The sequence below is a fragment of the Actinacidiphila sp. DG2A-62 genome (genome assembly GCF_035825295.1).
Lineage (GTDB): Bacteria > Actinomycetota > Actinomycetes > Streptomycetales > Streptomycetaceae > Actinacidiphila.
In genome coordinates, this window is record NZ_JAYMGI010000002.1 from 5,422,358 (window position 1) to 5,479,770 (window position 57,413).

General features: G+C 74.2%; 43 protein-coding genes, 6 pseudogenes and 1 riboswitch (2 of these 50 running past the window's edge). Of the genes and pseudogenes, 30 read left to right on the plus strand and 19 right to left on the minus strand.

What is annotated here, in order from left to right; translation table 11 throughout:
• Window positions 1–894, minus strand: the 5' portion of a protein-coding gene (locus tag VSR01_RS24420) for an SDR family oxidoreductase (RefSeq protein ID WP_326451277.1). Its footprint begins 18 nt before the window's first position; the window shows 894 of its 912 coding nt (coding positions 1–894); its start codon is at window positions 892–894; the stop codon falls past the left edge of the window.
• A 213-nt stretch (window positions 895–1,107) separates the two neighbouring features.
• On the opposite strand from VSR01_RS24420, the pseudogene VSR01_RS24425 reads away from it, so the two are divergent.
• From VSR01_RS24425 to groL, 3 genes and pseudogenes are all read left to right on the plus strand, one after another.
• Window positions 1,108–2,038 (plus strand): annotated as a pseudogene (locus tag VSR01_RS24425) (LysR family transcriptional regulator).
• 241 nt (window positions 2,039–2,279) lie between these two features.
• Window positions 2,280–2,588, plus strand: a complete 309-nt coding sequence (gene groES, locus VSR01_RS24430; protein WP_033177833.1) for a co-chaperone GroES — start codon at window positions 2,280–2,282, stop codon at window positions 2,586–2,588.
• Window positions 2,589–2,762: 174 nt separating this feature from the next.
• Entirely contained in the window at window positions 2,763–4,388 is a 1,626-nt protein-coding gene (gene groL, locus VSR01_RS24435; RefSeq protein ID WP_326451278.1) for a chaperonin GroEL, read from the plus strand.
• Between the two features lie 242 nt (window positions 4,389–4,630).
• Here the strand turns inward: groL and VSR01_RS24440 are convergent, their stop codons facing one another.
• The 3 genes from VSR01_RS24440 to VSR01_RS24450 form a co-directional block, all read right to left on the minus strand.
• Complete coding sequence (locus tag VSR01_RS24440; protein ID WP_326451279.1) at window positions 4,631–5,407, minus strand: SDR family NAD(P)-dependent oxidoreductase; 777 nt, start codon at window positions 5,405–5,407, stop codon at window positions 4,631–4,633.
• Between the two features lie 110 nt (window positions 5,408–5,517).
• Window positions 5,518–6,225 carry an MOSC domain-containing protein gene (locus VSR01_RS24445; protein WP_326451280.1) on the minus strand — a complete coding sequence of 236 codons (708 nt, stop codon included), beginning with the start codon at window positions 6,223–6,225 and terminating at the stop codon, window positions 5,518–5,520.
• A gap of 40 nt (window positions 6,226–6,265) precedes the next feature.
• Window positions 6,266–6,934, minus strand: coding sequence for an MOSC domain-containing protein (locus VSR01_RS24450; protein WP_326451281.1), 669 nt, complete (start codon window positions 6,932–6,934; stop codon window positions 6,266–6,268).
• Between the two features lie 179 nt (window positions 6,935–7,113).
• Here VSR01_RS24450 and VSR01_RS24455 point away from each other — a divergent pair, with 179 nt between their 5' ends.
• On the plus strand, window positions 7,114–8,019 hold the full coding sequence (locus tag VSR01_RS24455; RefSeq protein WP_326451282.1) for a LysR family transcriptional regulator: 906 nt from the start codon (window positions 7,114–7,116) through the stop codon (window positions 8,017–8,019).
• 342 nt (window positions 8,020–8,361) lie between these two features.
• Here the strand turns inward: VSR01_RS24455 and VSR01_RS24460 are convergent, their stop codons facing one another.
• Window positions 8,362–8,733, minus strand: a complete 372-nt coding sequence (locus VSR01_RS24460) for a WhiB family transcriptional regulator (RefSeq protein WP_326451283.1) — start codon at window positions 8,731–8,733, stop codon at window positions 8,362–8,364.
• A gap of 478 nt (window positions 8,734–9,211) precedes the next feature.
• On the opposite strand from VSR01_RS24460, the gene VSR01_RS24465 reads away from it, so the two are divergent.
• The 4 genes from VSR01_RS24465 to VSR01_RS24480 all read left to right on the plus strand — a co-directional run bounded on the left by VSR01_RS24465 (window position 9,212) and on the right by VSR01_RS24480 (window position 13,662).
• Window positions 9,212–9,823 carry a response regulator transcription factor gene (locus tag VSR01_RS24465; RefSeq protein ID WP_003948568.1) on the plus strand — a complete coding sequence of 204 codons (612 nt, stop codon included), beginning with the start codon at window positions 9,212–9,214 and terminating at the stop codon, window positions 9,821–9,823.
• Between the two features lie 279 nt (window positions 9,824–10,102).
• Window positions 10,103–10,714: an RNA polymerase sigma factor ShbA gene (shbA, locus tag VSR01_RS24470; RefSeq protein ID WP_326451284.1), complete on the plus strand. Its 612-nt coding sequence runs from the start codon at window positions 10,103–10,105 to the stop codon at window positions 10,712–10,714.
• 255 nt (window positions 10,715–10,969) lie between these two features.
• The gene (guaB, locus tag VSR01_RS24475) at window positions 10,970–12,469 is read left to right on the plus strand and encodes an IMP dehydrogenase (RefSeq protein WP_326451285.1); all 1,500 of its coding nucleotides are present in this window, start codon (window positions 10,970–10,972) and stop codon (window positions 12,467–12,469) included.
• A 71-nt stretch (window positions 12,470–12,540) separates the two neighbouring features.
• Window positions 12,541–13,662: a GuaB3 family IMP dehydrogenase-related protein gene (locus VSR01_RS24480; protein WP_326451286.1), complete on the plus strand. Its 1,122-nt coding sequence runs from the start codon at window positions 12,541–12,543 to the stop codon at window positions 13,660–13,662.
• A gap of 86 nt (window positions 13,663–13,748) precedes the next feature.
• On the opposite strand, the gene VSR01_RS24485 is transcribed toward VSR01_RS24480, so the two are convergent.
• The gene (locus VSR01_RS24485; RefSeq protein ID WP_326451287.1) at window positions 13,749–14,357 is read right to left on the minus strand and encodes a hypothetical protein; all 609 of its coding nucleotides are present in this window, start codon (window positions 14,355–14,357) and stop codon (window positions 13,749–13,751) included.
• Between the two features lie 167 nt (window positions 14,358–14,524).
• A complete protein-coding gene (locus VSR01_RS24490) occupies window positions 14,525–15,808 on the minus strand; it encodes a nucleotide sugar dehydrogenase (protein WP_326451288.1) in 1,284 nt (427 codons plus the stop codon).
• A 275-nt stretch (window positions 15,809–16,083) separates the two neighbouring features.
• Here VSR01_RS24490 and VSR01_RS24495 point away from each other — a divergent pair, with 275 nt between their 5' ends.
• The 6 genes and pseudogenes from VSR01_RS24495 to VSR01_RS24515 all read left to right on the plus strand — a co-directional run bounded on the left by VSR01_RS24495 (window position 16,084) and on the right by VSR01_RS24515 (window position 24,552).
• Window positions 16,084–17,790 (plus strand): glycerol-3-phosphate dehydrogenase/oxidase, encoded by a 1,707-nt coding sequence (locus VSR01_RS24495; protein WP_326451289.1) that lies wholly within the window; start codon window positions 16,084–16,086, stop codon window positions 17,788–17,790.
• A 60-nt stretch (window positions 17,791–17,850) separates the two neighbouring features.
• Window positions 17,851–19,791 carry a serine/threonine-protein kinase gene (locus VSR01_RS24500; RefSeq protein WP_326451290.1) on the plus strand — a complete coding sequence of 647 codons (1,941 nt, stop codon included), beginning with the start codon at window positions 17,851–17,853 and terminating at the stop codon, window positions 19,789–19,791.
• A gap of 112 nt (window positions 19,792–19,903) precedes the next feature.
• Entirely contained in the window at window positions 19,904–22,057 is a 2,154-nt protein-coding gene (locus VSR01_RS24505; protein WP_442785527.1) for a protein kinase domain-containing protein, read from the plus strand.
• Window positions 22,054–22,191, plus strand: a complete 138-nt coding sequence (locus tag VSR01_RS37910) for a hypothetical protein (RefSeq protein ID WP_442785528.1) — start codon at window positions 22,054–22,056, stop codon at window positions 22,189–22,191. The genes VSR01_RS24505 and VSR01_RS37910 overlap by 4 nt, the downstream gene beginning before the upstream one ends.
• A 292-nt stretch (window positions 22,192–22,483) precedes the next feature.
• Window positions 22,484–23,533 (plus strand): annotated as a pseudogene (locus VSR01_RS24510) (protein kinase domain-containing protein); the annotation flags it as partial.
• A 320-nt stretch (window positions 23,534–23,853) separates the two neighbouring features.
• Window positions 23,854–24,552 carry a hypothetical protein gene (locus tag VSR01_RS24515; RefSeq protein ID WP_326451291.1) on the plus strand — a complete coding sequence of 233 codons (699 nt, stop codon included), beginning with the start codon at window positions 23,854–23,856 and terminating at the stop codon, window positions 24,550–24,552.
• A gap of 126 nt (window positions 24,553–24,678) precedes the next feature.
• On the opposite strand, the gene VSR01_RS24520 is transcribed toward VSR01_RS24515, so the two are convergent.
• Complete coding sequence (locus VSR01_RS24520; protein ID WP_326451292.1) at window positions 24,679–25,800, minus strand: hypothetical protein; 1,122 nt, start codon at window positions 25,798–25,800, stop codon at window positions 24,679–24,681.
• A gap of 137 nt (window positions 25,801–25,937) precedes the next feature.
• On the opposite strand from VSR01_RS24520, the gene VSR01_RS24525 reads away from it, so the two are divergent.
• The 4 genes from VSR01_RS24525 to VSR01_RS24540 all read left to right on the plus strand — a co-directional run bounded on the left by VSR01_RS24525 (window position 25,938) and on the right by VSR01_RS24540 (window position 31,682).
• Entirely contained in the window at window positions 25,938–26,582 is a 645-nt protein-coding gene (locus tag VSR01_RS24525; protein ID WP_326451293.1) for a hypothetical protein, read from the plus strand.
• Window positions 26,583–26,622: 40 nt separating this feature from the next.
• Window positions 26,623–27,882, plus strand: coding sequence for a LuxR C-terminal-related transcriptional regulator (locus tag VSR01_RS24530; RefSeq protein WP_326451294.1), 1,260 nt, complete (start codon window positions 26,623–26,625; stop codon window positions 27,880–27,882).
• Between the two features lie 141 nt (window positions 27,883–28,023).
• Window positions 28,024–29,652: a succinic semialdehyde dehydrogenase gene (locus tag VSR01_RS24535; RefSeq protein WP_326451295.1), complete on the plus strand. Its 1,629-nt coding sequence runs from the start codon at window positions 28,024–28,026 to the stop codon at window positions 29,650–29,652.
• A 161-nt stretch (window positions 29,653–29,813) separates the two neighbouring features.
• Entirely contained in the window at window positions 29,814–31,682 is a 1,869-nt protein-coding gene (locus tag VSR01_RS24540; protein WP_326451296.1) for a GMC family oxidoreductase, read from the plus strand.
• 373 nt (window positions 31,683–32,055) lie between these two features.
• Here the strand turns inward: VSR01_RS24540 and VSR01_RS24545 are convergent.
• Window positions 32,056–32,417: pseudogene (locus VSR01_RS24545) on the minus strand (chorismate mutase).
• 264 nt (window positions 32,418–32,681) lie between these two features.
• On the opposite strand from VSR01_RS24545, the gene guaA reads away from it, so the two are divergent.
• The 7 genes and pseudogenes from guaA (at window position 32,682) to VSR01_RS24580 (ending at window position 37,978) form a co-directional block, all read left to right on the plus strand.
• Window positions 32,682–34,304: a glutamine-hydrolyzing GMP synthase gene (gene guaA, locus VSR01_RS24550; protein WP_442785529.1), complete on the plus strand. Its 1,623-nt coding sequence runs from the start codon at window positions 32,682–32,684 to the stop codon at window positions 34,302–34,304.
• 144 nt (window positions 34,305–34,448) lie between these two features.
• Entirely contained in the window at window positions 34,449–35,006 is a 558-nt protein-coding gene (locus VSR01_RS24555) for a DoxX family protein (RefSeq protein WP_326451297.1), read from the plus strand.
• Window positions 35,007–35,167: 161 nt separating this feature from the next.
• A pseudogene (locus tag VSR01_RS24560) lies at window positions 35,168–35,374 on the plus strand (hypothetical protein).
• Window positions 35,358–35,879 (plus strand): DUF6879 family protein, encoded by a 522-nt coding sequence (locus VSR01_RS24565; RefSeq protein WP_326451298.1) that lies wholly within the window; start codon window positions 35,358–35,360, stop codon window positions 35,877–35,879. Before VSR01_RS24560 ends, VSR01_RS24565 begins: the two are co-directional and overlap by 17 nt.
• Complete coding sequence (locus VSR01_RS24570; RefSeq protein ID WP_326451299.1) at window positions 35,869–36,711, plus strand: helix-turn-helix domain-containing protein; 843 nt, start codon at window positions 35,869–35,871, stop codon at window positions 36,709–36,711. The genes VSR01_RS24565 and VSR01_RS24570 overlap by 11 nt, the downstream gene beginning before the upstream one ends.
• A 127-nt stretch (window positions 36,712–36,838) precedes the next feature.
• Window positions 36,839–37,303 carry a glycine-rich domain-containing protein gene (locus VSR01_RS24575; RefSeq protein WP_326451300.1) on the plus strand — a complete coding sequence of 155 codons (465 nt, stop codon included), beginning with the start codon at window positions 36,839–36,841 and terminating at the stop codon, window positions 37,301–37,303.
• Between the two features lie 66 nt (window positions 37,304–37,369).
• The gene (locus VSR01_RS24580) at window positions 37,370–37,978 is read left to right on the plus strand and encodes a class I SAM-dependent methyltransferase (protein WP_326451301.1); all 609 of its coding nucleotides are present in this window, start codon (window positions 37,370–37,372) and stop codon (window positions 37,976–37,978) included.
• 126 nt (window positions 37,979–38,104) lie between these two features.
• Here VSR01_RS24580 and VSR01_RS24585 read toward each other — a convergent pair whose 3' ends face one another.
• Window positions 38,105–38,263 carry a hypothetical protein gene (locus tag VSR01_RS24585; protein WP_326451302.1) on the minus strand — a complete coding sequence of 53 codons (159 nt, stop codon included), beginning with the start codon at window positions 38,261–38,263 and terminating at the stop codon, window positions 38,105–38,107.
• 401 nt (window positions 38,264–38,664) lie between these two features.
• Window positions 38,665–39,897, minus strand: coding sequence for a PspC domain-containing protein (locus tag VSR01_RS24590; RefSeq protein ID WP_326451303.1), 1,233 nt, complete (start codon window positions 39,895–39,897; stop codon window positions 38,665–38,667).
• A 168-nt stretch (window positions 39,898–40,065) separates the two neighbouring features.
• Between VSR01_RS24590 and VSR01_RS24595 the strand changes: the two genes are divergently transcribed.
• Window positions 40,066–41,400: an ATP-binding protein gene (locus VSR01_RS24595; RefSeq protein WP_326451304.1), complete on the plus strand. Its 1,335-nt coding sequence runs from the start codon at window positions 40,066–40,068 to the stop codon at window positions 41,398–41,400.
• Window positions 41,397–42,248, plus strand: coding sequence for a response regulator transcription factor (locus VSR01_RS24600; RefSeq protein WP_326451305.1), 852 nt, complete (start codon window positions 41,397–41,399; stop codon window positions 42,246–42,248). Before VSR01_RS24595 ends, VSR01_RS24600 begins: the two co-directional genes overlap by 4 nt.
• Window positions 42,249–42,255: 7 nt before the next feature.
• Here the strand turns inward: VSR01_RS24600 and VSR01_RS24605 are convergent, their stop codons facing one another.
• The 3 genes from VSR01_RS24605 to VSR01_RS24615 all read right to left on the minus strand — a co-directional run bounded on the left by VSR01_RS24605 (window position 42,256) and on the right by VSR01_RS24615 (window position 45,979).
• The gene (locus tag VSR01_RS24605; protein WP_326451306.1) at window positions 42,256–42,573 is read right to left on the minus strand and encodes a hypothetical protein; all 318 of its coding nucleotides are present in this window, start codon (window positions 42,571–42,573) and stop codon (window positions 42,256–42,258) included.
• A gap of 148 nt (window positions 42,574–42,721) precedes the next feature.
• On the minus strand, window positions 42,722–44,500 hold the full coding sequence (locus VSR01_RS24610) for a TIGR03767 family metallophosphoesterase (RefSeq protein ID WP_326451307.1): 1,779 nt from the start codon (window positions 44,498–44,500) through the stop codon (window positions 42,722–42,724).
• A 363-nt stretch (window positions 44,501–44,863) separates the two neighbouring features.
• Window positions 44,864–45,979: a C40 family peptidase gene (locus tag VSR01_RS24615; protein ID WP_326451308.1), complete on the minus strand. Its 1,116-nt coding sequence runs from the start codon at window positions 45,977–45,979 to the stop codon at window positions 44,864–44,866.
• A 333-nt stretch (window positions 45,980–46,312) separates the two neighbouring features.
• On the opposite strand from VSR01_RS24615, the gene VSR01_RS24620 reads away from it, so the two are divergent.
• Window positions 46,313–46,672, plus strand: a complete 360-nt coding sequence (locus tag VSR01_RS24620) for a hypothetical protein (protein ID WP_326451309.1) — start codon at window positions 46,313–46,315, stop codon at window positions 46,670–46,672.
• Between the two features lie 105 nt (window positions 46,673–46,777).
• On the opposite strand, the gene VSR01_RS24625 is transcribed toward VSR01_RS24620, so the two are convergent.
• Together VSR01_RS24625 and VSR01_RS24630 are read right to left on the minus strand one after the other, a co-directional pair.
• Window positions 46,778–47,833, minus strand: coding sequence for a C40 family peptidase (locus VSR01_RS24625; protein WP_326451310.1), 1,056 nt, complete (start codon window positions 47,831–47,833; stop codon window positions 46,778–46,780).
• A gap of 7 nt (window positions 47,834–47,840) precedes the next feature.
• Window positions 47,841–47,994, minus strand: a riboswitch (cyclic di-AMP (ydaO/yuaA leader).
• 148 nt (window positions 47,995–48,142) lie between these two features.
• A complete protein-coding gene (locus VSR01_RS24630) occupies window positions 48,143–49,282 on the minus strand; it encodes a C40 family peptidase (protein ID WP_326451311.1) in 1,140 nt (379 codons plus the stop codon).
• Window positions 49,283–49,521: 239 nt separating this feature from the next.
• Here VSR01_RS24630 and pcrA point away from each other — a divergent pair.
• Window positions 49,522–52,061: pseudogene (pcrA, locus tag VSR01_RS24635) on the plus strand (DNA helicase PcrA).
• Window positions 52,062–52,191: 130 nt separating this feature from the next.
• Here the strand turns inward: pcrA and VSR01_RS24640 are convergent.
• Window positions 52,192–53,664 carry a M23 family metallopeptidase gene (locus VSR01_RS24640; RefSeq protein WP_326451312.1) on the minus strand — a complete coding sequence of 491 codons (1,473 nt, stop codon included), beginning with the start codon at window positions 53,662–53,664 and terminating at the stop codon, window positions 52,192–52,194.
• A 139-nt stretch (window positions 53,665–53,803) separates the two neighbouring features.
• Window positions 53,804–54,873 (minus strand): annotated as a pseudogene (locus VSR01_RS24645) (esterase/lipase family protein).
• Between the two features lie 401 nt (window positions 54,874–55,274).
• Between VSR01_RS24645 and VSR01_RS24650 the strand changes: the two are divergent.
• Window positions 55,275–55,688, plus strand: coding sequence for a cobalamin B12-binding domain-containing protein (locus tag VSR01_RS24650; protein ID WP_326451313.1), 414 nt, complete (start codon window positions 55,275–55,277; stop codon window positions 55,686–55,688).
• 194 nt (window positions 55,689–55,882) lie between these two features.
• Here the strand turns inward: VSR01_RS24650 and VSR01_RS24655 are convergent, their stop codons facing one another.
• Window positions 55,883–57,413: the 3' portion of a DUF5691 domain-containing protein gene (locus VSR01_RS24655; RefSeq protein ID WP_326451314.1), read on the minus strand. The gene runs 32 nt beyond the window's last position; the window shows 1,531 of its 1,563 coding nt (coding positions 33–1,563); the start codon falls outside the window, past its right edge; the stop codon is at window positions 55,883–55,885.

The following is a 57,413-nucleotide window of genomic DNA, read 5'->3' on the forward strand; positions in this document are numbered from 1 at the left end:
CGCGATGTCGGCGAAGAGGGTGGGGCGGGTGGGGCGCCAGCCGAGCAGCTCGCGGGTGGCCGCGCCGGACGTCGGGTTGTCGACGCCGACCAGCGCGCCGAGGAAGCCGAAGTGCGCCGCCGCGTCGGCCGCGGCGACGGGCCGGACCGGCACGCCGACGCCCCGCCCGATCGCCTCCGCGATCTCGCGGAACGCCACCCCCTCCTCCGCCACCACGTGCAGCCGCGTCCCCGCCGGCGCCGACTCCAGCGCGAGCCGCAGCAGCCGCGCCGCGTCGAGCCGGTGCACCGCGGGCCAGCGGTTGGCGCCGTCGCCCACGTACCCCGAGAACCCCTTCTCGCGGGCGATCGCGACCAGCCGCGGCATGAACCCGTGGTCGCCCGTGCCGTGCACGGTCGGCGCGAACCGCGCGATCGACGTGCGCACCCCGCGCCGCGCCAGAGCCAGCGCCGCGTTCTCGCTGGCGATCCGCGGCTCCGTCGACGCCGGGTCGGCCACGACGTCCTCGGTGGCCACCACCCCGGGCCCGGTGATCCGCGCGGCCATCAGCGTCCCCGACGCGATCACCAGCGGCCGGCCCGACCCTTCGAGCACCCCGCCCATCGCCTCGATCGCGGTGAGGTCCTTGCGCGCGTTGGCCGCGAAGGTGGCCTCGAAATCGCTCAGGTCGTGGTTGTAGGCGAGGTGCGCGACCGCCTCGGCGGACGCCGCGCCCGCGCGCAGGGCGTCGAGGTCGTCCAGGTCCCCGCGGTGCGGCCGCGCCCCGGCCTCGGTCAGCGCCTTCGCGCCGGCGTCGGAGCGCGCCAGCGCGAGAACCTCGTGCCCGGCGTCGAGCAGCTCGCGGACGAGGGCGGAACCGATGAAACCGGTGCCGCCGGTGACGAAAACACGCATGGTGCGGTCCTTCGCGGAAGATGCGGGCGGGATACGCGGCAGGCGGGCGCCGAGCCCGCGCCCGGGCCCCGCCGCCGTCTCCTCCATCGTCGGAACGCGCCCGGTCCCGCGTCCAATGCCTGGTGCGTACGGCGCAATACGGATCGGGCAACACCCCAGCTCGTACGGCATCGCCCGGCTCCGTACCCGCCGGGCCGTGATTACGCTGGAGGCATGACGGCACCCGTCCCGCCCGCCGCGGACCTCGACCTGCGGCTGGTCCGCTACTTCACCGTCGTCGCCGAGCACCTGCACTTCGGCCGCGCCGCGCAGGCGCTGCGGGTCGCGCAGCCGTCGCTGAGCCGGCAGGTCCGCCGGCTGGAGGAGCAACTGGGCGCGCGGCTGCTGGAGCGCACCCCGCAGGGCAGCCGGCTGCACCGAGGCCGGCGAGGTCTTCCTGCCGCGCGCCAGAGCGCTGCTGCGCGCGGCCGCGCAGGCGTCCGCGGCCACCCGGGCCGCCGCCGAGCCCGGCCGGTTCGTGATCGGCTACACCACCGGCCTGATCGTCACCCCCGCCGTCCGCGAACTGCGCCGCCGGCACCCCCAGGCGCAGGTCCAGAGCACGCACGTCAGCTGGCGGGAGGCCCGTACCGCGCTGCGGGACCGCCGGGTCGACGCGCTGGTGACCCGGCTGCCGTTCCCCACCGAGGGCCTGGACGTCACGGTGCTGTACTCCGAGCCGCGGGTGCTCGTGGTGCCGCTCGACCACCGGCTGGCCGGCCGGGAGTCGGTCACCCTCGACGACATCGCCGACGAACCGCTGCCGCGGATACGGGACTTCGACCCGGACTGGAGCGCCTTCTGGCGGATCGACCCGCGCCCGGACGGCCGGCCCGCGCCCGGCGGCCCGGTGATCGACGCGCTGGAGGACAAGTTCGAGGTCGTCGCGGCCGGCGAGGCGGTGGCGATCGCGGCCCGGGTGCGCGGGGTGGGCCTGCGGCCCGACCTGACCTCGGTGCCGCTGGAGGGCGTCGAGCCGAGTCATGTGGTGCTGGCCGTGCGGTCCGGCGAACGCGGCCGGCTGCTCGCCGACTTCCGCACCCTCGCCCGCCGCCTCGCCGACGACCACCGGGACCCGCCCGCGCCCGCCGCGCCCGGCGGCTGAGCCCCGGCGCGAGGCCCGCGCCGGCCCCGCGCGGGTGCGGTCCTGCGCGCGGCTCCGTGTCGCGACTCTGGCACTCCGCTTGACCGAGTGCTAAGCGCGTCCTAGTCTCGGTCCTGGCACTCGGCGCCGCTGAGTGCCAGACTGAAGCGACGGGCAGGTCCGGCACCCGCGACGACGGGCCTACCAGGTCGCCGACCCAGACAGACACTCCCGTGAGCCCTTTGAAGGGGGAGGTCGGATCGTGACGACCGCCAGCACCAAGGTTGCCATCAAGCCGCTCGAGGACCGCATCGTGGTCCAGCCGCTGGACGCCGAGCAGACCACGGCCTCGGGCCTGGTCATCCCGGACACCGCCAAGGAGAAGCCCCAGGAGGGCGTCGTCCTGGCCGTGGGCCCGGGCCGCTTCGAGGACGGCAACCGGCTGCCTCTCGACGTCGCCGTGGGCGACGTCGTGCTCTACAGCAAGTACGGCGGCACCGAGGTGAAGTACAACGGCGAGGAGTACCTCGTCCTCTCGGCTCGCGACGTCCTCGCGATCATCGAGAAGTAGTCCCCGGCTCTTCTTCACCCACAGCCGTGATCCCGCCCCGGGAGTCCGAGTCCTTGAGGCCGGGACCCGGGGCGGTGTCGTTGACCGTCCTTGACGACGCGCGCCGGCCGCCGTCCGCCCTCCGCGACACGACAGCCGACGACCACTGACGATTAGACGAGGTAGTTCGCAGGCATGGCCAAGATTCTGAAGTTCGACGAGGACGCCCGTCGCGCCCTGGAGCGCGGCGTCAACAAGCTCGCCGACACCGTGAAGGTGACGATCGGCCCCAAGGGCCGCAACGTCGTCATCGACAAGAAGTTCGGCGCCCCGACCATCACCAACGACGGTGTGACCATCGCCCGCGAGGTGGAGATCGAGGACCCCTACGAGAACCTGGGCGCGCAGCTCGTCAAGGAGGTGGCGACCAAGACCAACGACATCGCGGGCGACGGCACCACCACCGCGACCGTGCTGGCCCAGGCGCTGGTCCGCGAGGGCCTGCGCAACGTCGCCGCCGGCGCCTCTCCGGCCGCCCTGAAGAAGGGCATCGACGCCGCCGTCAAGGCGGTCTCCGACGAGCTGCTCTCCTCCGCCCGCGCGATCGAGGGCAAGGAGGACATCGCCGCGGTCGCCGCGCTGTCCGCCCAGGACAAGCAGGTCGGCGAGCTGATCGCCGAGGCGATGGACAAGGTCGGCAAGGACGGCGTGATCACCGTCGAGGAGTCCAACACCTTCGGGCTGGAGCTGGACTTCACCGAAGGCATGGCGTTCGACAAGGGCTACCTGTCGCCGTACTTCGTCACCGACCAGGAGCGGATGGAGGCCGTCCTCGACGACCCGTACATCCTCATCCACCAGGGCAAGATCTCCTCGATCCAGGACCTGCTGCCGCTGCTGGAGAAGGTCATCCAGGCCGGCGGCTCCAAGCCGCTGCTGATCATCGCCGAGGACGTCGAGGGCGAGGCCCTGTCCACGCTGGTGGTCAACAAGATCCGCGGCACCTTCAACGCCGTCGCGGTCAAGGCGCCGGGCTTCGGCGACCGCCGCAAGGCCATGCTGGGCGACATCGCCACGCTGACCGGCGCGACCGTCATCGCCGAGGAGGTCGGCCTCAAGCTCGACCAGGCCGGCCTGGACCTGCTGGGCACCGCCCGCCGGGTCACCGTCACCAAGGACGACACCACGATCGTCGACGGCGCCGGCGACAAGGCCGAGATCGAGGGCCGGGTCGGCCAGATCAAGGCGGAGATCTCCACCACCGACTCCGACTGGGACCGCGAGAAGCTGCAGGAGCGCCTGGCCAAGCTGGCCGGCGGCGTCTGCGTCATCAAGGTCGGCGCGGCCACCGAGGTCGAGCTGAAGGAGAAGAAGCACCGCCTGGAGGACGCGATCTCCGCGACCCGCGCGGCGGTCGAGGAGGGCATCGTCTCCGGCGGCGGCTCCGCGCTGGTGCACGCGGCCAAGGTGCTCGGCGAGGGCCTGGGCAAGGACGGCGACGAGGCCACCGGTGTCGCGGTCGTCCGCCGCGCCGCGGCCGAGCCGCTGCGCTGGATCGCCGAGAACGCCGGCCTCGAAGGCTACGTGATCACCTCCAAGGTGGCCGAGCTGGACAAGGGCCACGGCTTCAACGCGGCCACCGGCGAGTACGGCGACCTGGTCAAGGCCGGCGTCATCGACCCGGTCAAGGTCACCCGCTCCGCGCTGGAGAACGCGGCCTCGATCGCCTCGCTGCTGCTCACCACCGAGACGCTCGTGGTCGAGAAGAAGGAAGAGGAGCCCGAGGAGGCCGCGGGCCACAGCCACGGCCACTCCCACTGACGCGACCGCCCTCCTCCCGGAGGACGGCAGTCCGGCAGTACCGCGGCGCCGCGGCGCGCGGCGCACCGCTCCACGGCCGAGGCCCGGCCCCCACCCCGGGGGCCGGGCCTCGGCCGTGCGCGCTCCTCTGCCGCGGTGTCTGCCGTGGTGCCTGCCGCCGCACGGGGACGCCGCACCCGTACGCCGTGCGCGGTCGCCGTGCGCGGGCGCCGTTCGCGGTCGCCGTGCGCGGGCGCCGTACGTCAGCCCCGGGGGTCGTAGCCGCGGCCCGCGCGGGTGGAGGCCGCGCCGAAGACCGACGTCGGCAGGTGCCGGGCCAGCGCGACGGCGACCTTGTAACGGGCGGACGGGACCGAGACCGTACGGCCGCGGGCCAGGTCGCGCAGCGCCGCGGCGACCACCCGGTCCGCGTCCAGCCAGGCGAACGACGGCAGCCGCGAGGCGTCCATGCCGGCCCGCGCGTGGAACTCGGTGCGGACGAACCCCGGGCACAGCGCGAGCATCCGCACGCCGCTGCCGCGCAGCTCCCGCGCCGCGTTCTCGGTGAAGCGCACCACCCACGCCTTGCTCGCGCCGTAGGTGCCGCGCGGCATGAACGCCGCGACCGACGCGACGTTGATCACCGTGCCGCGGCCTCCGCCGCGCATCGTCTCCGCGGCGGCCGAGGTGAGCCGCAGCACCGCCTCGCAGTGCACCCGCAGCATCCGCACCTCGTCCTCGACCGGGACCTTCAGATAGGTGCCGCGGTTGCCGAAGCCGGCGTTGTTGACCAGCACGTCGACCGGCCGCGCGGTGTCCCGCAGCCGCGCCTCGACCGCGGCCACGCCGGCGTCCCGCGCGAGGTCCGCGGGCAGCGTCTCGACCTCGACGCGGTACCGCTCGCGCAGCCGCGCCGCGCTGTCCGCCAGCCGCTCGGCGTCCCGCGCCACCAGCACCAGGCCGTGCCCGTCGGCCGCCAGCCGCCGGGCGAAGGCCGCGCCGATCCCCGCCGTCGCACCCGTCACGAGTGAAGTCGTCATGCGCGCCAGCCTAGGGTGCCGCGGACGCGCGTCCAGGGCGTCCCGCGCGGCGTCCCGTGCGGGCGTCCCGTGCCCGGCGCCGCGGCGGGGGCCCGCGGGCGCGGACGGGCTCAGGCGCCCGCGGGGTCGGGTGCGGCCAGGCGGTGCCTGATGACCTCCGCGTAGGTCGCGTTCATCGCGTCGCCGGCCGCCTCCAGCGCGCGCGGCAGCAGCTCCGGCGCGGTGGTCATCGCGCGGAAGAGGTAGGCGACGCTGACCTCGTGGCCGGGGCGGGACAGCACGGTCAGCGGGTCGCCCGCCGCGACCGGCCCCGGTGTGACCACCCGCAGGAACGGGCCGGGCCGCGCCGCGTGCGTGAACCGCTTCACCCAGCCGGTGGCGTCCGCGCCGTTCTCGTCCAGCCAGCCGACGAAGGTGCGGCACGGGATGCGCCCCGAGGTCACTTCGAGGACCAGTCGGGCGCCGATCCGCCAGCGTTCGCCGATCAGCGCGGAGTTGAGGTCGTAGCCGGTGGTGGTGAGGTTCTCGCCGAAGGCGCCGTCGGGCAGCGGGCGGCCCAGTTGCCGCTGCCAGTGGTCGAGATCCTCGCGGGCGTAGGCGTAGACCGCCTGGTCGTCCCCGCCGTGGAAGCGCAGGTCGCACACCGCGTCGCCGGCCAGCCCGCTGCCGCCGGCGCCGCGCGGTCCGGGCGCCGCGACCTCGACGGGCCCGGCCACCGGACGCTTGCCGATGCCGGTGAGGCCGCCCGCGGCGTCGGTGTACGGAACGACGCGCGGGCGCGAGGTGTTGACGGAGATCACGCGGGCCGGGGCATCCATGCGCGCAGCCTAGGCCGTCCCCGACGTCCCGCGCCGCCGGTCACGCGCCGCGGGTCAGCCGGCGGCGGATCGCCTCGCGGTCGGCGGCGGGGAACGCGGCGACCTCCAGCAGGGCCGGCAGCAGCTCCGGCTCGGTGGTCAGCGCGCGGAAGCTCGACGCGACGGTCACCGCGTGCTCGGCGGGCCGCGACACCACCTCGATCCGGTCGCCCGCGGCGACCTCGCCGGGCTCCACCACCCGCAGATAGGGCCCGGGCAGCGCGGCCCGGGTGAAGGCCCGCGTCCAGCCCTTCTCGCCGAGCCAGCCGGCGAACGTCGCGCACGGGATGCGCGGGCAGGAGACTTCGAGGACCAGCCGGGCGCCGATCCGCCAGCGTTCGCCGATCAGTGCGGAGTTGAGGTCGTAGCCGGTGGTGGTGAGGTTCTCGCCGAAGGCGCCGTCGGGCAGCGGGCGGCCCAGTTGCCGCTCCCAGTGGTCGAGGTCCTCGCGGGCGTAGGCGTAGACCGCCTGGTCGGCGCCGCCGTGGTGCTTCACGTCGTACGCCCGGTCGCCGGCCAGTCCGACCGCGCCGTCGCCCTTCGGCCCGGGCGCGGTCACGGCCACCGGCCCGGCCACCGGGCGCTTGTCGATGCCGGTCGCCGGCAGCCGCTTCCACGGATTGGGCCGTGGACGGCCGATGTTCACGCTGCGCACGTGGCCCTGATGCATCCCGGCATCCCACCACGCGGCGGCCTCGGCGCCAACGCGTTTTTCCCGGCGGCGCCGCCGCCGGCGTGCCGTCGCCGGCCGCCGGCGTGCCGCCGCTCCCGAAGCGCCGGCGTGGCGCCGCTCCCAAAGCCCAGCGGCAGGTTCGCCGCCGTGCCCCAAGCCGCGCTTATGGTGGGGGGATGATCGAGGCCCGCCACCTGCGCGTCCTGCGCGCCGTCGCCCGTACCGGCTCCTTCTCCGCCGCGGCCCGTGAGCTGGGCTGCACGCAGCCCGCCGTGAGCCAGCAGATGAAGGCGCTGGAGAACAGCGCCGGCACGCCGCTGCTGGTCCGCGGGCCGCGCGAGATGCGGCTGACCGAGGCGGGCGACGCGCTGGTGCGGCACGCCGCGGGCATCCTCGCCGGGCTGACCGCCGCGGAGGAGGAGATCGCGGCGATCGCCGGGCTGCGGGCCGGACGGGTGCGGCTGTGCTCGTTCCCCTCCGGCAGCTCCACGCTGGTCCCGCGCGCCGTCGCCGACATGCGCGCGCACCACCCGGGCACCAAGGTCTCGCTGGTCGAGGCCGAGCCGCCGCACTCGGTCGACATGCTCAGGGCCGGCGACTGCGACATCACGCTCGCCTTCCGCTACGTCGACCTGCCGACGCCGGCCGAGGAGTCCTGGGACGACCTGGTGGTCCGCCCGCTGCTCACCGACCGGCTGGTCGGCGTGGTGCCCGAGGACCACCCGCTGGCCGGGCGGTCGGGGCCGACGGCGATCGAGGAGCTGGCGGACGAGCAGTGGATCGCGGGCTGCCCGCGGTGCCGGCGGCACCTGGTGGAGGTCTGCGAGCGGGCGGGCTTCACGCCGCGGATCGATTTCGCCACGGACGACTCGCCGGCCGTGGTCGGCCTGGTCGCGGCGGGGCTCGGCGTGGCGGTCCTCCCCGAGCTGGCGCTGGGCCCGGTGCGGGCGGCGGGCGTCGCGGTGCTCGACGTCCGCCCCGCGGTGGAACGTGAGGTGGTGGCCCTCACGCTCCCGGACCTCGCGCACGTCCCCGCGGTCAGCGCGATGCTCGGTCGCCTCGCGCTGAGCGTTGCCCCGTAGCGGTCGCGCCCCCTGCCCGTCAGCCCCGCGCTGGGCGTCAGCCCGTCTTTCAGGGGCGCGGCCCCTGCCGTCAGCTCGACACCGAGCTTCAACCTCAGGGGCGCGGGGAACTGCGCGAGCAACCCACCACCGGGCCGGTGGTCCGGAGCGATTTGAACAGCCCCTTCGGGACGGTGACGCACCGCGGACGCGCGGTGGCTAGTGGGGGTACCTCCCGGACGGAGTCTGGGGGAGCAGTTCCCCGCGCCCCTTGGGTCAAGGCTCGGCGTCGAGCTGACGGCAGGGGCCGCGCCCTGAAAGACGGGCTGACGCCCAGCGCGGAGCTGACCGGGGCGGAACGTTTCAGCGGCTGTGGGCGGCCGCCGAGTGCCGCGCATCCTCGTGCTCGGAGTCGACCTCCGGCGCGTCGTCGTACTCCGCCACGTCGTGATCCCGGGAGCGGGACCGCCCCATCATCGCCTCGCGCTCGTCCTCCGTGAGCCCGCCCCACACTCCGTACGGCTCGCGTACGGCCAGCGCGTGCGTCGCGCACTCCGCGCGGACCGGGCACCGCATGCACACCTCTTTCGCGGCGGTCTCGCGCGCGCTCCGCGCGGCCCCCCGCTCGCCCTCGGGGTGGAAGAACAACGAGCTGTCGACGCCGCGGCAGGCGGCCACGAGCTGCCAGTCCCAGAGATCGGCGTTCGGTCCGGGAAGGCGGGAGAAGTCTGCCATTGCTCATCCCCTCGAAGCGGGCGTGAAGGTCGACGGGCCGATCTTCCGATCGTCTCCGACGGTACATCTACTGTCGTAGTAGATGTAAATATGACTCATCGCCAATCTAGCGATGATTAGCCCACGGAACAGAAAAGAGCCGCCAAACAGTGCAAAGCGCGGCATAACACCCGATCGGCAGCACCCTCCGCACGCCGAGTGGCGTTCCGGGCCGTGCCGCACCTTCGAAATTGCTCTCCTCTCACCCGTCTGACCTGCGGCGTAGTCGACTCGTACGCGCATGATCACGTAGAGTGCCGAAAGTGGCGTCCCGGCTCCGTAACTCTTTCGGGTGAGGGTCGTTGAGTGTGGCGGAAGCGGTTGGCGGAGCAGGAGAAATCGGGCAGGCGCCCGAGGCCGTCCGCCGCAACGGTGAAGATCTCGTACTTCGTACAGCCTGGAGGCACAACGTGACGCGGTTCTGCTGCGGGGGGCGGTCATGACTTCCGTCCTCGTCTGTGACGACTCCCCGCTCGCCCGAGAGGCCCTGCGCCGCGCGGTGGCGACCGTGCCCGGTGTCGAGCGCGTAACCACCGCTGCCAACGGCGAGGAAGTGCTCCGCCGCTGGGGTGCCGACCGCTCGGACCTCATCCTGATGGACGTGCGGATGCCCGGCCTCGGCGGGGTGGAAACGGTGCGGCGGCTGCTGTCCGCCGACCCCGGCGCCCGCATCATCATGCTCACCGTCGCCGAGGACCTGGACGGCGTCGCTCTCGCGGTGGCCGCCGGCGCCCGCGGCTACCTGCACAAGGACGCCTCCCGCGCGGAGTTGCGGGCCACCGTCACCCAGGCGCTGGCCGACCCCACCTGGCGGCTGGCCCCGCGCCGGCTGCGCTCGGCCGAGATGGGTGCCGCGCCCACCCTGACCGCGCGCGAGATCCAGGTGCTGGAGGGGATGAGCCACGGCCGGTCCAACGCGGAGATCGGCCGCGAGCTGTTCCTGTCGGAGGACACCGTGAAGACGCACGCCAGGCGGCTGTTCAAGAAGCTCGGCGCCTCGGACCGGGCCCACGCGGTGGCCCTGGGCTTCCGCTGGGGCCTGGTGCGGTAAGCACTCCGGTGAACTCCCGCGGTGCGGCCGGCGTCGCCCGCGAGTCCTCGGTTTCCCGGGGGAGGACGCATGCTTGAAGGTATGGACTTCCTCGGGGATCGGCGGGGGCCGCACGTGGCGGAGACGGCGGAGGCTGTGGAGGCGGCAGAGACCGCAGGGGCCGCAGGGGTCGCGGAGGCGACGGCCGGACCACCGGCGCGCCGCGCCGCGGATAACGCTTCGATGCAGAAGTTCGGCCGCGATGCCGCGGATCGTCCCGCGGCGAGGCACCATGGGTGGATGCGTGACGACGAGACCTCGCCCATCGGTGCTCTCGTCCGCCGCGCGGCCGACGGCGATCAGCGGGCCGTGCACGACCTGCTGGCGCACGTCCACCCGCTGGCCGAGCGCTACTGCAGGACCCGGCTGTCCCGGCTGCCCGGCGAGGCCCGGCACTTCGTCGACGACCTCGCGCAGGAGGTGTGCCTGGCGGTGCTGTGCGCGCTGCCGCGCTACCGCGACCTGGGCCGGCCGTTCGAGGCCTTCGTGGTCTCCATCGCCGCGCACAAGGTCGCCGATCTGCAGCGCGCCGCCATGCGCGGCCCCGGCAGCACCGCGGTGCCCTCCGACGAGATGCCGGAGAAGCCCGACGACTCGCTCGGCCCCGAGGAGCGCGCGCTGCTCAACAGCGACGCCGCCTGGGCCAAGAAACTGCTCGAACGGCTCCCCGGCCACCTGCGCGAACTGGTGCTGCTGCGGGTCGCGGTCGGGCTGAGCGCGGAGGAGACCGGGCAGGTGCTGGGCATGTCGCCCGGGGCCGTACGGGTGGCGCAGCACCGCGCGCTGAGCAGGCTGCGGGCGATCGCCGAGGAGACCGCGGGCGCGCGGGCCGGCGAGGGCCTCACCGCGTAGCCCCCCGGCCTACGGCTGCGGCCCACGGTCGACGGCCGACGTGCGCCGGCCTCCCCCGGCTCGCACCGACGTGCGCCGGGCCCGCACGTGCGCCGGGCCCGCACCGGTCCGCGCCGGGCCCGCACCGGTCCGCGCCGCCCCCGCACCCGCGCCGACCTGCCCGCGCCCGCCCGGCCCCTTCGCCGTGGCGGGGGAATGCCGGCGCAGCCACTACCATTGAACAACTCGCCGGGCAAGACCATTCGGGAAGGTGCCATGTCGCTCAACGCCGACGGAGTAGCCGAGAAGTTCGCCACGCTCGGACTGACCTACGACGACGTCCTGCTCCTGCCGGGCGCCTCCGACGTGCTGCCGAACCAGGTGGACACCTCCTCGCTGGTCTCCCGCAACGTCCGGGTGAACATCCCGCTGCTGTCCGCGGCGATGGACAAGGTCACCGAGGCGCGGATGGCCATCGCGATGGCCCGCCAGGGCGGCGTCGGCGTGCTGCACCGCAACCTGTCGATCGAGGATCAGGTCAGCCAGGTGGACCTGGTCAAGCGGTCGGAGTCCGGCATGGTCACCGACCCGATCACGGTCCGCCCGGACGCCACCCTCGCCGAGGCCGACGCGCTGTGCGCGCGGTTCCGGATCAGCGGTGTGCCGGTCACCGACGAGTCCGGGCGACTGCTGGGCATCGTCACCAACCGCGACATGGCCTTCGAGTCCGACCGCGGCCGCCGGGTGCGCGAGGTGATGACGCCGATGCCGCTGGTCACCGGCAAGGTCGGCATCTCCGGCGTGGACGCGATGGCGCTGCTGCGCCGCCACAAGATCGAGAAGCTGCCGCTGGTCGACGACGAGGGCCGGCTCAAGGGCCTGATCACCGTCAAGGACTTCGTCAAGGCCGAGCAGTACCCGCACGCGGCCAAGGACGCCGAGGGCCGGCTGGTGGTCGGCGCGGCGGTCGGCGCCAGCCCCGAGGCGCTGGAGCGGGCCCAGGCGCTGGTCGGCGCGGGCGTGGACTTCCTGGTCGTGGACACCTCGCACGGCCACAACAGCAACGCACTGGACTGGATGGCCAAGATCAAGTCCAGCGTCGGCGTGGACGTCGTCGGCGGCAACGTGGCGACCCGCGACGGCGCCCGGGCGCTGATCGACGCGGGCGTGGACGGCGTCAAGGTCGGCGTCGGCCCCGGCTCGATCTGCACCACCCGGGTGGTCGCCGGCATCGGCGTCCCCCAGGTCACCGCGATCTACGAGGCCGCGCAGGCGTGCGCGGACGCGGGCGTGCCGGTGATCGGCGACGGCGGCCTGCAGTACAGCGGCGACATCGGCAAGGCGCTGGCGGCCGGCGCGAGCACGGTGATGCTCGGCAGCCTGCTGGCCGGCTGCGAGGAGTCCCCGGGCGAGCTGCTGTTCATCAACGGCAAGCAGTTCAAGTCCTACCGCGGCATGGGCTCGCTCGGCGCGATGCAGTCCCGCGGCCAGGGCCGCTCGTACTCCAAGGACCGCTACTTCCAGGCCGAGGTCGCCTCCGACGACAAGCTGGTGCCCGAGGGCATCGAGGGCCAGGTGCCCTACCGCGGCCCGCTGTCCGCCGTGCTGCACCAGCTGATCGGCGGCCTGCGCCAGACCATGGGCTACGTGGGCGCGGCGACCATCGCCGAGATGGAGACCAAGGGCCGCTTCGTCCGGATCACCGCGGCCGGCCTCAAGGAGTCCCACCCGCACGACATCCAGATGACCGTGGAGGCCCCGAACTACCACGGCTGACCTGCGCGCGGCCGCCGCGGCCGCGGTAGGGGATGATGGGGGCGCAAGCCGGACAGAGAGGCGCGGGTGCTGTGACTGAGATCGAGATCGGACGGGGCAAGCGGGGCCGCAGGGCGTACGCGTTTGACGACATCGCCGTGGTGCCCAGCCGGCGGACCCGGGACCCCGAGGAGGTCTCGATCGCCTGGCAGATCGACGCCTACCGGTTCGAGCTGCCGTTCCTGGCCGCGCCGATGGACTCGGTGGTCTCGCCGGAGACCGCCATCAGGATCGGCACCTTCGGCGGCCTGGGCGTGCTCAACCTGGAAGGGCTGTGGACCCGCTACGACGACCCCGAGCCGCTGCTCGCGGAGATCGCCGAGCTGGACGACGCGCGGGCCACCGCGCGGCTGCAAGAGATCTACGACGCGCCGATCCGCGAGGAGCTGATCGGCCAGCGCATCAAGGAGGTCCGCGAGGCCGGCGTGGTCACCGCGGCCGCGCTGTCGCCGCAGCGCACCGCGCAGTTCTCCAAGGCCGTGGTGGACGCGGGGGTGGACCTGTTCGTGATCCGCGGCACCACGGTCTCCGCCGAGCACGTCAGCGGGTCGCACGAGCCGCTGAACCTCAAGCAGTTCATCTACGAGCTGGACGTGCCGGTCATCGTCGGCGGCTGCGCCACCTACACCGCGGCGCTGCACCTGATGCGCACCGGCGCGGCCGGCGTGCTGGTCGGCTTCGGCGGCGGCGCGGCGCACACCACCCGCAGCGTGCTGGGCATCCAGGTCCCGATGGCGACCGCGGTGGCCGACGTCGCCGCGGCCCGCCGCGACTACATGGACGAGTCCGGCGGCCGGTACGTGCACGTGATCGCCGACGGCGGCTTCGGCGTCAGCGGCGACCTGCCCAAGGCGATCGCCTGCGGGGCCGACGCGGTGATGATGGGCTCCCCGCTGGCCCGCGCCACCGACGCGCCGGGCCGCGGCTTCCACTGGGGCATGGAGGCGGTCAACCCCGAGCTGCCGCGCGGCAAGCGGATGAACCTCGGCACCACCGGCACCACCGAGGAGATCCTGCTCGGCCCCTCGCACGCCCCCGACGGCTCGATGAACTTCTTCGGCGCGCTGCGCCGCTCGATGGCCACCACCGGCTACTCGGACCTGAAGGAGTTCCAGCGCGTCGAGGTCACGGTCTCCCCGACCCACCACCGCTAGGCCGCTCCGCGGGGACATGCGTCAGGGCCCGTACCCCGCCCGGGGTACGGGCCCTGACGCATGTCCCATCAGCGGACGGCTCCGCGTCAGTTCGCGACGCGCTTGGTGATGAGGAAGCCCTCCAGCCCGGCGATGCCGAAGAACAGGATGTCCTTCGCGTCCATCGCGTCCTTCCAGGAGTCCTGGAGGAAGGAGTAGTGGTCGGTGAGTGCCGTCGTCACGCTGACGTCGTTCACGGACGCCGCGATCAGCGCGAGGCCGAAGATCTGCCCGAAGTAGACCCCGAGCAGCGCCAGCGGCACGCCGACGAACGGCAGCGCCGGGTGGCGTCCGCCGATCTTGCCCAGCGCGAGGCCGACCAGCGCGCCGACGCCGAGCGCCGCGTACCCGATCTCGTGCTTGGTGCCCTTGATCAGCAGGCCGTAGAGCACCGCGGCCACGAGCATCGCCCCCACCCCGACCAGGATGCCGAGCGCGGGGTTGCCCGCGGCGCGGGCCATCGGGCCGCCGGGCGGCGGGTAGGCGGCCGGGTCGAAGCCCTGGGGCTGCGGGCCGCCCCAGCCGCCCTGGGGCTGCTGCTGGCCGCCCCACCCGGCCGGGGGCTGCTGTCCGTACGGCGCCTGCGGCTGCTGCGGGGCGTACGGGTTCTGGCCGGGCGCGGGCTGCTGTTGCGGCGGCGGGTAGTTGGCGCTCATGAAGGGTTCCCCCGAGGACGCGTGCGGACCGGCGCGGACGAGCGGCGCCGGTGCGGATGAGTGACGCCGAAATCTAGCAGGGGGGCATGACAATAGGACAAGCTCGTTCATACGGTCGTTACAGGACCACTACAGCCGGACAGGACCACTACAGCCGGACGGGACCACTACAGCCGGGCCGCCGCGCCGGCGGGGGTCGCGCCGCGGGTGTCCAGCAGCAACTGCGCCTTGACCGCCAGCCCTTGCAGGTCGTACGTGCGGTGGTGCTGGAGCAGCAGCGTCAGGTCCGCCTCGGCGGCGGCCTCCCACAGCCCCTCCGCGCGCGGCACCGGCCGGTCCAGCACCCGCCAGCCGGGCACGTACGGATCGTGGTAGCACAGCTGCGCGCCCAGTTCGATCAGCCGCGCGCCGATCTCCCGCGCCGGCGCGCCCTGCTGGTCGGCGGTGTCGGCCTTGTACGTGACGCCCAGCAGCAGCACCCGCGCGCCGCGCAGCGACTTGCCGTGCTCGTTGAGCAGCGCGGCGGCGCGCTGGACGACGTAGCGCGGCATCCGGGCGTTGACCTCCTGGGCGAGTTCGACCATCCGCAGCGGGTGGCCGGGGGTGCGGGCCCGCCCGTCCAGCAGCCCGGGGGCGGCGAACGGCGGCGCGGCGTTGGGGTCCAGGGCCGGCGCGTGGCCGCCGACGCCGGGCCCGGGCCGGAACGCCTGGAAGCCGAACGGCTTGGTCTCCGCGCAGCGCACCACGTCCCACAGGTCGACGCCCAGGTCGTGGCAGAGCACCGCCATCTCGTTGGCGAAGGCGATGTTGACGTGCCGGTAGTTGGTCTCCAGCAGCTTGACCGCCTCGGCCTCGCGCGGGCCGCGGGCGCGGACCACCCGCTCGGTCAGCCGGCCGTAGAAGGCCGCCGCGGCCTCGGTGCACGCGGGCGTGCACCCGCCCACCACCTTGGGGGTGTTGGCCAGGTGGAAGACCCGGTTGCCGGGGTCGAGGCGGCTGGGGGAGTAGGCCAGGTGGAAGTCCCGCCCGGCGCGCAGCCCGTGCGACTCCAGCAGCGGGCGCAGGTACTGCTCGGTGGTGCCCGGGTAGACCGCCGACTCCAGCACCACCGTGGTGTGCGGGCGCACATGAGGGGCGAGCGCTCGGGCGGCGGCGGCGACCGCGCCGAGGTCCGGCGCGTGGTCCTCGCCGAGCGGGGTGGGCGCGCAGATCACCGCGGTCCGCACCCGGCCGAGCACCGCGGGGTCGGAGGTGGCGCGGAAGCCGCAGGCGAGCATCCGGCGCAGGTCGGCCGCGGCGAGCGCGCCGGGCGGCACCCGGCCCGCGGTGATGTCGGCGACGACGGCGGGGTCCGGGTCCCAGCCGATCACGCCGATCCCGGCGGCGGTGGCCGCCTGCGCGAGGGGAAGACCGGCATGGCCGAGTCCGAGTACGGCGAGGTCTGCTGGCATGGCTGTCCGCCCTCCGCTGGGCCCACCTCATGGCTGCTAAAACAGGCTAACCAGACAAATCACTGATATGACCGCGCGGCGCGCCGACGACACCGCGCGGACCTCTCGGCAGGACCACCCCCGCGCGCCCGGACCGCCGGGCCTGGCCGGACCACCCGGGCTGGCCGCTCGCCGCCGATCCGGTCACTATCGAAGAGGCGCGGACATCACCATGAGCGCCGCACCGGCACTGAACGCACCGAGACCGCAGCACCGACGCAGCCACGGAGGCACGGATGCGCACCACCACGCTCAGCCCCGCCCAGCGAGCCGAGGACCTGGCCCGGATGGCCGAACAGGAACTCGACATCCTCGTCGTCGGCGGCGGCGTGGTCGGGGCCGGCACCGCCCTGGACGCCGTCACCCGGGGCCTTTCCGTCGGCATCGTCGAGGCCAGGGACTGGGCGTCCGGCACGTCCAGCCGCTCCAGCAAGCTCATCCACGGCGGCCTGCGCTATCTGGAGATGCTGGACTTCGCGCTGGTCCGCGAGGCGCTCAAGGAGCGCGGCCTGCTGCTGGAACGCCTGGCCCCGCACCTGGTACGGCCCGTGCCGTTCCTCTACCCGCTGCAGCACAAGGGCTGGGAGCGGCTCTACGCGGGCTCGGGCGTCGCGCTGTACGACGCGATGTCCGTCTCCTCAGGACACGGCCGCGGCCTGCCCGTGCACCGCCACCTCAGCCGCCGGCACGCCCTGCGCGTCGCCCCCGCGCTGCGCAAGGACGCCCTGGTCGGCGCGCTGCAGTACTACGACGCCCAGGTGGACGACGCGCGCCTGGTGGTCACGCTGGTGCGCACCGCCGTCGCCTACGGCGCGCTGGCCGCCAACCAGGCCCGCGTCACCGGCTTCCTGCGCGAGGGCGAACGAGTGGTCGGCGCGCGGGTGCAGGACGGCGAGCAGGGCGGCGAGTACCAGGTCAGGGCCCGCCAGGTGGTCAACGCCACCGGCGTGTGGACCGACGACACGCAGGCGCTGATCGGCGAGCGCGGCCAGTTCCACGTCCGCGCCTCCAAGGGCATTCACCTGGTGGTGCCCAAGGACCGCATCCACTCCACCACCGGGCTGATCCTGCGCACCGAGAAGAGCGTGCTGTTCGTCATCCCCTGGGGCCGGCACTGGATCGTCGGCACCACCGACACCGACTGGGACCTGGACAAGGCCCACCCGGCCGCCTCCAGCGCCGACATCGACTATCTGCTCGAACACGTCAACTCGGTGCTGCACACCCCGCTCACCAGGGACGACGTGCAGGGCGTGTACGCCGGGCTGCGCCCGCTGCTGGCCGGGGAGTCCGACGCGACCAGCAAGCTGTCGCGCGAGCACACCGTGGCCCATCCGGTGCCCGGCCTGGTCGTGGTGGCCGGCGGCAAGTACACGACGTACCGGGTGATGGCCAAGGACGCGGTCGACGAGGCCGTGCACGGCCTGGACCGCCGGGTCGCCGACTGCTGCACCGAGGAGGTGCCGCTGATCGGCGCCGAGGGCTACCACGCGCTGTGGAACGCCCGCGCCCGCATCGCCGCCCGCACCGGCGTGCACGTCGCCCGGGTGGAGCACCTGCTCAACCGCTACGGGTCGCTCGCCGAGGACGTCCTCGACCTGGTCGCGCAGGACGCCGAGCTGGGCCGCCCGCTCACCGGCGCCGACGACTACCTGCGCGCCGAAGTGGTCCACGCCGCCTCGGCGGAGGGCGCCCGCCACCTGGACGACGTGCTGGCCCGCCGCACCCGCATCTCCATCGAGACCTTCGACCGCGGCACCCGCTGCGCCCGCGAGTCCGCCGAGCTGATGGCGGGCGTCCTGGGCTGGGACACGGCGCAGATCGACAAGGAAGTCGCCTACTACGAGAAGCGCGTGGAGGCCGAGCGCGAGTCCCAATTGCAACCTGACGACCAGACCGCGGATGCGGCCAGGCTCGGCGCGCCGGATATCGTGCCCCTCTAGGCGAGATTGCCTGGGCGCGGGAGCGGACGCGCGGGCGGGGGAGCAGGCGGAGGGCACGTAATGGTCGGACAGGTGGACGAAGGGCGGTTGGTCGCGGGCCGCTACCGACTGCTCGAACGCATAGGGCGCGGTGGCATGGGCACCGTCTGGCGGGCCGAGGACGAACTGCTCGGGCGGCTCGTCGCGGTCAAGAAGCTCCACCCGCCGCAACCGCACATGGACGACGACGAACTGGCCACCCTCTTCGAGCGCACCCGCCGCGAGGCCCGGGCCGCGGCCAGGATCAGCCACCCCAACGTCATCGTGGTGCACGACGTGGTCGACGACGACGGGCTGCCGTCCATCGTCATGGAGTACGTCCCCTCGCTGACGCTGGGCGAGCGGCTGAAGCAGCAGGGCGCGCTGCCGGTCCCCGAGGTCGCCAGGATCGGCCGCGGCATGATCGCCGCGCTGCGCGCCGCCCACCACGCCGGGGTGCTGCACCGCGACGTCAAGCCCGGCAACGTGCTGCTCGGCGAGCCGGGCAGCTCCACCGGCACCCAGTCGGTCAGCTACGAGGCCGACGGCACACCGGTCGAGGGGCCCGGCGGCCGGGTCGTGCTCACCGACTTCGGCATCGCGCAGGCGTCCGGCACCTCGACGCTGACCCGCACCGGCGAACTCATCGGCTCCATCGACTTCCTGTCGCCGGAGCGGATACGCGGCGTGCCGCCGGGCCCCGAGGCCGACCTGTGGGCGCTGGGCGCCACGCTCTTCCAGGCCGTCGAGGGCGTCTCGCCGTTCCGCCGCCCCACCGCGATCGAGACCGCCTACGCCATCGCCGAGGAGCCGGTCCCCGAACTCGACGCGGGTGCGCTCACCCAGGTGATCGCCGGGCTGCTGGCCAAGGAGCCCGAGCAGCGGCTGTCCGCGGAGGACGCCGAGCGGATGCTGCGGCTGCCGGCCGCCGAGGCCGACACCGCGCTGGTCGACCGGGCCCGCTTCCAGCAGACCAAGCCCCCCGCCCCGGACCCCGCGGGCGACACCACCGGCCACGGCGCCGGCCACGGCGCCCCGCCGCCGAGCGCGTACGGACAGCAGGGCACCTACGGCGGCCCGGGCGCGTACGCGGGCGGGCAGACCGGGCAGACCGGGCAGACCGGGCAGACCGGACCCACCGGCCAGGGCACGTACGGCGGCGGGCAGACCGGGCCCACCGGCTCAGGTGCGCGCACCGGCCCCGGCGCGTACGGCGGCCCCGGCGCGTACGGCTATCCGCAGCAGGGCGGCGGGTACGAGCCGCCGACCGGGCAGACACAGCAGACGCCGCAGCCCGCGCCCTGGCGGCGCTCCCGGCGCGCCGGGCGCTGGGTCGCCGCGGCCGTCGCGATCGCCGTGCTGGCCGCGGGCACCGCCGTGCTGGTCGGCCACTACCGGTCGCGCGGCGACGACGCCGGGCGTCTCACCCCCTCGCCCACGCCGCCGACCAGCGGACCGGCCACCCCGACCAGCACCGCACCGACCACGCCCGCCACCCCGACCACGCCGCCCTCCTCGCCGCCCGCGGTGCCGGACGGCTACCACCTGGCGAGTGTCCCCGACCGCGGCTACTCGGTGCCGGTGCCGGACGGCTGGACCCGGCAGAAGGCCGGACCCAAGGGCGACGACGAGGTCAACTGGGTCAGCCCGGACGGCAAGAGCGGACTCAAGGTCAGCGCGCTGGACTTCGGCACCAGCGACCCGTACCAGCACCTGGTCGCGCTGGAGCCGCAGACGCAGTCGCAGGTCGACGACTACCACCGCGAACGGCTGGACTCCACCCAGCAGTTCGGCGGGCCCGCGGCCATCTGGGAGTTCACCTTCCAGGGCAGCAAACGCCGTTACCACGCCATCGACCTGGACTTCGGCAAGCCGGGCGGCATCGAGTACGCCGTCTACCTGAACGCGCCGGACGCCAAGTGGCAGGAGCAACTCCCGGTGTTCCAGAACGCGGTGGCCGGTTTCCGGCTTTCCGGCCAATAGGCCGGGTTCGCTTCGCCGTCCCCCGTTCGGGGATGATGGACGGGCGCGCCGGCGACGGCGCGACAAGTCGACAACAGCCGGCACAGCGGCGGCACACTTAAGGACAGCACCCATGAGCGAGGTCGAAGGCCGTACCGAGGGACGTGTGCTCGCCGACCGGTACCGCCTCGGCGACGTGCTCGGCAAGGGCGGCATGGGCACGGTGTGGCGCGCGGTCGACGAGACGCTGGGCCGCAGCGTGGCGGTGAAGGAGCTGCGCTTCCCCGGCGACGTCGACGAGGACGAGAAGCGCCGCCTGGTCACCCGGACGCTGCGCGAGGCCAAGGCCACCGCGCGCATCCGCAACACCGGCGCCATCACCGTCTTCGACGTGGTCAAGGAGGACGACCGGCCCTGGATCGTGATGGAGCTGGTCGAGGGCCGCTCGCTGGCCGACGTGATCCGCGACGACGGCCCGCTGGAGCCGCGGCGCGCCGCCGAGGTCGGCCTGGTGCTGCTCGACGTGCTGCGCGCCGCGCACGCCGAGGGCATCCTGCACCGCGACGTCAAGCCGTCCAACGTGCTGATCGCGGACGGCGGTTCCGGGGCCGCGGGCGCCGGCGGCGGGCGCGTGGTGCTCGGCGACTTCGGCATCGCGCAGATCGACGGCGACCCCTCGGTGACCTCCACCGGCATGCTCGTCGGCGCGCCGTCGTACATCTCCCCGGAGCGGGCCCGCGGGCACAAGCCCGGCCCGCCGGCCGACCTGTGGTCGCTCGGCGCGCTGCTGTACGCCGCGGTCGAGGGCCGGCCGCCCTACGACAAGGGCTCGGCGATCGCCACGCTGACCGCCGTGATGACCGAGCCGGTCGGGCCGATGCCGCACGCCGGGCCGCTGGCCGAGGTGATCCGCGGGCTGCTGGACAAGGACCCGGAGCGCCGCCTGGACGAGCCGGGCGCGCGGGCACTGCTGACCGCCATCGTCAACGCGCCGGAGCGGCCCGCGGTGCCGCCGGCCCGCTCCGGCGACGACCGGACGATGGTGCTGCCGGCGGGCGCGGCGGGCGCGGCGGCGGGCGCGGCGGGCGCGGCAAGCGCCGCCGGTGCGGCGGGTGCCGCGCGGGCGCCGGGTTCCGCCGGCGCGGGCAAGGGGGCGTCGGGCGCGGGGACGCCGGGAGCCTCCGGCGCCGCGGCGACCGCCGCCACCAAGCCGCTCGACGCCGCGCGGACGCCGCCGCGGCCGACCGCACCGCCGTCCGTGCCGCCGTCGTTGGCCGGGCCCGCGAGCGCGGCGGCGGCCGGCTCCGTCGCCGAGCCCGCGGCGCCGGACGCCCCCGGCACGCCCTCCGGCACGCGAGGGTCCGCGCCCGCCGCCCCCGGCACACCGCCCGTGCCGCCCTCCGCGCCGCCGACCGTGCCGCACGGCATCACGGCCAGGTCCGGGCAGGGCCCGCTCGGCGGGATCGACCCGGCCCGGATACGCGCCGCGCTCGGCTCGGTGCGCAGGGCCGCCGCGAAGGCGAGACCCGCGCCCGAGCCCGGCACCCCCGAGAGCACCCGGCGCCCGGCTCCGTCCTCGCTCACCGACGTGGTGCCGCGCCGTACCCTGATCATCGCGGTCGCCGTCCTCGTGCTGGCGATCCTCGGCACGGTCATCGGCATCGCGGTGGCCAACTCCGGCGGCGGCGACGGCGGTTCCGACAAGCCCGGCACCGGCAAGCCCACCCCGAGCGCGACCCGTACCGGCACCTCCGGCGCCGGAACCGCGGCGACGGGCGGCGACGGCAAGAACGGCGCGGGCAAGAAGGACGGCGCCACGTCCTCGGACGACGACACGAATGCGGGCCGCGGCAAGGCGTCCGGCGACGACTCCGGCGACGACGCGCAGTCCTCCGGCGCGACCTCCGGCGCGAAGTCCGGTCCGGGCAAGGGGAATCCGGCCGCCCCGGGCAGCGCCGAGTCCCTCCCGGCCGGCTGGCACTGGGCGACCAGCACCCGCTTCCACTTCGCCATCGGCCTGCCGGCCGGCTGGCGGCAGACCGGCACCACGGAAGGCGGCTCCGGCGCGATCTTCAGCGCGAACGGCGGATACCCGCGCTCCAGGTCGACTTCACCTCCTCGCCCGGCAAGGACGCCGCCGCGACCTGGCGGCAGAACGAGCCCTACACCCGCAGCACCAGCACCGACTACCACCTCATCGGCATCCACACGATCCAGTGGCGCGGCTATCCCACTGTCGCCGACTGGGACTTCCTGCGCACCGCCTCGGGCACCAAGGTGCACGTGAAGGACCGCGGCTTCGTCGTGGACGCCGACCACGGCTACGCGATCATGGCGTCGATCCCGGCCGGCTCCTGGGACAGCCCGGCCATGACGGCCCTGCGCAACGGTTTCTACGCCACCTTCCGAGTGGTCGGTTGACCCACCGGCCGAACTTCCGGGCCGCCGGGCCGGATTGGCCGGCCCGCGGCTGGGTACCGCTGGTACGGGCACACCGCGCGGGCGTGCCGCACCGCCGCCGGCAGCGGCGGAATCGGGCGGACGGGGGCCGCTCGTGCCAATCCGCGCCTGCGGAGCGCCCGTAGCACGTATCGTGAGGAAGTGCGGACTGTCCGCATCCGCAAACGTGCGCGACCGGAGCGTCTCCGGTCGCCGCGGGACCGGATCGGACCGGTGCGCGACAGGAAGTGAACGGGCCGGGAAGGGGGGCGCCGTGGAGGAATACGCAGGGCGGGTGCTCGCCGAGCGCTACCGGCTGCCCAGGCCGCCGGCCGACGAGTTCGAACTCGTCGAGACCCGCGCCTTCGACACGTACAGCGGCCAGGAGGTCCTGGTCCGCCAGGTGCTGCTGCCCGAGGTGGTGACCGCCGAACTCGTCGGCGACGAAGGCGACTTCGCCGACCCGGAGGGGCTGGGCGACAGCGCCCGCCGGGCGCTGTCCGCGGCCCGTGCGGCCGCCGCGATACCCGACCACCCGCGCCTGGTGCAGGTCTTCGACATCTTCGTCGAGGACGGCAGCCTGTGGATCGCGAGCGAACTGGTGTCCGCACGGCCGCTCGCCGCGCTCCTGGCCGAGCAGCCGCTGGACCCCTACCGCGCCGCCGAGGTCGCCTCCGACGTGCTGACCGCGCTGCGCGCCCTGCACGCCCACGGCTGGACGCACCGCAACGTCACCGCGAGCACCGTGCTGATCGCCGACGACGGCCGGGCGATGCTCGGCGGGCTCGCGGCCGGCGCCGCCCAGGAGGCGCTGTGCGGCTACGACCCGCTGCCCGAGGAGGTGCTCGCCGGCGGCGACGGCGCGCCCGCCGAAGCGCCCTGGCACGGCCCGCAGAGCGCGCTGGAGCAGGAGCGCGCCCGGCAGAACCGGATCACCGTGGTCGGCGCGGTCACCGAACGGTGGGCCCCCGAACAGGCCCACGAGGTGCACGAGAACTGGCGGCTGTCGCCCCCGGTCGGCCCGCCCGCCGACCTGTGGGCGCTCGGCTCGCTGCTCTTCCGCAGCGTCCAGGGCCACCCGCCCTACCCCGAGGAGTCCGCCGCCGAACTCGTCCAACTGGTCTGCGCGGAGCCGCCCGCCTTCGCCGAGGAGTGCGGCGCGCTGCGGCCCGTCGTCGAGTCGCTGCTCCGGCCCGACCCCGAAGAGCGGCCGGACGCCGAGGAGTTGGGCGGCTGGCTGCGGTCGCTGATCCGGTCCGCGCCCGAGCCCGACATCGGCGCCCACACCGTCCAGGTGCCCACCGACCCGGCCCGGCTCCCGGTCAAGCGCCGCCGCGGCGAGCTGGTGCGCCGCCGCCGCAGGGCCGCCGCCGCGGAGAACGCCGTGCAGGGCGGCCACCGCCGGCACGCCCGCGGCAAGCAGGCCCGCCCGGCCCGCCCGGCGCGACCCGCCAAGACGCCGCGCCCGGCCAAGGACGGCGCCCGGCCCGCCAAGGCGGTGCGCCCGGCCGCGTCCGGCCCCGTGGACGAGCTGAGCGAGATGCGCATGGGCCAGCTCTTCCACCGCGAGCAGGTGGTCTCCTCGGGGCCGGCGCCCGCGCCGAGGAGGCCCCGCGCCGCCTGGGCGTACGCCTGCTGGTCGCGGTGCTCGTGATCCTGCTGGCCGTGGTGCTCTACGCGCTGCTGGTGATGCCGCACCGCAACACCGACTCCAGCGGCTCGGACGGCACCCGCAGCGTCCCGGCGGAGGTCACCGGCGGCGGCGACGGCACGTCCGGCACCAGCGCCCCGCCGACCGCCGCGGCCACCACGCCGTCGGCGAAGCCGACGACCGCGCACCCCACCCGCCCGCCCACGACCGCGCCGCACACCACCGCCGCGCCGCCGCCCGACCTCGGCCCGGACTTCGCGATGCACACCGACCCGGCCGGCTTCACCGTCGCCGTGCACACCGGGTGGGTGCGCTCGGGCAAGAACGGCAGGGACCGGGTGGTCTTCTCCGGCAGCGGGCTCCGGATGACCGTCGTCCCCGGCCGGGACAAGGCGTCCGGCGACTCCCAGGACCCGCTGGCGTACCAGCTGGTCGAGTCCGAACTCGCCGACTTCCGCGCCTCCTCGTGGTCCTCGGCCTCGGGCCTGCAGGCGCTGTCGGTGCGCGGCCACCCGGCCGCCGAGGGCGAGTACACCTGGCGCGACAGCGCGGACAACACCGTCTACGCCCGCAACCTCGCGATCCAGATCGGCGGCCGCTACCACGTCGTCCTGGTCTCCGGCTCGGACGCCGACCGCGCGGCCGTGCAGCGCGCGTTCGACAAGGTCGTGGAGACCTACACCGCCGGCTGACGCGTCCCGGGCCGGCCCGTGACGCCCTTCCGAGCCGGCCCGGGGCGCCTTCCCGAGGCGTCCCGGGCCGGCCCGGCCCCCCGCCGGGCGCGCCCGGGGCGTCCCCAGCGTCCCGCGCACCCGGCCTCACTGGCTGCCCTGGCTGCCCTGGCCGTCCTGGTTGTTCCAGGCGAGCCAGGTCTGGACGGCGGCCTGCGGCAGCCCCGCGTCCGCGCCCACCGCGGCCAGCGCCCCGCGCGCGGCCGGGCCGTCGGCCGCCGCGCCGAACAACTGCTCCGCCAGCCCCGCCGCGATGCTCATCGCCGGCGCCACGTTCCCGGTGAGCGCCATCGCGCCGACCCCGGCCGAGGCCCGGACCACCTGGGCCAGGACCCGCAGGTTCTCCGCGCGCGCCGCCTCGTACGGGTCGAACCGCACCACCCGCCCGGCGGCCTCGGCGATGACGTCCAGCGGGAGGAACAGGCGGTGGCCGACGCCGATGACCGCGAACTGCAACATGCGGTAGTGGTGCGACAGCAGGTCCAGCTCCGAGCGGTACTCCGCCCGCGCCCGGTGCGCGAAGTGCTCCCCGCCGCTGCGTGACATGCCCAGCCGCACGAGCAGCGGGACGATCCGGCGCGCGGCGGCCTCCTCGCCGGCCGCGTTCGCGTGGGCGTGGAAGGCGTACGTGGCCACCGCGTCCCGCGCGCCGTCCTGCAACGGCGGGACCGTCAGCGCCTGGTACGACGTCGGCAGCGGCGCCGCCGCGAGCCGCGCCCTGGCCGCGGCGGTCAGGTCCAGCGCGTCGAGCACCCGCCAGCGCAGCGCCTCGTTGTACGCGTTCACCCGTCCGTCCGCCGTGGCCGCCAGGCTGACCGCCTGCCACACCAGCCGGCCGACCTCCTCCCGCCGCCGGCGCTCGTCGTAGTGCACCTTGGCCCGGGCGATGCCGCCGCCGACGACGCCCCCGACGACGCCCAGCAGCTCGACCAGCTCCGCCTCCTCCGCGCGCCGGGTCGCCGAGACGCCGAACATCCGGCCCCAGCGCGACCGGCCGCGCTCGTTGACGTGCTGGGCCAGCACGCCTCCGACCGTGGTGCCCGCGCGGGCGCCCTGGTCCAGCAGCCGCTGCGCGTCCCGCTGTTCCTGCGGCGCCCGGTCGAGCATGCGCCGCATCTCGCCGAAGACGGTCTCCCCGCGCGTGCTCGGCAGACAGCTCTCCAGCCGGGTCAGCCCGCGGCCCATGGTCCGCGGAATCTCGGTGGTCATCGCACCGCCCCTGTCCCCTCGTCCGACGTCTCACCCGACGCCTCGTCCGACGCCTCACCCGAAGTCGACGTCCATCTGCGCGTCCCACGCCACGGAGGTGGCGGACGCGAACTGCTGGTCGTCCACGACGGCCCCCATTGCCGCTCGACGCGATCCAGTGCAGGCTCATCGTCCGGTCGCCGAGGTCCACGCTGCCCTGGACCTCCAGCGTCGAACTGCCGGCCGGCCCCTGGGTCTGCGTCTGGCCCTCGAAGTCGACCTCGGAGCCTGAGACGGTGTACGAACCCGTCACCGGCACCCCGACCGTGTCCACCGTGGTGAAGCTGAACGCCCCGCCGGGCGCCAGGTCCAGCACCACGTTGCCCGCCCGGTCACGGGCCCCCGACTCCCACTGCGGCTGCCCCTGCTCCAGCTCGAACGCCGTCACCTCGGTGGCCCGCACCTCGGACGGCACCTCGGGCGTCGCGTCGTCCTCGGGCGTCGCGTCGTCCGGCGTCGACACGTCGTCCTCGGGCGTCGCGTCGTCCAGCGTCGTCGCTTCGTCGTCGGGGGAGGACGCGGCCTGCGCCGGGTCCGTCGACGACGACACCACGTCCGGCGTACTCGTGTCCGACCCCCCGGAACCGCCGCCGCACCCGGCGACCGACACCAGTACCACGGGTACCACGAGCCATCCGGCCCGGCGCCGCATCCCCTTCATCTCCCACCCCTTCGTCCCCCCTGGTCCGGGCCGTTCCGCCCGGCCCGGCGCGTTCCTCACGGTAGGGGAACGAACCTGGTGAAACCATCCCAGATCCCTGGGATGTCTCCTACTCTGACGCCATGTCAGGACACCGAACCGGACCCGTGGCCGGTGGGTCCGCGCGCCCGTCCCGGCCGGCCGCCGACGCCCTCTCCGCGGCCGTCGCGGGCAAGCCGATCGACGTGCTCGCCGCGGTCGGCGACGAGTTGCTGCGGGCCGTCCCCGCCGACGTCTGGTGCGCGGTCATGCTCGATCCGGCCACGCTGCTGGACACCGGGGGACTGCACGAGCACGGCTTCCCCGCCGCGGTGATGCCCCGGCTGTTCGAGATCGAGCACGGCACCCAGGACAGCCCCGACCACATCCGCGCGCTCGCCGCGCGGCCGGGCGTCACCAGCCTGCTCAGCAGGTCGGCCCGCGGCGCCCACCGGGACGGCGTCTACCACCGCGACGTCCTCGCCCCGGCCGGTCTCGACGACGAGTTACGGGTCGTGCTCAAGGCCGACGGCCACACCTGGGGACTGTTCTGCCTGTGCCGCGGGCCGCGCTCGCGCCCCTTCACCGCGGACGACCTGCGGCGCGCGGAGGCGGTCAGCGCCACGGCCGCCACCAGGCTGCGCCGGGCGCTCCTGCTCAGCGGCGTGGACAGCGACCGCGCCCCGGACGCGCCGGGTCTCGTCACCGCGGACCCCGACGGCCGCGTCCTCTCCGCCAACGCCGCCGCCGCCCACTGGCTCGCCGGCCTCGCCGAGGACCACGGCGCGCAGCGGCCCCCGGGGGCGTACGCCCTGACGGCGCTGCTCCAGCAGATCCGGCAAGCGCCCGTCGGCGCCACGGCCTCGGCCCGCGCCCGGGTGCGCGGCGGCCAGTGGATCACCCTCAGCGCCTGGCGCCAGGGCCCGCCGGGGGAGGAGCTGAGCTACGCGGAGCTGGCCCCCAGCCGGCCCGGCCAGCTGGCCGCCCTGGTGCTGGACCACTACGGCCTGACCCGGCGCGAGCGCGACGTGACCCAGCACGTGCTGCACAGCCGTTCCAGCGCCGAGATCGCCGCGGCGCTGCACATCTCCGAGTACACCGTGCAGGACCACCTGCGGAAGGTCTTCGACAAGCTCGGGGTGCGCAGCAGGCGCGAGATCACCGGCACGCTCTTCCTGCGGCACTACCTGCCGGCGCTGCCCGGTCCACCGCTGTCCACCGACGGACGGCTGGTCGACGGCGTGCCCGCGCCGCCCCCAGCCCCCGCGCCGCCCCCAGCCCCCGCGCCGGGCCCCGCCTCCGCGCCGGCCCCCGCCTCCGCGCCGGCCCCCGCATCCCCCGCTTCCGCCGCGGGGATCACCTGACGCCGGAAGCTACCGCAGGTTACACGCTGTGACCTGGCGCGATTCGAACAAAGCCACTGATTGCTGGCACGTTTGCGCCGTCGGCCAAAAAAGAGCTACTCACGGGTATCCAGGGCTGCGCCGCCGCCGTACCCTCGCCGCATGACCGATTCGCCGCAGTCGGATAGCCAGTCCGTCGAGCCGGACGTCCAGGGTGCCAACCCCGCCGCGCCCGCCTCCGCCCGCCGCCCCCAGGACGTCGTCACGCCCGACCTCGTCGCCCGCCTCACCGCCGGTGTGATCGGCTCCGGGCGCACCGCCAACCACACCCCGCTGACCGGGGAGCGGCTGGCCGAGCTGCCGGAGGCGACGCCCGCGGACGTCGAGCACGCCTACGCCAGGGCCCGCGCCGCCCAGCGGGAGTGGGCCGCGCTCGGCGCCGCGCGCCGCGCGAAGGTGCTGCTGCGCTTCCACGACCTGGTGCTCTCCCGCCAGGCCGAGGTGCTGGACCTGATCCAGCTGGAGACCGGCAAGGCCCGGCTGCACGCCCACGAGGAGGTGCAGGTCGTCGCGATGGCCGCGCGCCACTACGGGCTCAAGGCCCCGGCGTACCTGCGGCCCAGGCGGCACACCGGCGCGTTCCCGGTGCTCACCAAGGCCGTCGAGCTGCGCCACCCGCGCGGGGTGGTCGGCCAGATCGCGCCGTGGAACTACCCGTTGGAGCTGTCGGTCGGCGACGCGCTGCCCGCCTTCGCGGCCGGCAACGCGGTGGTGATGAAGCCGGACTCCGAGACCGCGCTGACCGCGCTGTGGGCGCGCGAGCAGATGGTCGAGGCCGGGCTGCCCGCCGACGCCTGGCAGATCGTGATCGGCGAGGGCCCGGTGGTCGGACCGGCGGTCGTCGAGCACGCCGACTACGTCTCCTTCACCGGCTCCACCCGCACCGGCCGCGAGGTGGCCCGCCGCGCCGCCGAGCGCCTGGTCGGCGCCTCCCTCGAACTCGGCGGCAAGAACGCCCTGTTGGTGCTGCGCGACGCCGACCTGGACAAGGCCGCCGACGGCGCGGTCCGCGCCTGCTTCGCCTCGGCCGGCCAACTGTGCATCTCCGTCGAGCGGTTGTTCGTGGACGAGGCGGTCGCCGACGCGTTCACCGAGAAGTTCGTCGCCCGCACCCGCGCCATCCGGCTCGGCACCGGACTCGCCTACGGCGCGGGCATGGGATCCCTGGTCGGCGAACGGCAGTTGGCGACCGTCACCCGGCACGTGGACGAGGCGCGCGAGAAGGGCGCCCGGGTGCTGACCGGCGGCCGGGCCCGCCCCGACCTCGGCCCGTACGTCTACGAGCCGACCGTGCTGGAAGGCGTCGAGCCGCCGATGGCGGTGTGCACCGAGGAGACCTTCGGCCCCGTCGTGTCCGTCTACCGCTTCCGCGACGAGGACGAGGCGGTGGAGCGCGCCAACGCCACCGACTACGGCCTCAACTCCAGCGTGTGGACCCGAGACACCCGTCGCGGCGCGCGCATCGCCGCCCGGCTGCGCTCCGGCACGGTGAACGTCAACGAGGCGTACGCCGCCGCCTACGGCACCATCCGCGCCCCGATGGGCGGCATGAAGGACTCCGGGCTGGGCCGCCGGCACGGCTCGGAGGGAATCCTGAAGTACACCGAGGCGCAGACCGTGGCCACTCAGCGGGTGATGCCCCTGGCGCCCGCCTTCGGCATGGACGACGAGAAGTACGCGGCGTTCCTGAACATCTCGCTGCGGCTGATGAAGACCCTGCGGATGCGCTGAGCACCGGCTGAGGACCCGACAGGCGCCGACCGACGACCGGCGAGGCGCCGGCCCAACCGGCCGCGCCGGCTGAACCGGCTGAATGGCCGAACCGGCTCAACCGGCTCAACCGGCTCAACCGTCCGAACCGGCCGAGCGACCGCGAGCGGAGGACCGACACGATGACCGAAGACCAGCGTCCCGCGGACCACGAGCGGGACAGCGGCGCAGACCCCGACGACGACCGCTTCGACTACGACGTGATCGTGGTCGGCTCCGGCTTCGGCGGCAGCGTCACCGCGCTGCGGCTGACCGAGAAGGGCTACCGGGTCGGCGTGCTGGAGGCCGGCCGCCGCTTCGCCCGCGAGGAGCTGCCGAAGAACTCCTGGGACCTGCGCAACTACCTGTGGGCGCCGGCCCTCGGCCTCTTCGGCATCCAGCGCATCCACGTCCTCGGCAACGTCCTGGTGCTGGCCGGCGCGGGCGTCGGCGGCGGCTCGCTGAACTACGCCAACACCCTGTACGTGCCGCCCGCCGCTTTCTTCCAGGACCGCCAGTGGGGCGGCATCACCGACTGGCAGCGGGAGTTGGCACCGCACTACGACCAGGCGCAGCGGATGCTCGGGGTGCGGCTGAACCCCACCATGACGCCCTCCGACGTCCATCTGAAGGCGGCGGCCGAGAAGATGGGCGTCGGCGACTCCTTCCACATGGCGCCGGTCGGGGTGTTCTTCGGCGACGGCCAGGACGCCGGCGGCGGCGAGGCCGGCGCCGCGGTGCGCGCCGAGCCCGGCGCCGAGGTCCCCGATCCGTACTTCGGCGGCGCCGGCCCCTCCCGCCGCGCCTGCACCGAGTGCGGCGAGTGCATGACCGGCTGCCGGCACGGCGCGAAGAACACCCTCAACGAGAACTACCTCCACCTCGCCGAACGGGCCGGCGCCGTCGTGCACCCGATGACCACCGTGGTCGAGGTCGCCGAGGACCCGGCCGGCGGCCACTGGGTCACCACCGTGCCCACCGACCGGCGCAGGAAGGGCCCGCGCACGGTGCTGCGGGCCCGGCAGGTGGTGCTCGCGGCCGGCACCTACGGCACCCAGACGCTGCTGCACGCGATGCGCGACAGCGGCCGGCTGCCCGCGCTGTCCGACCGGCTCGGCATGCTGACCCGCACCAACTCCGAGGCGCTGGTGGGCGCGCGCACCACCCCGCGCCGCTACCGCAAGGCGCACCCGGACCGCCCGCTGGACTTCACCCGCGGCGTCGCGATCACCTCCTCGGTCCACCCCAACGACCACACCCACATCGAGCCGGTGCGCTACGGCCGCGGCTCCAACTCCATGGGCTACCTGTCGGTGCCGGCCGCGCCGTACCGCGGCCGGGTGCCGCGCTGGCTGGAGTTCGTCGCCGACGGCATCCGGCACCCGGCGCTGTCGGTGATCTCGCGGATCACGTACAAGTGGTCGGAGCGGACCATCATCGGCCTGGTGATGCAGACCAGCGACAACTCCCTGACCACCTACCGCAGGCGCAGGCGGCCGGGCCGGGGGCTGCTGACCGCGCGGCAGGGCCACGGCGCGCCCAACCCGACGCACATCCCGGAGGGCGCCGAGGCCGCCCGACTGATCGCCGCGGAGATCGGCGGCTTCCCCGGCAGCAACGTCGGCGAGGCGACCGAACGCCCGCTGACCGCGCACTTCCTGGGCGGCTGCCCGATCGGCGAGGACGCCGAGCACGGCGTGATCGACCCGTACCACCGGCTCTACGGGCACCCCGGCATCCATGTCGTGGACGGCGCCGCGGTCTCGGCGAACCTCGGCGTCAACCCGTCGCTGACCATCACCGCGCAGGCGGAACGCGCGATGTCGCTGTGGCCCAACAAGGGCGAGCCGGACCCGCGCCCGGCGCAGGGCGAGGCGTACCGCACCCTCGCGCCGGTGCCGCCGAGGGCGCCCGCGGTGCCCGCCGACGCCTTCGGGGCGCTGCGGCCGCTGCTGCCGGTGCCCGTGGTGCCGCCGCGCTCCGGGGAGGAACCGGCGTCCAAAACGTCGTGAACAGGCTGTAATGTGTCCTTCGCGGTGTTCTTCGCAGAGCGGCCGGTCCCAGGCGTCCCTGGGAGCCGACCGCCACTTTGAGTCGTGACCGGGCTGCTGTCCCCTGCCGTCCGGTCACTCACACCGGTGCGAGGTCCCACGGCGGGCGCAAGCCTGCGGCCGCCTCATCGCACCGGTCACACCCCGCCCAGCTGCGTCTGGGCGGTGTCCATTTCCACGCGTGGTGTTGGGTTACCGCCCCTGGCTGGCACGGACAACCCGTCCAACGAAGCGGCCTTCCGGCGGTCACGTGCCGTTCGGGTGATCCCCCTAAAGAGGTGCGCCCGGCGGCCACGCGTCCCCGGCGTCCCCGGCGGCCACGGCGTCCCCGGCGTCAGGCGCGGCCCCGGCACAGTTCCAGCAGCGTCATCGCCACCGCGGTGCCGGGCAGGCCGCCGAGCGCGTCCCCGTACGTGCGCAGCACCTGCAGCTCGCGCGCCAGGTGCACGCGCCGGCCCCGGAGCCGATCCTGGCGGCCTGGATCTCGCCCGACACCGCCATCCGCTCGCGCACCAGCGCGATGATCCGCTCGTCCAGGTCGTCGATGCGCTGCCGCCGCGCGGCGATCAGCGCGTCCGCCTCGGCGGTCCCGGCGCCGGTGGCCGGCACGTCCTCGGCGGTCCTCGCCGGGGCCGGCGCGTCCTCGGCGGTCCTCGCCGGGTTCGGGGTCTCGTTCACCGTCGTCGTCTCGCTCATGGTTCTGCTCCTCGGGGGCACGGCCCCCGGGACGGCTGCGACCCGCGGACACGACGAGCGCCCCGGGCCGATCGGCCCGGGGCGCCTGGTAGGTCGCGTCAGATGCTCACGCAGCGCGCCTACGGCGACCGGACCGGCCGGTGCCATAGGTAAACGCGAAGGCGAGCGTGTTCATGGCGGCAAGTGTAGCGAAGGTAGACTCGGGGTCTCATCCCCTTGCACGCCTCGTTGCCGTGTCCCGCGGCAACCGCCGGAAGGCCGCCCGTGGCATCAGCGACCCCGTCCGCCCCCGCCCCCGACTCCGTACCCGCAGGCCCCGAGGGCGCCGCGAGCCCCGTCGTGCTCGTGGTCGACTTCGGCGCGCAGTACGCCCAGCTCATCGCCCGCCGGGTGCGCGAGGCGCGGGTCTACAGCGAGATCGTGCCCTCGACCATGCCGGTGGCCGAGATGCTGGCCAGGCGGCCGGCCGCGATCATCCTGTCCGGCGGCCCCTCGTCGGTCTACGAGCCGGGCGCGCCCCGCCTGGACCGCGCGCTCTTCGAGGCCGGCGTCCCGGTCTTCGGCATGTGCTACGGCTTCCAGCTGATGGCGACCGCGCTCGGCGGCACCGTCGACAACACCGGCGCCCGCGAGTACGGCCGCACCGCGCTGACCGTCTCCCGGCCCGGCTCCACCCTCTTCGAGGGCACCCCCGCCGAGCAGTCGGTGTGGATGTCGCACGGCGACGCGTGCTCCGCCGCCCCCGAGGGCTTCACGGTGACCGCGTCCACCGACGTGGTGCCGGTCGCCGCCTTCGAGAACGACGCGCGGCGGCTGTACGGCGTGCAGTACCACCCCGAGGTGATGCACACCGCGCACGGCCAGCAGATCCTGGAGCACTTCCTCTACCGCGGCGCCGGCATCGAGCCGACCTGGACCACCAGCAACGTGGTGGACGAGCAGATCGCGCTGATCCGCGCCCAGGTCGGCGACCGCCGCGCCATCTGCGGCCTGTCCGGCGGGGTGGACTCCGCGGTCGCCGCCGCCCTCGTCCAGCGGGCCATCGGCGATCAGCTGACCTGCGTCTACGTCGACCACGGCCTGATGCGCAAGGGCGAGACCGAGCAGGTCGAGAAGGACTTCGTGGCCGCCACCGGGGTGCGGCTGAAGGTGGTCGACGCCTCCGAGCGGTTCCTCGCCGCGCTCGCCGGGGTCAGCGACCCCGAGCAGAAGCGGAAGATCATCGGCCGCGAGTTCATCCGGGTCTTCGAGCAGGCGCAGGCGGAGATCGTCGCCGAGGCGCCCGACGACCACCCGGTGGAGTTCCTGGTGCAGGGCACCCTCTACCCGGACGTCGTGGAGTCCGGCGGCGGCACCGGCACCGCCAACATCAAGTCGCACCACAACGTCGGCGGCCTGCCCGAGGACCTGGCGTTCGCGCTCGTCGAGCCGCTGCGCAAGCTGTTCAAGGACGAGGTCAGGATGGTCGGCCAGGAGCTGGGGCTGCCCGAGGAGATCGTGCAGCGGCAGCCGTTCCCCGGCCCGGGGCTGGGCATCCGGATCGTCGGCGAGGTCACCCGCGAGCGCCTCGACCTGCTGCGCGAGGCCGACGCGATCGCCCGCGAGGAGCTGACCGCGGCCGGCCTGGACCGGGAGATCTGGCAGTGCCCGGTGGTGCTGCTCGCCGACGTCCGCTCGGTCGGCGTCCAGGGCGACGGCCGCACCTACGGCCACCCGGTGGTGCTGCGCCCGGTCTCCTCCGAGGACGCCATGACCGCCGACTGGTCCCGGCTCCCGTACGACGTCCTGGCCCGGATCTCCACCCGCATCACCAACGAGGTCAAGGACGTGAACCGGGTGGTCCTCGACGTCACGAGCAAGCCCCCGGGCACGATCGAGTGGGAGTGACCCGCCAGGGGCGGGCCTGGGCCCGCGGTGAATCCACCCCAATCGCCGGCCGGATCGTTGAGTCGTACCGCGATCCCGTCCGTACCACCGGGTGAGACGCCGCAGGCCCATTCCAACCCCGTGCGGCGGGAGAGGCGGGAGACGATGCTTGAGGTGTGGCGGGAGACCGCTCGGCGCTACGCACTGCTGCCGTTGCGGATCTTCCTCGGTGTGACCTTCGTCTACGCCGGCCTGGACAAGCTGACCAGCGACACCTTCTTCACCGACTCGGCCAACGGGTCGCTGGTGAACATCCTGCACGGCGCGCACGACCAGGCGGCGATACCGGCGATGATCGACCTGGCGCTCAAGGCCCCGCACGGCTTCGGCTACGCCATCGCGTTCGGCGAGATCGCCGCCGGGCTCGGGGTGCTGGCCGGGCTGCTCGGCCGGGTCGCGGCGCTGGGCGGCGCGCTGATCTCGCTCAGCCTGTGGCTGACGGTCAGCTGGTCGACGACCCCCTACTACTACGGCAACGACCTCGCGTACCTGATGGCGTGGCTCCCCCTGGTGCTCGCCGGCACGCCCTACCTGTCCCTGGACGCGCTGGCCCGCACCCGCCGCGGCGGCCTCTTCCGCCGCCGCCCCGCCGCCCCCGCTACCCCCGCGCCCCCCGCCGCGGCCGGGAGCGGAGCGCGCGCACGATCCGGACGGACTGCGTGACGACCGCGGTCACCGCGGCGCTCGGCTGTTCCTGATCGGCGCGGGCAGAGCGTCTTTATGCGACAACGCCAATATTCACGTGACCGCATGGACGCCGTGGCGGCCACCCCCCTACCGTCGTGGAGACCAGCCCGAGGGGCTGCTTGCGAGAGGGGGTTCGGATGGCACGTGAGGAACTCACCCGTCTGACGGGCAGTGGCAACGGTGAGTGCAGCAAGAACGACTTCCCCAATCTGTACCGCACCGGGTCGGGCTCCATCGTGGTCCAGGGAAACGTCTAGCGCGTTTTCACTCCGCCGCCGGGAGAGGGGCTCGTCGAGATTCCGGAAGAGGTGCTGAGGGAGGCCGTGCGTGCTCTTGGATGGTGACGCGTGGGCCGACAGGTTCCGGTCCTTCGCGCGCGAGGCTTGGAGGCTGGAGACACTGCCGGTTTACCGCGTGCCGCAGGAGGAGGACGAGATCCGGGCGTTTCTCGCGGGCGAGCGGATCGACCCGCGTACCTACGCGGACGAGTACACCGAAGACCTGAAGCGGCTGCGGGCCCAGGGAAAGGCCAAGGGGCGCGTCCACGTCGTCACGCGGCCGCTGTCGGACTACCTCCGGTTCGAATTCATGTACTACCTGCCGCACGCGCGAGCGGGCGAGGACATTCGCATCCTGGACGTGACCGACCGGGAGAACCCGCTCGCCGACGCTCCCGATTTCTGGATGTTCGACCGTTCCGAGGTCGTCCTCATGAACTACGCGAGCGATGGGACGCAGATCGACCGCGAAGTGTTCGAGGGAGACGTGTCGGTTTTTCTCGCATACCAGGAGATCGCCACAGCCGAGTCCGTGCCCTTCGAGGAGTACGTGAAGGGCCTTGACATTTGATCCCGAGCGGCTGGGCCGGTCCAGATCGGACCTGGCGGAGGCGCTGCGCAGCCTGCGGAGGCGAGCCGGCAGAACGCAGACCTGGCTCGCCCGACGGTGCGCCATGTCGCAGACGAAGGTCAGCAACATCGAGAGCGGGAAGCTCACCCCCACGGTGGTCGACGTCGAGCTGATCGTCGGAGCACTCGACATATCCGCGCCGGAAGCCTCGGAACTCCTCAGACTGGTCCGGACCGCCAACACGGAATGGCAGGACGACTGGTCCTCACGGCGGCGGGGCCTGGACAAGAAGCAGGACGAGCTGGCTCGCCTCGAGGCGGCGTCGACGGAGTTCCGGTACTTCCTGCTCTCCGCGATCACCGGGCTGCTGGCCACACCCGAGTACGTGCGCGCCAGCCTCGCCGACCTGCCGGGCGACCAGTCGAAGACCATCGCGAAGAAACTGGAGCGCCAGAGCACCCTCTACGACCCGGCCAAGTCGTTCACGTTCCTCCTGACCGAGCAGGCCGCGCGCTGGCCGTTCGTGCCGCCCCTGGCCATGGCCACACAACTCGACCGGCTCGCGTCGCTTTCCCGGATTCCCACCGTGCGCATAGGCATCGTGCCCATGCGCGGCCACATTCCGCTGATGCCGCTGAACACTTTCACGCTCTACGACAGGCGACTGGCCACGGTCGAAACCGATACCGGTGTACTCGTCCTGCGCGACTACCGGGATGTGAGCGCGTACCGGCAGGCCTTCGACCGCTTCGTGGCCCACGCGGTCTTCGGGGACGACTGCCGGGCGCTCCTCGCCGAGTGGTCGGAGGCGTTTACCCGACAACGCCAATAGCTCTGGAATCCGCGGCCCGGTCCGCCGGACCATCGCTGCCATGGCCGGGCCCGGCGCGTCGGGCGTCGCGACCGCGACGTGGCGCCAGGCGGCCGAGCAGTGACCCCGAATCCTGTGGAGGCACGACATGGCGACAACGACGGTGGTCCGTGTACCGGAATCCTACGTATCCACGGAGGTGTGGGACCGGCAGGTAGCCCTGCTGCTGCGGAACCCCGCGGACACGGAAGAGCTGGCGGGGCGCAAGTTCGGCCAGTGCATTGCCTACCTGATGGCGTGCGGAGAGAACCCGGACCTGATGCTGGGGCCCTCCGCGCAGGTGGACGAGGCGTGGCACAGTTTCATGCTCGACTCCGTCCACTACCACCACTTCACCCAGGCCCGCTTCGGCCGCTACATCCATCACGTTCCGCAGGTGCGGGAGCAGGCCGTCGACGGGCGGAACTCCGGAACGGGCGGGCCGTTGGTTCTGGAGCGAACGGTCTGCGCCATCCGCGCGGCCGGCTTCCAGGTCGATGCCGAGCTCTGGGGCATGGAGGACGCGGCGGAGTGCAACCAGTGCCATGCCGGGTGCCACGACTCCCCGAAGTAGTCCCGCCGGCGCGGGACCGGGCTCGCCTCCTCGGGGGGCGGGCCCACGGCCGCGGAAGGAGAACCGATGACGCTCGCCGAGTCCTGGGACAGGTACGCCGCGGGCCGCACGCCCCGTCGCGCCGTCAACGCACGAGGTGAGGCGACGTGGCTGAACTGGACCCAGTACCCCGACCACGGCCCCTCCGAGGAGGTGCTGGGCGGTGTCGCCGGTCGTCGCGTCCTGGACCTCGGGGCGGGAAGCGGCGACAACCTCGCGCACTTGGCCACACTCGGCGCCGTGGCCACTGGGGTCGACATCGCCCCGAGCCGGAAGGCGGTCGCCGACGAGCGGTGGGCCCACCTGCCGGACATCGCGTTCGTCACGGCGGAAGCGACGGCGTTTCTGCGCGAGACGACGGCGACCTTCGACGTCGTGCTGTCGATCTTCGGGGCCGCGTGGTTCGTCGCCCCTGACGTGCTGTTGCCGCTGATCCGCGGGCGCATGCCGGCCGGCGGTCTCCTCGCCTTCTCCCATCTGCCGCCGGGCACTGGGCCGGCCCCGGGAACCGGGCGGGCGCCCGTCAGGACCACTCGCCCGCCGAGTGGCGGGTCCTGCTCGGCCGCCACGGATTCGGCACGCCGTGTGCGACCGTCCTCGAACCGCCGGACGGCGAGACGGTCGGCACGATGCTGATCCGGGCCGCAGCGGTTTGAAGGGTTTCAGCCCCGCCGCCCCGCCGCCCCCGCTACCCCCGCGCCCCCCGCCGCGGCCGGGAGCGGAGCGCGCGCACGATCCGGACGGACTGCGTGACGACCGCGGTCACCGCGGCCAGGGCGAGGCCCGCGGCGACCACGGGGAGGGAGCGGTGGGGGAGGACAGGTCCCAGACGCCGGCGGCGTCGAGGAGGAAGAAGACCGCGAGGGCGAGCGTGACCAAGCCCATCACCAGGGCCGCGGGTTCGAACCTGTGCCGTCTCATCGGGCCGCTCCACGCGCCGTCGTGGCCTGCGCGACGGGCGCGGGCGGGATGGTGGGCACGGCGGGATGCGGTCGTGCCGTCGGCGTTCCCGGGGTGCCCGGGGCCGCGGTCCGATGCGGCTGCGGGCCGGCGTCGCGGCCGCGTCGCGGAGGACCAGCAGCCGGCCGACGCCCACGGTGACCTTCAGGTCGATCGTGCCCCGCGACACCCGGCCGGGCGCGGCGCCGAAGGTGGCCGTGCCGTGGCGGCCCTTGCCGAGGTGCACGCCGTCCTCCTGCCGGTCGGGCCAGTCGACGTCGCCGATGCTCACGTCGTAGTCGATCCGCACGGTCGCGTCGCGGGGCAGCCGCACCTCGGCCTCGCCCGCGCCGACGTGCAGTTTCGTGGCGACCGTACGCCCGTCACGACCGTGCCCGTCCAGGCCCTGCCCGTTTGAGCCCTGCCCGTTCGAGCCGTGCCCGTCCAGGCCCTGCCCGTTCGAGCCGGGCCCGTTCAGGTCGAGCCCGTCCAGGTCGAGCCCGGACAGGTCGAGCACGCCCGTGCCGGCCCCGCTCGTACGAGGGCGCGACGGCCGCCGCGCTCGTCGGCCGCCAGGTCTGCCGGCCCACGCCCTGCCCGCTCTTGGGCAGCATCGCCGCGCCGACCAGCCCGGCGATCACCACCAGCGACCAGAAGACGGTGCCGCCCGCCGCCTTCCCGGCGAACGACGCCACCACGAAGGCGGCGCCCAGCACCGCCAGCGCCGCGCCCAGGCCGATCTCCGCGCTGACCGGCGCCGGCTGGTACGGCCAGGACGCGCCCGCGCCCACGCACAGCGCGGTCGCCGCGAGCAGGAAGACCACCAGCGCGAACACCCAGTTGTGCTCGCGCGCCGCCTTCTTCCTGGCCTTCCACGCCCGCCGGTCCTCCTGGCCGTACGGCCCGTCGTCCGGCCCCCACAGATACGACGGCTCCTTGGTCAGCGGCTCCCGCCACCACGAGGGTCCGCCCGGCTCCGGCGGCGCCTGCACCGCGGGCGGCGCCTCGGGCACCGCGGCGGCGGTACGGGCCGCGGCGCGGGCAGCACCGCCGGGCCCCGCGGCCTGATACGGCGCCGCGCCCGCCGGCCCGGCCTGCTCGGCGGCCCTGCGGCGCTGCTGCGACCAGTACACCGCGGCGGCCGTCGCGGCGAGCAGCACCAGCGAGAACGCCTGGTTGACGCCGTTGCCGAGCATCGAGGCGTAGAGCCCGCAGCCGACCAGCGCCATCAGCACGGCGGTCAGCGGCGCGCCCTCGATCCGGCCGGACAGCAGCCGGTGCGCCTCGCTCTCCTCCTCGCCCTCCTGCGGGATGATCAGCCATCCCGTTCCGTAGATGATCAGACCGATGCCGCCGGTCAGCGACAGGACGGCCAGCACCACGCGGAAGATCACCGGGTCGACGCCGAACCAGCGGCCCGCCCCCGCGCACACGCCCGCCAGGACCTTGTCCTTGCCGCGCCCGCGGGTCGGCCCCCGCCGCGGGGCCGGGCCCCCCTCGCCGGGGTCCGCGCCGCCGGGGTCCGCGCCGCCGGGGTCCGCGCCGCCGGGGTCCGCGCCGCCGGGGTCCGCGCCGCCGGGGTCCGCGCCGTCCTGGGAGCGGGAGTCGTCCGTCATACGCACCATGGTGGCGGGTGGCCGCGCGCCCGGGCACCCGGCCCGACCCTGGTACGACCCTGAATCGTCCCCTGGGGTGCGCCCCGGGACGCCCCCGGCGCGGGGCCGGGACCCTTGGGGGGCCGACCCTGATGTCCCCAGGGACCGCGTTGTGTGACGATCGGGGGTATGCCAGCCAGCGCCCCGCCCCCCGGAGTCCCGGGACCGCCCGGAGCCTCCGGCGCACCCGGCCCCTCCGGGGCGTCCGGCGCCTCCTTCCTCAACGCGCCCGACCCCGCCGACGCCGGCGTCCGCAAGCTCTACCGCAGCTCCGAGGGCCGCATGGTCGGCGGTGTGGCCCGCGGCCTGGCCGGCCACCTGAGCCTGCCGGTGCTGTGGGTGCGCGCGCTGTTCATCGTGCTGGCCGCGTTCAACGGCATCGGGGTGCTGCTCTACGCGGTCTTCTGGTTCTTCGTGCCGCTCGGCGTCGGCGGCGTCGCGGAGGCCAAGGAGCCGCGCGACGCCCGTTCCTGGCTGGCCGGCAAGCGCCCGGACAAGGGCCAGATCATCGCGCTCATCGCGCTCGCCGCCGGCACCGGCATCCTGGTGGACAACCTCAACCTCGGCGCCGCCAACCGCGCGGTGTGGCCGCTGCTGGTGATCGCGCTGGGCGTGGCGCTGGTGTGGCGGCAGGCGGACAACGCGCGCAAGGCCCGCTGGGTCGAGATGAGCCACGGCAAGCGGTTCTGGCCGCTGGCCCGGGCGGCGGCCGGCGTCGCCCTGGTCGTCGCGGGCGTCACCGGCTTCATCGTGGTGCGCGGCAGCGGCAGCCACCTCGGCGGCATCCTCCAGGCCGCGCTCGCGGTGCTGGTCGGCGTCGCGCTGATCGCCGGCCCCTACCTGGTGCGGATGACGCAGGACCTGTCGGCGGAGCGGCTGATGCGCATCCGCGCCCAGGAGCGCGCCGAGGTCGCCGCCCATGTGCACGACTCCGTGCTGCACACGCTCACGCTGATCCAGCGCAACGCCGAGGACCCGCGCGAGGTCGCCCGGCTCGCCCGCGCCCAGGAGCGCGAGCTGCGCGCCTGGCTCTACCGCCCCGAGGGCACCGGCCGCGACGACGAGCCGACCACCCTGGCCGAGGCGGTGCGCGCCGCCGCCGCCGAGGTCGAGGACGCGCACGGGGTGCCGGTCGAGGTGGTCTGCGTCGGCGACTGCCCGCTGGACGAACGCCTGGTCGCGCAGATGCAGGCCGGGCGCGAGGCGATGGTCAACGCGGCCAAGTACGGTGGCGACGGCGGCCCGGTCCAGGTCTACGCCGAGGTCGAGGAGGCCCGGGTGTTCGTCTCGGTACGCGACCACGGCCCCGGATTCGACCTCGACCAGGTCCCCGAGGACCGCATGGGCGTACGACAATCGATCATCGGCCGGATGGAGCGCAACGGCGGGCAGGCGCGGTTGCGCGCGGCGCCGGGCGGCGGCACCGAAGTGGAGCTGGAGATGGAGAGGGTGGCGGCGGCATGACCGGCACGACCGGCAGGGACGACGAGGGTACGCGGCCGGCGGGCACGCCGGCGGGGGCGACGGCGGCCGGCGCGGGCGCCGCCGGCGCGGGCACGGCGGGCGCGTCCGGCGCGGGGACCGGTCCCGCGTCCAACGCCGCGTCCGGCGTGGAGACCGGTCCCGCGTCCGGCGTGGAGACCGGTCCCGCGCGGCGGGTCCGCGTGGTGCTCGTGGACGACCACCGCATGTTCCGCACCGGCGTCCAGGCGGAGATCGGCGCGACCGCCGAGACCGGCGTCGAGGTGGTCGGCGAGGCCGCCGACGTCGACCAGGCGGTCTCGGTGGTCACCGCGACCCGGCCCGAGGTGGTGCTGCTCGACGTGCACCTGCCCGGCGGCGGCGGCGTCGAGGTGCTGCGCCGCTGCGCCGCGCTGTCGGCCGACCCCGAGCGGCCGGTGCGCTTCCTCGCGCTGTCGGTGTCGGACGCCGCCGAGGACGTCATCGGCGTGATCCGCGGCGGCGCCCGCGGCTATGTCACCAAGACGATCACCGGGCCCGACCTGATCGACTCGATCTTCCGGGTGCGCGACGGCGACGCGGTCTTCTCGCCGCGACTGGCCGGCTTCGTGCTGGACGCCTTCGCCTCCACCGACGCGCCCCCGGTGGACGAGGATCTGGACCGGCTCACCCAGCGCGAGCGCGAGGTGCTGCGGCTGATCGCGCGCGGCTACGCGTACAAGGAGATCGCCAAGCAGCTGTTCATCTCGGTGAAGACGGTCGAGTCGCACGTCTCGGCGGTGCTGCGCAAGCTCCAGCTGTCCAACCGGCACGAGCTGACCCGGTGGGCCACCGCCCGGCGGCTGGTGTAGCCGGGGCTCAGACCACGTCCTCGTCCGGCCACAGCAGCGTGTAGTTCGGCACCCGCACCGCGCGCTGCTCGACCGGGGTGTCCAGGGACTCCATCGGTGTGCCCTCGGGCACCCGGCAGCGACTGAGGTGGATGCCGATCAGGCAGGCGTCGCACCAGAAGGACGCGTAGCCGGTGCGCTCGCTCGGCTGCCCGGTGAAGGCCACCCGCAGCGCGTCGGCGCCGCAGTCGGGGCACTGCGTGTGCGAGGCGCGTTCCGGCAGCGCCTTGCAGTACAGCGTGTACGCCTCCCGCCAGGCGCCCCAACTCGCCGTCAGGGCTTGCATGTCCGCTCTCCCGTCCGTTCGCCGCCGGCCCGTCGCAGGTCGACAGACGACACTACGCCGGTCCGGCCGGTCGCGGGTCGCTTTCCCCTAACGGTTGCGGACACGCGCGGGGCCCGTACGCCCTCCGGCGGGGCCCGCGGGGCGCGTCTCAGGCGATGCGCACGAGCAGTTCGGTGTTGCGGTCGCGGGCCTCGCCGGCCGCCGACTCCTTGACCCCGGACGACGTATCGGCGAGGTAGGCGCCCAGGCCAGGGGCGTTGTAGGACAGTTCGCGGTAGAGCGAGGCCAGGCCCACCGAGGACCGGTCGGCGAAGTCGGTGCGGTAGGGCGCCGAGGACTCGACGAGGGTGGTGAACAGCGACACCGTGCCGTCGTGGTTGTCGGCAAGCTCGAAGAGCCTGGCGTGCTGCGGGTAGTCCACGTGCGAGGCGGTGTTGACCTCCCAGAAGGACCGCGCGGGCGCCGCGGGGTGCGGGTGCGGCGTGATCTTGTTGACGTGGCTGTGGCCGTTGATCCACGCCACCACGTTCGGGAAGCGGTGCAGCAGGGCGATGACCTCCTGGCCGTCGTGCCGGGCCCTGTCCTCCGCGGTGGCGTCGGGCCGTACCGTCATGCTCGGGCTGTGGTGGTGGCTGAACACCAGGATCTTCGCGTCGGCCGCGCCGGGGTTGGCGACCCGGTGGCCGTCGGTGTCGTAGTACGCCGCGCTGTGCGCGGTCAGCGTCCGCTCCAGCCAGCGCAGTTGGTCGCCGTCCAGGGAGCCCTGGAGGTGGCCGCCGCGGAAGGTGGTGTCCAGGCTGATGCCGAGCACGCCCTCGGCGACGGCGAAGGAGTAGTACTGCCGGTCGCCGTCGAGGTTGTCCTCGGTGTAGCCGTGGCCGACCGGGCCCGCGCCGGTGTGCGCGGGGTCCAGGTGCGCGAGCAGGAAGTCGTGCGGGTCGGTGGCGCGGCGGCGCGGGTCGGGCGTGACGGTCCTGGCCCGCGAGGCGTTCGCGCGCAGCACGTCCTTGAGCACCGAACTGCGCGGGTCCGCGCCGCTGACCACCACCGCGCGGAAGCGGGCCGCGTCGGCGTCGGAGACGGTGTACAGCTTGCGCGCGCCCACCGCGTACGCCTGGAGCCAGGAGTCCTCCGGGGCGAGGCAGCCGGCCGGCAGCGCGTCGTGGTTGCCGGGCGTCGAGTACCACGGGACCTTCAGGCCGGGGCTGGTCAGCGGGGCGGTCGCGGCGGCGAGGTAGCCGGGCAGCCGGGGCAGGCCGCGCTGCTTGTCGACGTCCCGCAGCGCCTGCTCGACCTGCCAGAACTGCGCCAGCCCGGTGTTCTGCGCGCCCTCGTACGCCGCCGGGTCGCCGGTGTTCGGGGTGATCGGGCCGCCGCTCATCGCGGTCATGTACCACTCCAGCTCGATCGCGGCGTTGTTGTCCGCGTTGTCGCCGGTGGAGATGGCGAAGCCGAGCGGCAGCCCGGTGTGCGGGCCGGCCCGCAGCGCGTTCACCTGCTCGATCAGCGCGACGGCGCCGTGCGCGGACAGGGCCTCCTGCGCGCGCCACGAGCCGGGCGAGCCGGCCCGCAGGAACTCGGTGCGCAGCGGGTGCTGCACATCGGCGATGTGCAGGTCGGTGAGCTGCGCGAAGCAGGCCAGCGGGGTGCGCCGGTCGGTCCTGCGAGCGGCCGCGGCGGCCAGCTCCTGGCGTACCGCCACCGGCCAGCCCGGCCCCGCGGCGATCCGCCGGTAGCCGCCGGCCGGGCCGTGCAGCCGGGCGGTCGCGTCGAGCGTGGTCAGCCCGTACGGCGCGGGCCGCCGGACCACCGGGTCGTGGGTGATGCGGACCGGGCCGCCGGTGGGGTGGGCGGCGGCGGGATGCGGTGCGGCCGGCCGGGCGGCGGCCTGCGGCGTGGCGCCGCGCGCGGCCAGCGGCCAGGCCACGGCGGCCGACGCGGCCGTGGCGCCCGAGGCGATGAGAAGTCGACGTCGATTGACACCTGTGGCAGCGGAACCGAGCCCGGCCATCAGAACCCTCCGGTGCAGGCGGATTACCCTCACCTGGAGCGTCGGCAGGCTGTGTGACCCCCCGCTGAACACCACAAAAACCCCACCAGCCACTTCGCGGGCGGCGGGACGGACGTTGCCCCTCGCCTTCTTGAACGCGTCTTGACGCGCGCATTGCCCGGCCCCGAAGCGCGGGGGCCGGGCGGCACGCGCGGACGTGGCGGAAGAAGCGGCGCCGGACGGGGCTCGGTCAGAGCCCGGCGCGGGTCAGGCGCGGGTCAGGCGCGGGTCAGGCGCGGGTCAGGCCGGGCGGGTGGCGGCGGCGAAGGGCATCTCGGAGATCGGCGCGATCCGCACCGCCGCGCCCGGGTGCGGGGCGTGGATCATCTTGCCGTCGCCGATGTAGAGGCCCACGTGCGAGATGCCGGAGTAGAAGAACACCAGGTCGCCGGGGCGCAGCTGGGAGCGGGGGACCCGGGTGCCGGCGTTGATCTGCGTGTACGTGGTGCGCGGCAGCGCGACGCCGGCCGCGCGCCAGGCCGCCTGGGTCAGGCCGGAGCAGTCGTACGCGCTCGGGCCGGTCGCGCCCCAGACGTAGGGGAGCCCGAGGGCCCGGTAGGCGAAGGCCACCGCGGCGGCGGCGCGCGAGGAGGGCGCGGGGGCGCCGGAGCCGGAAGAGCCGGGGACGCCGGTCAGCGGCAGGCGGCCGGCGGCCCGGGACGCGGCGGCCGGCGACGTGCCCGGGGACGTACCGGACCGTGAGGACGCGCCGTCGTCGGCTGCCCGCACCGCGGCCCGGTCGGCCGGCGTCAACCGGTCCAGCAGCGCCCGCGCCTGGTCGAGCTTGTCCTGCACCGCCCGCTTGCGCGCGGCGAGTTGGGACTGCGCCGCGCGCAGCGCGGCGAGCTTGTCCGACGCTTGCCCGCGGGTGCGCGTCACGTCCCGCTGCTGCACGGTGAGCCGGTCCACCGCGGCGGCCTGGCGGGCGCCCAACTGCCGGAGCAGCCCGGCGCGTTCCAGATAGTCCCGCGGCGAGGAGCTGAGCGCGAGTTGCAGCGTCGGGTCCAGCGTCCCGGAGCGGTACTGCGCCGCGGCGACGCCGCCGAGCGCGTCGCGGACCGACTCCAACCGGGCGGTCTTGCGGGCCAGTTCGTCCTGCAACCGGTCCAACTCGGCGGCGGCCTGGTCGGCGCGGACCTTCGTACCGTCGTAGGACTGCGTGGCCTGCTCGGCCTCCTGGTACAGCTCGGCGACCTTCGCCTGCACCTCGGCCCTGGTCATCTTGGGCTCGGCCTGCGCGGCCCCGGCCAGGAACGGCGCGGACGCCGCCGAGGCGAGCGCCAGGGTGAACGCGGTGCGCTGCACCGAGCGGGAGACGGTGATCCGCGGTAACGGCAGGCGACTGTGGGAGGCCATGGCGGCCGTCCCTCCTTCCCAAGGGGGCGCTCCGGGGACGGTCCCCGGGAGCCGGGGGCCCGGCGGCGCCCGCACGGGGGACGGGACGCCGCCGGGCTCGGCGGAGGCGGCCGGACCGCTTGAGGGGAGGCCGCCTGGGATGCGACGTTAAGCCTGGGCCGCCCGCGGTGCGGGCCCTCCGACCGGGACTGCCCCCTTTCGGCCACCGCCCGACCGGTCCCGACCGCTGTTCGACGGGTGATCCGCCCGTATCGGTGGCCGACTTGACGGATTGCCCCGTACTCCCCACCCCTGGACGGCTCGCGTGCTACCTGCCCGATTAGGGTCCAGGGCATGGACACGCTTCTCCACGTCTTCGTCGGGCTGCACATCATCGGCATCGCCGCGCTGCTCGGCGGCTTCCTCACCCAACTGCCGGTGATGGGCAACAGCGGCGGGCAGGTCCGCTTCGTCTCCGGGATGCTCTACGGCGCGCTGACCATGCTCGTCACCGGCGTCGCGCTGATCGCCATCGCGCACGCCGACGACCTCCACCCCAGCAGCGCCAAGCTCGGCGTCAAACTGGCGGTGCTGATCGTGATCCTGGGCCTGGTCTACGTCAAGCGCGACGAGGAGCGCGTCGACCCCCGCGTCTTCGCGGCGGTCGGCGCGCTCACGGCCGTCAACATCTTCATCGCCGTCCTGTGGACATAAGGGCCTGGACGTGAGGGCCTGGACGTAGGGCGTCGTCGTGAGGGCGTCGACGTGAGGGCTTCGTCGCGAGGGCGTGGCCGAGGGTCGGCCCGGGGGCCCGCGTGCTCAGGCCACCCGGCGGGCCGCGGCGAACGGCATCCAGCTCATCGGCGCGATCTCCACGGTCGCGCCGGTGTGCGGCGCGTGCACGATCTCGCCGTTGCCCAGGTAGATGCCCACGTGCGAGATGCCGGAGTAGAAGAACACCAGGTCGCCGGGGCGCAGATCGGACTGCGAGACCGCGACGCCGTCCTTGACCTGGTCCCAGGTGGTGCGGCCGATGCCGACGCCGGCCGCCTTGTACGCGGCCTGGGTCAGGCCCGAGCAGTCGTACGCGTTGGGGCCGGTGCCGCCGGAGACGTACGGCTTGCCGCGCTGCGCCAGCGCGAACTGGATCGCGGCGGCGGCGCGCCCGCTGGCCGGGCCGTTGTAGGTATAGCTGACGCCGGCCGACGACGAGGACGAGGAGGACGTGCTCGCCGGGTGCATCGCGGCGATCTTCGCCCGCTGCTCCGCGGTGAGGCTGTTCAGCAGCTTCTGCGCGGCGGCCAGCTTCGTCTGCACGTTCTTCTTCTGGGCGGCCAGCTTGCTCTGCGCGCGAGACAGTTCGTCGAGGCTCGCGGTGGCCTGCTGCCGCTGGATGTTCGCCTGCTCCTGCTGGACCTTGAAGGTCTCCAGCGCCTGCTCCTGCGTGCTGGACAGCCGGTCGAGCATGTGCGACTGCTCGAGGAACTGCTCGGGGTTGCTGGACAGGAACAGCTGCGTGGTCTGGTCGATCCCGCCGTCGCGGTACTGGGCGGTGGCGAACTGGCCCAGCACCCGCCGGGTCTCGTTCATCTTCTGGGTCTTCTGGGCCACCTGCGCGAGCAGTTGGTTGGCCTTGGTCCGCGCGGTCGCGGTCTTCTCCTTGGCCTGGTCGTACTGCTGGGTGGCCACCTCGGCCTGCTGGTTCAGCGTGTCGATCTGCTTCTTGACCTCGCTGATCGAGGGCTTGGCGGGCGCGGCGTGCGCGCTCTCGCTCATCAGGGTGACCGAGGCCAGTGCCGCCGCCGTGACGCCGACCGCCGCACGGGGGGCGGCGGAGGCGAGTATTCGGGGACGCGGCTTGCGGTGCGACGCCAAGGAGGCGACTCCTTCCGTGGACCGCCGACCGGGTTAGCTGACGGGTTCGGGCTCGAAAGGTCGCCCTACGGTCCCGCGCCTCGCGGCGCCGGCCCGATTCACCCCAAATGCTGGTGGGTCCCCGGCTCCGGCCGTGCGGCCGGATTAGGCGGAGGTGGCATGCTGCCGGCAATTCCCGGCGGAGGACGTGTCACCTAGCCGGTTACCGTAGCCAACGGGTGCGGGTCATGGGAAGTTTGGATCGCAATGTGACCGACATCGCTTCGTGATCTTACCGTCGGTGGCCGCCGTGGCCGGCCCGCGTCGCGGTCAATACGGGCGAACCCCGGCGTAGATGGGCATTTCCGTGATCGGCGCGATCTTGACCACGGTGCCGGTGTGCGGCGCGTGGATCATCTGGCCGTCGCCGATGTAGAGCCCGACGTGGCTGATGTCGCTGTAGAAGAAGATCAGGTCGCCCGGCTGCAGAGCGTCCACGGACACCCGGTGGCCGACGTTCACCTGGTCCCAGGTGGTGCGCGGCAGGTTGATCCCGGCGGCCTTGTACGCGGCCTGGGTCAGTCCCGAGCAGTCGAAGGAGTCGGGGCCCGTCGCACCCCACACGTACGGCTTGCCGAGCTGGTCCCGGGCGAAGGCGATCACCTGCTGGGCGATCGAGGTGTTGGCGGCGCTGCCCGACCCGGTCGAGCCCGTCGAGCCGGCCGACTGCGCGGCCTTGGCCGCCTTCTGCGCCGCGGCCTTCTGCTGGGCGGCCAGCTCCTGCGCCCGCTTGCGCGCCTCGGCCTCCTGCTTGGCCGCCAGCGCCGCCAGCCGCGCCTTCTCCTGCGCGGTCAGGCTGTTGAGCAGCTTCTGCGCCTCGCCGAGCTTGGTCTGTACGTCCGCCTTGGCGGCCTTCAGCCTGGTCTGCTGGGTGGTCAGCGTGGCCAGGCTCTTGGCCGCCTCGATGCGCTGCTGGGTCGCGGCGACCTGCTGCACCCGGTACGACTCGACCGCGGCGCGCTGCCGCTTGTTCATCACGCTGGTCAGGTGCAGCTCGTCGACCAGCGACTGCGGGTCGCCGGCCAGCATGTAGCGGGTGGTCGAGTCGTCGCCGCCGTTGCGGTACTGCGCGGCGGCGATCTGCCCGAGCACCCGGCGCGAGTCGTTCAGCGCCTGCGTCTTCCGCGCGGCGGCCTCCAGCAGCCGGTTGACCTTCGCGTTCTGCTGGTCGACCTGCTCCTTGGCGCCGTTGTACTTCTCGGTGGCGACCTCGGCCTGGTGGGTGAGGCTGTCGACCTTCGCCTTGGTCTGCGCGATGGTCGGCTGGGCGGGCTTGCCCGGCGCGGGGGCGGCGCCGGCGCTCTCGGTCATCAGCGTCACGGTGGCCAGCGCGGCCGTGGTGATCCCCACGGCGGCACGCGGCCCCGGCGTGCTCAGCAAAGCGGTACGGGCCTTACGGTGCGTCGCCATGGCGGACGGACTCCTCTCGGACGCTGACCGAAGCGGCTGGTGCGGAACCGTAGCCAAGGCCCGCCGTTGCTGGGAAGGGCGATGTCCGATAAGGCCCGATACCTTTTCGTAATCTTTTTTCGACGCGGGCGTGTCGTCACCCTGCGTGCCGACCGGGCTACCGCGGCCCGGGTCCCGCGGAGCCGCGGCCGACCCGAACCGCCGCGGCTGTCGGCGGCGGGCCCTAGACTCGGGAGGCGATGAGCAGCCTCTTTGACGAACACTTCCTCGCCGGTCTCGACGCCGCCCACGGACCGGCCCACGGGCCGTCCGACCCGTCCTCCGGCGACGACGTGCCCCCGCCGGACGACGAGGCGGACGGCGGCCCCGGCCACGCCGCGGAGGAGGTCCCGCACGACCTGTTCGGCGACCGCTTCGACGGCCCGCCGCCAGCCCGCGACGCGTACTATCGCGACGGCGCCCCGCGCCCCGCGATCGACCCCGCGCAGCTGCTGGAGGGGCTCAACGAGCAGCAGGCCGCGGCCGTCGTGCACGCCGGCAGCCCGCTGCTCATCGTCGCCGGCGCCGGCTCAGGCAAGACCCGGGTGCTCACCCACCGCATCGCCCACCTGCTCGGCGCGCGGCACGTGCACCCCGGCTCGATCCTCGCCATCACCTTCACCAACAAGGCCGCGGGCGAGATGAAGGAGCGTGTCGAGCAGCTGGTCGGCCCGCGGGCGAACGCGATGTGGGTGTCCACCTTCCACAGCGCCTGCGTGCGCATCCTGCGCCGCGAGTCCAAGAAGCTCGGCTTCACCTCGTCCTTCTCGATCTACGACGCGGCCGACTCCAAGCGGCTGATGGCCCTGGTCTGCCAGCGCGACCTGGACCTGGACCCCAAGCAGTTCCCGCCGAAGTCCTTCAGCGCCAAGATCTCCAACCTCAAGAACGAGCTGATCGACGAGGAGACCTTCGCCGGCCAGGCGGAGACCACGTTCGACAAGAAGCTCGCCGAGGCGTACGCGCTCTACCAGGCCCGGCTGCGCGAGGCCAACGCGCTGGATTTCGACGACATCATCATGACCACCGTCAACCTGCTCCAGGCGTTCCCGGACGTCGCCGAGCACTACCGGCGGCGCTTCCGGCACGTCCTGGTCGACGAGTACCAGGACACCAACCACGCGCAGTACACGCTGGTCCGCGAGCTGGTCGGCTCGGGGAGGAGGCGGGGGAGCTGTGCGTGGTCGGCGACGCCGACCAGTCGATCTACGCCTTCCGCGGCGCGACGATCCGCAACATCCTCCAGTTCGAGGAGGACTACCCGCAGGCCCGCACCATCCTGCTGGAGCAGAACTACCGCTCCACCCAGACCATCCTGTCCGCCGCCAACGCGGTCATCGAGCGCAACGCGGGCCGCCGCGCCAAGAACCTGTGGACGCAGTCCGGCGACGGCCCGGTCATCACCGGCTACGTCGCCGACACCGAGCACGACGAGGCGCAGTACATCGCCGAGGAGATCGACCGGCTCACCGACGCCGGCGACGCCCGCCCCGGCGACGTCGCGGTCTTCTACCGCACCAACGCGCAGTCCCGTGTCTTCGAGGAAGTCTTCATCCGGGTCGGCCTGCCGTACAAGGTCGTCGGCGGCGTCCGCTTCTACGAACGGCGCGAAGTACGCGACGTGCTGGCGTACTTGAGGGTGCTGGCCAACCCCGAGGACAACGTCCCGCTGCGCCGCATCCTCAACGTCCCCAAGCGCGGCATCGGCGAGCGCGCGGAGGCGATGATCGACGCCCTGGCGCTGCGCGAGAAGATCTCCTTCCCGCAGGCGCTGCGCCGCGTCGACGAGGCGTACGGCATGGCGGCCCGCTCGGCGAACGCCGTCAAGCGCTTCAACACCCTGATGGACGAGCTGCGCACGGTCGTGGAGTCCGGCGCGGGCCCGGCCGTCGTCCTGGAGGCGGTCCTGGAACGCACCGGCTACCTCGCCGAGTTGCAGGCGTCCACCGACCCGCAGGACGAGACGCGGGTGGAGAACCTCCAGGAACTCGCCGCCGTCGCCCTGGAGTTCGAGCAGGAGCGGGCCGAGGACGAACCCGGCACACTGGCCGACTTCCTGGAACGCGTCGCGCTGGTCGCCGACTCCGACCAGATCCCCGACGACGACGCCGAATCCGGCGGCGTGATCACGCTGATGACGCTGCACACCGCCAAGGGCCTGGAATTCCCTGTGGTGTTCCTCACCGGCCTGGAGGACGGCGTCTTCCCGCACATGCGCGCGCTCGGCCAGGTCAAGGAGTTGGAGGAGGAGCGCCGGCTGGCCTACGTCGGCATCACGCGCGCCCGGATGCGCCTCTACGTCACCCGCTCGGTGATGCGCAGCGCGTGGGGCCAGCCCTCGTACAACCCTCCGTCGCGGTTCCTGGAGGAGATCCCCGCGTCGCTCATAGAGTGGAAGCGGACGGGAGCGGCGTTCGGCGGCGGCCCCGGGGGCTCCGGCGGTGCCGGCGGCGCGGGTTCGGGCGGCGCGGTGTCGAAGGCGGCGGCCTCACTGTCGTCCACGCTCGCCGCGCGGTCCAGGGGCGGCGGCGCCACGGGCGGTTTCGCGACCCGGCGCGGCGCGGGCGACCGCCCGGTGATCTCGCTCGCGGTCGGCGACCGCGTCACCCACGACCAGTTCGGTCTCGGCACGGTCGTGGCGGTCACCGGACGGCCGGGCGACGAGAAGGCGACGATCGACTTCGGGGACGACCGCCCCAAGCAACTGCTGCTGCGGTACGCGCCGGTGGAGAAGCTCTAGCCGAGAAGCCCCGGCCGGGCGGGCGGGGGAGGGGAGCCGGCGGGGGAGCCGGTGAGACCCGCGAGGGGGGTTCGGTACGGGGCCCGCGTGAGAGGCCCGGCGTGAGGCCGGAGTGAGGCCCGGGGTGAGGTCAGCGCGGGTCGAGACCGTGCTTGAGCAGCCAGGGCAGCGGGTCGATGGGGGCGCCGCCGTCCGGGCGGACCTCCAGGTGCAGGTGCGGGCCGGTGGTGTTGCCGGTGTTGCCGGAGTACGCGATGACCGTGCCCGCCTTCACCTTGCCCGAGCGGATCTTGGTGCTGCTCAGATGGCAGTACCACGTCTCGGTGCCGTCCGGCGCGGTGACGATCGCCATGTTGCCGTAGGAGGAGTTCCACTGGGTGCGGACCGTGCCGTCGGTCACCGCCATCACCGGGGTGCCGACCTGCACCGGGAAGTCGATGCCGGTGTGCAGCGCCATCCAGTTGACACCGGCCTGGCCGAAGTACGCGCTCAGGCCCTTCTGCGTGACCGGCAGCACGAACTTCGGCCGCAGCGCCTCCTTGCGGGCCGCGGCCGCCGCAGCCGCCTTCTTCGCCGCCGCCTGCCGCTCCTTGAGGTCCAGCCGCTCCTGCGAGCGGCTGGCGCGGGTGGCGAAGTCCCCGGCGTCCCGGCTGACCCCGGCGAGCTGCCGGTCCAGCTGGGTGGTCGTCGCGGTCGTGGCGCCGGGCGTCGCGGCGCCGTCCGCCTGGGTCGTGGAGGAGCTGTCCTGCGCCATGCCGACCCCGGTCACCGCGGCCGCGCCGACCGCCGCGACGCCCATCACCGCGACCGACGGCACGGCGACGGTCAGCAGCGCCGAGCGCTTGGCCGGCTTGCGGCGGCGGCTGCGCGCGGTGGGCTCGCCGGGGGCGAAGCCGTCGCTCGCGTAGTCGTGCCGGACGGGCACGTCGTCGCGGTCGTCCGCGAGGTCGTTCAGGATCGCGGCGCCGTGCGGGTCGTCGAGGTCGTGGAGACCTTCGAGGGCGTCGAGGGCGTCCAGGGTGCCGGTGCTGTCCAGAGCGTCCGGGACGTCGGGGACCTGGAGGTCGGGCACCTGCTCGTACCCGCCCGTGTCGCCGCCGGCGTCGTAGCCGTAGCCGGTCGCGTACCCGGTGGCGTAGCCGTACGCCGGGTAGGAGCCGGAATCCCAGTCGGGCAGCGGTTGGTGGGCCTGCTGCACGCCGGTCTGCTCGAAGCCCGCGGTCAGGTCGTGGTACGTACCCGTGTCGTAGTACGTGCCGGTGCCGACCGCGGTGGGCGCGGCGGTCGGGCCGTACGCGTAGGGGTCGTACGCCGGGTAGCCGCCGGTGTCCCACCTCTGCGTCGCCGAGGGGTCGTGGGCCTGCTGCTCCGGATACTGCCGCGGCGGCTGCTGGGCGTAGCCGTACGGGTCGGTGTACGCGTAACCCTGGCCATAGTCCTGCGGTTGGTGCTGCTGCGGGATGTACGCGGTGTACGTGCCGGTCGCCGCGTCGGCGTCGTCGGCGAAGGCGGTGCCGACGGTCTGGTACGCCCCGGTGGAATAAGGGTCGTACCCGTAGGCGTCGTAGTCGGGGGAGAACCCCGACGCGTGACGTTCATTCACCGCCAGCTTCTCTTTCGCCTAGGCAGCAGGAGAATCAGCGGCGACTGTAGCCCTCCGTGTCCGGCGGGGACAACCTTTCGCCGGGACCTGGCGTCCGCCTTGCCCGGTGTTCGGTCGATATTCGACCGTTATGTGTCCGTTATGCGGCGTCGGCGGCCGTGCCGCGGGAGGGCCCGTGCGGGGTCCCGGAGCCCAGTGCCCGCCGGATCTCCGCGGCCACCGGGCCGTGCACCGGGAGGGTCAGATGGCCGATTCCCGTCACCTTGACGTTCCGCGCGGAAAGGTCCGGGTGTTCGAGGCGCGCCGAACCCACCGGGATCATCAGCTGGTCCAGGTCGCTCCAGAACGCCACGAAGCGGGTCCCGCACCCCGGGCCGGCTCCGCCAGCTCGGCCAGTACAGCGGAGCCCGGCCGCATCTGGCGGGCCAGCGGGTGCGGCACGAAGGCCGGCACCGCGCGCGTCCCCGCATGCGGCGTGCCCAGCGTGACCAGCGTCCGCACCCGGGCGTCGCCGCCCATGCGCTGGACGTAATAGCGGGCGATCAGGCCGCCGAGGCTGTGCGCCACGATGTCCACCCGGCGCCGGCCCGACAGCGCGCAGGTCTCCTCGACATGCGCCCGCAGCTGCTCGGCCGCGGTCCGCAGGTCCGGGGTGAACGGTGAGTAGTTGACCGCTCGCACATCCGTCCAGCCGTTGCGGTGCAGGGAACGGCGCAGCAGGGCGAAGGCGGAGCGGTTGTCCACGAAGCCGTGCAGGAGGAGGACGGGCGGGTGCGGGGGGTGGGTGCGGGGTGCGCGGGGCGCGGCGCTGTGCGCGTCGGTGGTCTCGGCGGCGTCGGCGGCGTCACGGGCGCCGTGGGCGTCGCGGGCCCGCGGCGGTCCGGGGAGCGCGGCCTGGGCGGGGTGCGGGTGCTCGGGGAGCACGCCGGTCGGGTAGAGCAGCAGGTGGGCGCCGAGGACGGCCAGGTCGACGGCGGTGGCCCGGGCGAGGTCGGCGCTGTGGCGCAGGGCGGCCAGTCGGGCGCCGATTCCGGTGGGCGGCGCGGGCGGGGGCTCGGCGGTGCGCCGGGCGGGTGGGGGCTCGGCGGTGCGCCGGGCGGCGGGCGGGGTGCGGGGCGCGCCGCGTGCGGGGGGTGCGGGCGACGCACCTGCCGCGCCCGACGCGCTTGGCGCGGGTGACCCGGGTGAATCCTGCGGCCGATCGGCCATGGCCCACCTCCTGCGCCGGCGCCCGCGGACGCCGCGGGCGCGCGCCCTGCGGCTGCGGGCCCGACGCCGCGGCGCCTGGCGGCGGCTCCGTGCTCCCTGGTCAACCCGCGGTGTCTGCGGCTGCCGGGGAAGCGACCGGGCCCGTGCGCGAGCCCCTCGGCGTGTCCCTCGCCAGGGGGTCCGCGGCGGACCCGAGCGGCGCCCCTGTCGGGGCTGTTCTCTTTGTGATTTCCCCCTCCATGGGTTCGGTAAAACTGTCCGGCCGCAGCTAACGGCGATAACGTTCGTTCACACGGCGCGCCGTCGCCGGTGGTGTCGTGAACCGTAAACCGTGAGCCATAAGCCGTGAGCCGTAAGCCGTGGGCCGCCGCGAGCCGCCGGCCGCAGTCATGGAGGCAGTGATGGGAGTGTCCGGTCCGATCCGCGTGGTGGTCGCCAAGCCGGGTCTCGACGGCCATGATCGCGGGGCGAAGGTCATCGCGAGGGCGCTGCGCGACGCGGGCATGGAGGTCATCTACACCGGCCTGCACCAGACGCCCGAGCAGGTGGTGGACACGGCGATCCAGGAGGACGCCGACGCCATCGGCCTGTCCATCCTCTCCGGCGCGCACATGACGCTCTTCGCGAAGGTCATGGAGCTGCTCAAGGAGCGCGACGCGGAGGACATCAAGGTCTTCGGCGGCGGCATCATCCCCGAGGCGGACATCCCCCCGCTCAAGGAGCTGGGCGTCGCCGCGATCTTCACTCCCGGCACCTCCACGGCCGATGTCGTCGCCTGGGTCCGCGAGCACATCCCCCACCCGGCCCAGACCTGACGCTCCCCCTCCGAGGGCGCTCCCCCTCCGAGGGCGCTGCCCCTCCGAGTGCGCTGCCCCTGCGCGCCGGGGGCGGCGCGCCGTCGGCGCTGGACGCGGACCGATGTGCCCCTTCGGCCGGTGGCGACATGCCGGCTCGGGGGGGCGCTTTCGCATGACGCCGGACGCTGCCTCGCGTCCACACGCGGTCGGTGTCAGCGTCCGGCGCGGAGTTCCGCGAGCATCGTGGCGCGGAGCCGGAGGGTGCCGGCGAGACGTTGGAACGCCTCGCCCCAGTACGCCCGGGCGCCCGGCGCCGCGTCGGCCGTCTCCTCGCCGGAGGCGACGAGCATCGCTATCTGCTCGGCCTGCGTCGGGTCCAGACAGCGCTCGGCCAGCCCCATGACGCCGCTGAAGCTCCACGGATAACTCCCCGCGTCCCGCGCGATGTCCAGCGCGTCGACCACCGCCCGCCCCAGCGGCTCGGCCCACGGCACCGCGCACACCCCCAGCATCTGGAACGCGTCCGCCAACCCGTGCGACGCCACGAACTCCGCGACCCACGCCGCGCGTTCCCCAGCCGGGAGGATGCCGAGGAGCTTCGCCGGGTCGCCCACGGCGATGACGGGCGCGGCCGGCTGCGGCGGCGGCCCGAGCAGCGCCCGCGCCCACACCGCGTCCCGCTGCCGGACCGCCGCACGGCACCACGCGGCGTGCAGGTCCGGCTGCCAGTCGTCCAGCACCGGCAGCGCCACGATCTCCTCCGGCGTGCGCCCGCCGAACCGCGACGTCCACGTCCCCAACGGCGCCGAGTCCACCAACTGCCCCAGCCACCAGGCGCGTTCGCCCCGGCCTCCGGGCGCCTTGCGGACCACGCCGTCGCGCTCCATCGCGGCGTCGCACTCGTACGGCGCCTCGACGACCACGCCGTCCGGGCCGAGCGACACGCACGTACGGGCCCGCGCCGCCATCCGCCCGGCCAGCGCGGAGTCCGGCAGCGCGGACAGCAGCTCGGCCGCCGTCGCCCGTACGTTCCTGCTGCGGTCGGACAGCGCCTGTTCGAGGAACGCCTCGTCCGCCGGATTCAGCCCGGTGCGCAGCGCGTCCACGAACATCAGCCGGTCCTCGGCGCGTTCACCGCGCCACGCGGACTCCAACAGGGCCAGGCCCCGCGCCGGATCGGCCAGCCGTACCCGGGTGAGCAGCGCGACACGCTCGGCGAACAGCCCCTCCTCCCACAGCCGTCGCACCCGCGCCTCGGCCTCCGGCCCCACCTCCGCCCCTGCCCCCGCCGCGGTGCGGCCGGCCCGCAGCGCGAACTTCCAGTCCGGGTTCAGCGCCGCCAGCCACAACCCGCGCGGCCCCGCGAGCGCGAGGGCGTCCGGCCGCAGGTCGGTACGCGCCCGGGCCGCGTCCAGCAGCGCGGGCAGCAGCGCCGGCGGCGCGGCGTACCCCTCGTGGCGCGCGGCGGCCAGCCACTGCGGCAGCAACTCGGCCAGATTCGGCGCGGCGCCCCGCCCGGTCCTGGCGGCGAGCAGCATCTCCAGCCGGCGCCGTGCCGCCTCCGGCAGCTCCGGCCGCGGGTCCTCCGGCGCGATCGGCGGCCGCTCCCCGGCGACCGCCGGACGCAGCCCCGCCCGCCGCCGCACCACCCCGGCCGCCGCCGCGTCCAGCACGCCCGCGGCGGCCTCCTCCGCGTCCCCGACCATCCCCTCCGGGCGCCGCCGCTCCGTCCCCAGCAACGCG

Bases quoted from the DNA above. Each gene is read 5' to 3' on its own strand.
- VSR01_RS24455 (WP_326451282.1), top strand. From the start codon at position 7,114: ATGATCGAGGCCCGCCACCTGCGCGTCCTGCGCGCCGTCGCCCGTACC.
- VSR01_RS24520 (WP_326451292.1), bottom strand. From the start codon at position 25,800: ATGACCACCGAGATTCCGCGGACCATGGGCCGCGGGCTGACCCGGCTG.
- VSR01_RS24650 (WP_326451313.1), top strand. From the start codon at position 55,275: ATGGGAGTGTCCGGTCCGATCCGCGTGGTGGTCGCCAAGCCGGGTCTC.
- VSR01_RS24450 (WP_326451281.1), bottom strand. From the start codon at position 6,934: ATGCATCAGGGCCACGTGCGCAGCGTGAACATCGGCCGTCCACGGCCC.
- VSR01_RS24590 (WP_326451303.1), bottom strand. From the start codon at position 39,897: ATGACGGACGACTCCCGCTCCCAGGACGGCGCGGACCCCGGCGGCGCG.
- VSR01_RS24580 (WP_326451301.1), top strand. From the start codon at position 37,370: ATGACGCTCGCCGAGTCCTGGGACAGGTACGCCGCGGGCCGCACGCCC.
- VSR01_RS24540 (WP_326451296.1), top strand. From the start codon at position 29,814: ATGACCGAAGACCAGCGTCCCGCGGACCACGAGCGGGACAGCGGCGCA.
- VSR01_RS24585 (WP_326451302.1), bottom strand. From the start codon at position 38,263: ATGAGACGGCACAGGTTCGAACCCGCGGCCCTGGTGATGGGCTTGGTC.
- VSR01_RS24460 (WP_326451283.1), bottom strand. From the start codon at position 8,733: ATGGCAGACTTCTCCCGCCTTCCCGGACCGAACGCCGATCTCTGGGAC.
- VSR01_RS24445 (WP_326451280.1), bottom strand. From the start codon at position 6,225: ATGGATGCCCCGGCCCGCGTGATCTCCGTCAACACCTCGCGCCCGCGC.
- groL (WP_326451278.1), top strand. From the start codon at position 2,763: ATGGCCAAGATTCTGAAGTTCGACGAGGACGCCCGTCGCGCCCTGGAG.
- VSR01_RS24500 (WP_326451290.1), top strand. From the start codon at position 17,851: ATGGTCGGACAGGTGGACGAAGGGCGGTTGGTCGCGGGCCGCTACCGA.
- shbA (WP_326451284.1), top strand. From the start codon at position 10,103: ATGCGTGACGACGAGACCTCGCCCATCGGTGCTCTCGTCCGCCGCGCG.
- VSR01_RS24600 (WP_326451305.1), top strand. From the start codon at position 41,397: ATGACCGGCACGACCGGCAGGGACGACGAGGGTACGCGGCCGGCGGGC.
- VSR01_RS24440 (WP_326451279.1), bottom strand. From the start codon at position 5,407: ATGACGACTTCACTCGTGACGGGTGCGACGGCGGGGATCGGCGCGGCC.
- VSR01_RS24485 (WP_326451287.1), bottom strand. From the start codon at position 14,357: ATGAGCGCCAACTACCCGCCGCCGCAACAGCAGCCCGCGCCCGGCCAG.
- VSR01_RS24605 (WP_326451306.1), bottom strand. From the start codon at position 42,573: ATGCAAGCCCTGACGGCGAGTTGGGGCGCCTGGCGGGAGGCGTACACG.
- VSR01_RS24490 (WP_326451288.1), bottom strand. From the start codon at position 15,808: ATGCCAGCAGACCTCGCCGTACTCGGACTCGGCCATGCCGGTCTTCCC.
- VSR01_RS24620 (WP_326451309.1), top strand. From the start codon at position 46,313: ATGGACACGCTTCTCCACGTCTTCGTCGGGCTGCACATCATCGGCATC.
- VSR01_RS24555 (WP_326451297.1), top strand. From the start codon at position 34,449: ATGCTTGAGGTGTGGCGGGAGACCGCTCGGCGCTACGCACTGCTGCCG.
- VSR01_RS24575 (WP_326451300.1), top strand. From the start codon at position 36,839: ATGGCGACAACGACGGTGGTCCGTGTACCGGAATCCTACGTATCCACG.
- VSR01_RS24615 (WP_326451308.1), bottom strand. From the start codon at position 45,979: ATGGCCTCCCACAGTCGCCTGCCGTTACCGCGGATCACCGTCTCCCGC.
- VSR01_RS24530 (WP_326451294.1), top strand. From the start codon at position 26,623: ATGTCAGGACACCGAACCGGACCCGTGGCCGGTGGGTCCGCGCGCCCG.
- VSR01_RS24595 (WP_326451304.1), top strand. From the start codon at position 40,066: ATGCCAGCCAGCGCCCCGCCCCCCGGAGTCCCGGGACCGCCCGGAGCC.
- VSR01_RS24630 (WP_326451311.1), bottom strand. From the start codon at position 49,282: ATGGCGACGCACCGTAAGGCCCGTACCGCTTTGCTGAGCACGCCGGGG.
- VSR01_RS24535 (WP_326451295.1), top strand. From the start codon at position 28,024: ATGACCGATTCGCCGCAGTCGGATAGCCAGTCCGTCGAGCCGGACGTC.
- VSR01_RS24465 (WP_003948568.1), top strand. From the start codon at position 9,212: ATGACTTCCGTCCTCGTCTGTGACGACTCCCCGCTCGCCCGAGAGGCC.
- guaB (WP_326451285.1), top strand. From the start codon at position 10,970: ATGTCGCTCAACGCCGACGGAGTAGCCGAGAAGTTCGCCACGCTCGGA.
- VSR01_RS24495 (WP_326451289.1), top strand. From the start codon at position 16,084: ATGCGCACCACCACGCTCAGCCCCGCCCAGCGAGCCGAGGACCTGGCC.
- VSR01_RS24505 (WP_442785527.1), top strand. From the start codon at position 19,904: ATGAGCGAGGTCGAAGGCCGTACCGAGGGACGTGTGCTCGCCGACCGG.